General features: G+C 50.1%; 52 protein-coding genes (1 of these 52 running past the window's edge). 26 read left to right on the plus strand and 26 right to left on the minus strand.

Going from position 1 to position 57,671, the window contains the following annotated elements:
• From BEB42_RS21250 to trmL, 5 genes are all read left to right on the plus strand, one after another.
• A partial coding sequence (locus BEB42_RS21250; protein ID WP_172954552.1) for a YadA family autotransporter adhesin occupies nt 1–3,026 on the plus strand: 3,026 nt, incomplete at its 5' end.
• A gap of 416 nt (nt 3,027–3,442) precedes the next feature.
• Nucleotides 3,443–5,098, plus strand: a complete 1,656-nt coding sequence (gene lldP, locus BEB42_RS21260) for an L-lactate permease (protein WP_001306611.1) — start codon at nt 3,443–3,445, stop codon at nt 5,096–5,098.
• Entirely contained in the window at nt 5,098–5,874 is a 777-nt protein-coding gene (lldR, locus tag BEB42_RS21265) for a transcriptional regulator LldR (RefSeq protein ID WP_001353574.1), read from the plus strand. Before lldP ends, lldR begins: the two co-directional genes overlap by 1 nt.
• Nucleotides 5,871–7,061 carry a quinone-dependent L-lactate dehydrogenase gene (gene lldD / locus BEB42_RS21270; RefSeq protein WP_000586976.1) on the plus strand — a complete coding sequence of 397 codons (1,191 nt, stop codon included), beginning with the start codon at nt 5,871–5,873 and terminating at the stop codon, nt 7,059–7,061. Before lldR ends, lldD begins: the two co-directional genes overlap by 4 nt.
• Before the next feature lie 102 nt (nt 7,062–7,163).
• A complete protein-coding gene (gene trmL, locus BEB42_RS21275; RefSeq protein WP_000932361.1) occupies nt 7,164–7,637 on the plus strand; it encodes a tRNA (uridine(34)/cytosine(34)/5-carboxymethylaminomethyluridine(34)-2'-O)-methyltransferase TrmL in 474 nt (157 codons plus the stop codon).
• A 52-nt stretch (nt 7,638–7,689) separates the two neighbouring features.
• Here trmL and cysE read toward each other — a convergent pair whose 3' ends face one another.
• The 5 genes from cysE to BEB42_RS21300 form a co-directional block, all read right to left on the minus strand.
• On the minus strand, nt 7,690–8,511 hold the full coding sequence (cysE, locus tag BEB42_RS21280; RefSeq protein WP_001277561.1) for a serine O-acetyltransferase: 822 nt from the start codon (nt 8,509–8,511) through the stop codon (nt 7,690–7,692).
• Between the two features lie 79 nt (nt 8,512–8,590).
• Nucleotides 8,591–9,610 carry an NAD(P)H-dependent glycerol-3-phosphate dehydrogenase gene (gene gpsA / locus BEB42_RS21285; RefSeq protein ID WP_001076194.1) on the minus strand — a complete coding sequence of 340 codons (1,020 nt, stop codon included), beginning with the start codon at nt 9,608–9,610 and terminating at the stop codon, nt 8,591–8,593.
• Nucleotides 9,610–10,077 carry a protein-export chaperone SecB gene (gene secB / locus BEB42_RS21290; protein WP_000003377.1) on the minus strand — a complete coding sequence of 156 codons (468 nt, stop codon included), beginning with the start codon at nt 10,075–10,077 and terminating at the stop codon, nt 9,610–9,612. Before secB ends, gpsA begins: the two co-directional genes overlap by 1 nt.
• Before the next feature lie 62 nt (nt 10,078–10,139).
• Entirely contained in the window at nt 10,140–10,391 is a 252-nt protein-coding gene (gene grxC / locus BEB42_RS21295; protein WP_000024392.1) for a glutaredoxin 3, read from the minus strand.
• 141 nt (nt 10,392–10,532) lie between these two features.
• A complete protein-coding gene (locus tag BEB42_RS21300; protein WP_001156181.1) occupies nt 10,533–10,964 on the minus strand; it encodes a rhodanese-like domain-containing protein in 432 nt (143 codons plus the stop codon).
• A 244-nt stretch (nt 10,965–11,208) separates the two neighbouring features.
• On the opposite strand from BEB42_RS21300, the gene gpmM reads away from it, so the two are divergent.
• Genes gpmM through BEB42_RS21320 form a run of 3 tightly spaced genes read left to right on the plus strand, consistent with a single transcriptional unit; the run spans nt 11,209 to nt 15,009 of the window.
• Nucleotides 11,209–12,753 carry a 2,3-bisphosphoglycerate-independent phosphoglycerate mutase gene (gpmM, locus tag BEB42_RS21310; RefSeq protein ID WP_001353573.1) on the plus strand — a complete coding sequence of 515 codons (1,545 nt, stop codon included), beginning with the start codon at nt 11,209–11,211 and terminating at the stop codon, nt 12,751–12,753.
• A gap of 33 nt (nt 12,754–12,786) precedes the next feature.
• A complete protein-coding gene (envC, locus tag BEB42_RS21315; RefSeq protein WP_236942410.1) occupies nt 12,787–14,046 on the plus strand; it encodes a murein hydrolase activator EnvC in 1,260 nt (419 codons plus the stop codon).
• 3 nt (nt 14,047–14,049) lie between these two features.
• Nucleotides 14,050–15,009 (plus strand): divergent polysaccharide deacetylase family protein, encoded by a 960-nt coding sequence (locus tag BEB42_RS21320; protein ID WP_000483841.1) that lies wholly within the window; start codon nt 14,050–14,052, stop codon nt 15,007–15,009.
• On the opposite strand, the gene waaH is transcribed toward BEB42_RS21320, so the two are convergent.
• From waaH to yibB, 4 genes are all read right to left on the minus strand, one after another.
• Nucleotides 14,996–16,030 carry a UDP-glucuronate:LPS(HepIII) glycosyltransferase gene (gene waaH / locus BEB42_RS21325; RefSeq protein WP_000982073.1) on the minus strand — a complete coding sequence of 345 codons (1,035 nt, stop codon included), beginning with the start codon at nt 16,028–16,030 and terminating at the stop codon, nt 14,996–14,998. The two genes, BEB42_RS21320 and waaH, sit on opposite strands and share 14 nt — an antisense overlap.
• 237 nt (nt 16,031–16,267) lie before the next feature.
• Nucleotides 16,268–17,293: an L-threonine 3-dehydrogenase gene (gene tdh, locus BEB42_RS21330; RefSeq protein WP_000645982.1), complete on the minus strand. Its 1,026-nt coding sequence runs from the start codon at nt 17,291–17,293 to the stop codon at nt 16,268–16,270.
• A gap of 13 nt (nt 17,294–17,306) precedes the next feature.
• Nucleotides 17,307–18,503 carry a glycine C-acetyltransferase gene (gene kbl / locus BEB42_RS21335; RefSeq protein ID WP_001213834.1) on the minus strand — a complete coding sequence of 399 codons (1,197 nt, stop codon included), beginning with the start codon at nt 18,501–18,503 and terminating at the stop codon, nt 17,307–17,309.
• Nucleotides 18,504–18,776: 273 nt separating this feature from the next.
• Entirely contained in the window at nt 18,777–19,634 is an 858-nt protein-coding gene (yibB, locus tag BEB42_RS21340) for a protein YibB (RefSeq protein ID WP_000842814.1), read from the minus strand.
• Nucleotides 19,635–19,937: 303 nt separating this feature from the next.
• Between yibB and rfaD the strand changes: the two genes are divergently transcribed.
• Genes rfaD through rfaL form a run of 4 tightly spaced genes read left to right on the plus strand, consistent with a single transcriptional unit; the run spans nt 19,938 to nt 24,127 of the window.
• Nucleotides 19,938–20,870: an ADP-glyceromanno-heptose 6-epimerase gene (rfaD, locus tag BEB42_RS21345; RefSeq protein ID WP_000587750.1), complete on the plus strand. Its 933-nt coding sequence runs from the start codon at nt 19,938–19,940 to the stop codon at nt 20,868–20,870.
• A gap of 9 nt (nt 20,871–20,879) precedes the next feature.
• Nucleotides 20,880–21,926: an ADP-heptose--LPS heptosyltransferase RfaF gene (gene rfaF / locus BEB42_RS21350; protein ID WP_105267549.1), complete on the plus strand. Its 1,047-nt coding sequence runs from the start codon at nt 20,880–20,882 to the stop codon at nt 21,924–21,926.
• 3 nt (nt 21,927–21,929) lie between these two features.
• Nucleotides 21,930–22,922, plus strand: a complete 993-nt coding sequence (gene rfaC / locus BEB42_RS21355) for a lipopolysaccharide heptosyltransferase RfaC (RefSeq protein WP_001264559.1) — start codon at nt 21,930–21,932, stop codon at nt 22,920–22,922.
• The gene (rfaL, locus tag BEB42_RS21360) at nt 22,919–24,127 is read left to right on the plus strand and encodes an O-antigen ligase RfaL (RefSeq protein ID WP_000204738.1); all 1,209 of its coding nucleotides are present in this window, start codon (nt 22,919–22,921) and stop codon (nt 24,125–24,127) included. The genes rfaC and rfaL overlap by 4 nt, the downstream gene beginning before the upstream one ends.
• A 35-nt stretch (nt 24,128–24,162) precedes the next feature.
• Here rfaL and BEB42_RS21365 read toward each other — a convergent pair whose 3' ends face one another.
• From BEB42_RS21365 to rfaQ, 7 genes are read right to left on the minus strand one after another with little or no spacing between them, the layout of a single operon-like run.
• On the minus strand, nt 24,163–25,305 hold the full coding sequence (locus BEB42_RS21365; protein WP_105267550.1) for a lipopolysaccharide N-acetylglucosaminyltransferase: 1,143 nt from the start codon (nt 25,303–25,305) through the stop codon (nt 24,163–24,165).
• An 8-nt stretch (nt 25,306–25,313) separates the two neighbouring features.
• Nucleotides 25,314–26,327, minus strand: a complete 1,014-nt coding sequence (locus BEB42_RS21370; RefSeq protein WP_000346028.1) for a UDP-glucose--(galactosyl) LPS alpha1,2-glucosyltransferase — start codon at nt 26,325–26,327, stop codon at nt 25,314–25,316.
• Between the two features lie 24 nt (nt 26,328–26,351).
• Nucleotides 26,352–27,059, minus strand: coding sequence for a lipopolysaccharide core heptose(II) kinase RfaY (gene rfaY, locus BEB42_RS21375; protein ID WP_000639950.1), 708 nt, complete (start codon nt 27,057–27,059; stop codon nt 26,352–26,354).
• 25 nt (nt 27,060–27,084) lie between these two features.
• Complete coding sequence (gene waaO, locus BEB42_RS21380; protein WP_000080624.1) at nt 27,085–28,092, minus strand: lipopolysaccharide 3-alpha-galactosyltransferase; 1,008 nt, start codon at nt 28,090–28,092, stop codon at nt 27,085–27,087.
• Between the two features lie 42 nt (nt 28,093–28,134).
• On the minus strand, nt 28,135–28,932 hold the full coding sequence (gene rfaP / locus BEB42_RS21385) for a lipopolysaccharide core heptose(I) kinase RfaP (protein WP_001353571.1): 798 nt from the start codon (nt 28,930–28,932) through the stop codon (nt 28,135–28,137).
• On the minus strand, nt 28,925–30,049 hold the full coding sequence (locus tag BEB42_RS21390) for a glycosyltransferase family 4 protein (RefSeq protein WP_105267551.1): 1,125 nt from the start codon (nt 30,047–30,049) through the stop codon (nt 28,925–28,927). Before BEB42_RS21390 ends, rfaP begins: the two co-directional genes overlap by 8 nt.
• Nucleotides 30,046–31,104, minus strand: coding sequence for a lipopolysaccharide core heptosyltransferase RfaQ (gene rfaQ, locus BEB42_RS21395; RefSeq protein WP_000360405.1), 1,059 nt, complete (start codon nt 31,102–31,104; stop codon nt 30,046–30,048). Before rfaQ ends, BEB42_RS21390 begins: the two co-directional genes overlap by 4 nt.
• 412 nt (nt 31,105–31,516) lie before the next feature.
• On the opposite strand from rfaQ, the gene waaA reads away from it, so the two are divergent.
• A complete protein-coding gene (gene waaA / locus BEB42_RS21400) occupies nt 31,517–32,794 on the plus strand; it encodes a lipid IV(A) 3-deoxy-D-manno-octulosonic acid transferase (protein ID WP_000891553.1) in 1,278 nt (425 codons plus the stop codon).
• 7 nt (nt 32,795–32,801) lie between these two features.
• Entirely contained in the window at nt 32,802–33,281 is a 480-nt protein-coding gene (coaD, locus tag BEB42_RS21405; RefSeq protein WP_001171862.1) for a pantetheine-phosphate adenylyltransferase, read from the plus strand.
• A 38-nt stretch (nt 33,282–33,319) separates the two neighbouring features.
• Here the strand turns inward: coaD and mutM are convergent, their stop codons facing one another.
• The 4 genes from mutM to radC form a co-directional block, all read right to left on the minus strand.
• Complete coding sequence (gene mutM / locus BEB42_RS21410) at nt 33,320–34,129, minus strand: bifunctional DNA-formamidopyrimidine glycosylase/DNA-(apurinic or apyrimidinic site) lyase (protein ID WP_001114549.1); 810 nt, start codon at nt 34,127–34,129, stop codon at nt 33,320–33,322.
• A gap of 97 nt (nt 34,130–34,226) precedes the next feature.
• Nucleotides 34,227–34,394 carry a 50S ribosomal protein L33 gene (rpmG, locus tag BEB42_RS21415; RefSeq protein ID WP_001051798.1) on the minus strand — a complete coding sequence of 56 codons (168 nt, stop codon included), beginning with the start codon at nt 34,392–34,394 and terminating at the stop codon, nt 34,227–34,229.
• Nucleotides 34,395–34,414: 20 nt separating this feature from the next.
• Nucleotides 34,415–34,651, minus strand: coding sequence for a 50S ribosomal protein L28 (gene rpmB, locus BEB42_RS21420; protein WP_000091955.1), 237 nt, complete (start codon nt 34,649–34,651; stop codon nt 34,415–34,417).
• A 216-nt stretch (nt 34,652–34,867) separates the two neighbouring features.
• A complete protein-coding gene (gene radC / locus BEB42_RS21425; RefSeq protein WP_001297375.1) occupies nt 34,868–35,536 on the minus strand; it encodes a RadC family protein in 669 nt (222 codons plus the stop codon).
• A gap of 171 nt (nt 35,537–35,707) precedes the next feature.
• On the opposite strand from radC, the gene coaBC reads away from it, so the two are divergent.
• From coaBC to slmA, 3 genes are all read left to right on the plus strand, one after another.
• The gene (gene coaBC / locus BEB42_RS21430; RefSeq protein WP_000050140.1) at nt 35,708–36,928 is read left to right on the plus strand and encodes a bifunctional phosphopantothenoylcysteine decarboxylase/phosphopantothenate--cysteine ligase CoaBC; all 1,221 of its coding nucleotides are present in this window, start codon (nt 35,708–35,710) and stop codon (nt 36,926–36,928) included.
• The gene (gene dut / locus BEB42_RS21435) at nt 36,906–37,364 is read left to right on the plus strand and encodes a dUTP diphosphatase (protein WP_000976064.1); all 459 of its coding nucleotides are present in this window, start codon (nt 36,906–36,908) and stop codon (nt 37,362–37,364) included. Before coaBC ends, dut begins: the two co-directional genes overlap by 23 nt.
• Before the next feature lie 106 nt (nt 37,365–37,470).
• Entirely contained in the window at nt 37,471–38,067 is a 597-nt protein-coding gene (gene slmA / locus BEB42_RS21440) for a nucleoid occlusion factor SlmA (RefSeq protein WP_000818601.1), read from the plus strand.
• Nucleotides 38,068–38,103: 36 nt separating this feature from the next.
• On the opposite strand, the gene pyrE is transcribed toward slmA, so the two are convergent.
• Both pyrE and rph read right to left on the minus strand, forming a co-directional pair.
• The gene (gene pyrE / locus BEB42_RS21445; RefSeq protein WP_000806158.1) at nt 38,104–38,745 is read right to left on the minus strand and encodes an orotate phosphoribosyltransferase; all 642 of its coding nucleotides are present in this window, start codon (nt 38,743–38,745) and stop codon (nt 38,104–38,106) included.
• Nucleotides 38,746–38,810: 65 nt separating this feature from the next.
• On the minus strand, nt 38,811–39,527 hold the full coding sequence (gene rph, locus BEB42_RS21450; protein ID WP_001247087.1) for a ribonuclease PH: 717 nt from the start codon (nt 39,525–39,527) through the stop codon (nt 38,811–38,813).
• Nucleotides 39,528–39,653: 126 nt separating this feature from the next.
• Between rph and BEB42_RS21460 the strand changes: the two genes are divergently transcribed.
• On the plus strand, nt 39,654–40,517 hold the full coding sequence (locus tag BEB42_RS21460) for a YicC/YloC family endoribonuclease (protein WP_000621336.1): 864 nt from the start codon (nt 39,654–39,656) through the stop codon (nt 40,515–40,517).
• Between the two features lie 251 nt (nt 40,518–40,768).
• Nucleotides 40,769–41,386 carry a trimeric intracellular cation channel family protein gene (locus tag BEB42_RS21465; RefSeq protein WP_000924289.1) on the plus strand — a complete coding sequence of 206 codons (618 nt, stop codon included), beginning with the start codon at nt 40,769–40,771 and terminating at the stop codon, nt 41,384–41,386.
• Here the strand turns inward: BEB42_RS21465 and ligB are convergent.
• Nucleotides 41,383–43,065 (minus strand): NAD-dependent DNA ligase LigB, encoded by a 1,683-nt coding sequence (ligB, locus tag BEB42_RS21470; protein ID WP_039268497.1) that lies wholly within the window; start codon nt 43,063–43,065, stop codon nt 41,383–41,385. The two genes, BEB42_RS21465 and ligB, sit on opposite strands and share 4 nt — an antisense overlap.
• A gap of 257 nt (nt 43,066–43,322) precedes the next feature.
• Between ligB and gmk the strand changes: the two genes are divergently transcribed.
• From gmk to recG, 5 genes are read left to right on the plus strand one after another with little or no spacing between them, the layout of a single operon-like run.
• The gene (gmk, locus tag BEB42_RS21475) at nt 43,323–43,946 is read left to right on the plus strand and encodes a guanylate kinase (RefSeq protein WP_001295237.1); all 624 of its coding nucleotides are present in this window, start codon (nt 43,323–43,325) and stop codon (nt 43,944–43,946) included.
• Nucleotides 43,947–44,000: 54 nt separating this feature from the next.
• On the plus strand, nt 44,001–44,276 hold the full coding sequence (gene rpoZ / locus BEB42_RS21480; RefSeq protein ID WP_000135058.1) for a DNA-directed RNA polymerase subunit omega: 276 nt from the start codon (nt 44,001–44,003) through the stop codon (nt 44,274–44,276).
• A gap of 18 nt (nt 44,277–44,294) precedes the next feature.
• Entirely contained in the window at nt 44,295–46,403 is a 2,109-nt protein-coding gene (gene spoT, locus BEB42_RS21485; protein ID WP_000280484.1) for a bifunctional GTP diphosphokinase/guanosine-3',5'-bis pyrophosphate 3'-pyrophosphohydrolase, read from the plus strand.
• 6 nt (nt 46,404–46,409) lie between these two features.
• The gene (gene trmH, locus BEB42_RS21490; RefSeq protein WP_001070177.1) at nt 46,410–47,099 is read left to right on the plus strand and encodes a tRNA (guanosine(18)-2'-O)-methyltransferase TrmH; all 690 of its coding nucleotides are present in this window, start codon (nt 46,410–46,412) and stop codon (nt 47,097–47,099) included.
• Between the two features lie 5 nt (nt 47,100–47,104).
• The gene (gene recG / locus BEB42_RS21495) at nt 47,105–49,186 is read left to right on the plus strand and encodes an ATP-dependent DNA helicase RecG (RefSeq protein ID WP_000678393.1); all 2,082 of its coding nucleotides are present in this window, start codon (nt 47,105–47,107) and stop codon (nt 49,184–49,186) included.
• 188 nt (nt 49,187–49,374) lie between these two features.
• Here recG and gltS read toward each other — a convergent pair whose 3' ends face one another.
• Nucleotides 49,375–50,580, minus strand: a complete 1,206-nt coding sequence (gene gltS / locus BEB42_RS21500) for a sodium/glutamate symporter (RefSeq protein WP_000468836.1) — start codon at nt 50,578–50,580, stop codon at nt 49,375–49,377.
• Nucleotides 50,581–50,859: 279 nt separating this feature from the next.
• Between gltS and xanP the strand changes: the two genes are divergently transcribed.
• Nucleotides 50,860–52,251: a xanthine/proton symporter XanP gene (gene xanP, locus BEB42_RS21505; RefSeq protein WP_001295238.1), complete on the plus strand. Its 1,392-nt coding sequence runs from the start codon at nt 50,860–50,862 to the stop codon at nt 52,249–52,251.
• A 120-nt stretch (nt 52,252–52,371) separates the two neighbouring features.
• The gene (locus BEB42_RS21510) at nt 52,372–54,081 is read left to right on the plus strand and encodes an AsmA family protein (protein WP_105267552.1); all 1,710 of its coding nucleotides are present in this window, start codon (nt 52,372–52,374) and stop codon (nt 54,079–54,081) included.
• A 51-nt stretch (nt 54,082–54,132) separates the two neighbouring features.
• On the opposite strand, the gene yicI is transcribed toward BEB42_RS21510, so the two are convergent.
• Nucleotides 54,133–56,451 carry an alpha-xylosidase gene (yicI, locus tag BEB42_RS21515; RefSeq protein ID WP_000702958.1) on the minus strand — a complete coding sequence of 773 codons (2,319 nt, stop codon included), beginning with the start codon at nt 56,449–56,451 and terminating at the stop codon, nt 54,133–54,135.
• A gap of 9 nt (nt 56,452–56,460) precedes the next feature.
• On the minus strand, nt 56,461–57,671 hold the 3' portion of the coding sequence (locus BEB42_RS21520; RefSeq protein ID WP_000834430.1) for a glycoside-pentoside-hexuronide family transporter. The gene runs 172 nt beyond the window's last position; only the last 1,211 of its 1,383 coding nucleotides appear in the window; its start codon lies off the right edge, out of view; the stop codon is at nt 56,461–56,463.

The raw sequence follows: 57,671 nt of genomic DNA on the forward strand, positions 1-57,671 counted from the left end.
GTTCTCAGCTGAAAACCACTAACGATAACGTGGCGACTAACACCACCAATATCACTAACCTGACTGATACGGTGACTAACCTCGGTGAAGACGCCCTGAAATGGGACGATGCCGCAGGCGCATTCACCGCTGCACACGGCACCAACGCCACCAACAAAATCACTAACGTCACCGCTGGCGAACTCTCTGACACCAGCACCGACGCCGTTAACGGTTCTCAGCTGAAAACCACTAACGATAACGTGGCGACTAACACCACCAATATCACTAACCTGACTGATACGGTGACTAACCTCGGTGAAGACGCCCTGAAATGGGACGATGCCGCAGGCGCATTCACCGCTGCACACGGCACCAACGCCACCAACAAAATCAGCAACGTACAAGCTGGCATAGTCTCCTCTGACAGCACTGACGCCATAAATGGCTCACAACTTTACGGTTTGGCTGATTCATTCACGTCCTATCTGGGTGGTGGTGCTGATATTAGCGATACAGGTGTATTAACCGGGCCAACCTATAGTATTGGCGGCACTGACTACACTAACGTCGGGGATGCTCTGGCTGCGATTAACACTTCATTTAGTGATTCTCTCGGTGATGCTCTGCTCTGGGATACAACCGCAGGCAAATTCAGCGCCAAACACGGCATTAATAATGATCCCAGTGTAATCACTGATATTGCAAACGGTGCAGTCTCGTCCACCAGTAGTGACGCTATTAACGGTTCACAGCTTTATGGCGTTAGTGACTACATTGCCGATGCTCTGGGCGGGAACGCTGTGGTGAATGCGGATGGCAGTATCACCGCACCGACTTATGCCATCGCTGGCGGCAGTTACAGCAACGTTGGTGACGCACTGGAAGCGATCGATACCACGCTGGATGACGCCCTGCTCTGGGATGCAACAGCCAATGACGGTGCTGGTGCATTCAGCGCCGGTCGTGGGGTAGATAACACTGCCAGTAAGATTACTAACGTCGCAAATGGTGCAATCTCTGCCACCAGCAGCGACGCGATTAACGGCTCACAACTCTATACCACTAACAAATATATCGCTGATGCTCTGGGCGGTGATGCAGAAGTTAACGCTGACGGTACTATCACTGCGCCGACTTACACCATTGCGAATGCCGAGTACAACAATGTCGGTGACGCTCTGGATGCGCTTGATGAGAACGCGCTGCTGTGGGATGCGACCGCCAATAACGGCGAAGGGGCTTACAACGCCAGTCATGACGGCAAGGCCAGCATTATCACAAACGTTGCTGATGGTAACATTGGTGAAGGTAGCACCGATGCTATCAACGGTTCTCAGCTGTTTAACACCAATATGCTGATCCAGCAGAACAGCGAAGTCATCAATCAGCTTGCCGGTAACACTAGCGAAACCTACATCGAAGAAAACGGTGCGGGCATTAACTATGTGCGTACCAATGACACTGGTTTAACCTTCACCGATGCCAGCGCAGCAGGCATTGGCTCTACTGCTGTGGGTTATAACTCTGTTGCCAAAGGCGATAGCAGCGTGGCCATCGGTCAGGGCAGCAGCAGCATCGTTGATACGAGTATTGCGTTGGGTAGCAGTTCCGTTTCCAGCCGTGTAATAGTTAAAGGTTCTCGTGACACCAGCGTGTCGGAAGAAGGTGTTGTGATTGGTTATGACACAACTGACGGTGAACTGCTTGGCGCATTGTCGATCGGTGACGATGGTAAATATCGTCAAATCATCAATGTTGCCGATGGTTCTGAAGCCCATGATGCCGTTACGGTTCGCCAGTTGCAGAATGCGATTGGTGCAGTAGCCACCACGCCGACCAAATACTATCACGCCAATTCAACGGCTGAAGACTCACTGGCAGTCGGTGAAGACTCGCTGGCAATGGGCGCAAAAACCATCGTTAATGGTAATGCAGGTATTGGTATCGGCCTGAACACTTTAGTTCTGGCAGATGCGATTAACGGTATTGCTATCGGTAGCAACGCGCGTGCAAACCATGCAAACAGCATTGCAATGGGTAATGGTTCTCAAACTACCCGTGGCGCACAAACTGGCTACACCGCCTACAACATGGATGCACCGCAGAACTCTGTGGGTGAATTCTCCGTAGGTAGCGAAGACGGTCAACGTCAGATCACCAACGTCGCGGCTGGTTCGGCTGATACCGATGCGGTCAACGTGGGTCAATTGAAAGTAACGGATGCGCAGGTTTCCCAGAATACCCAGAGCATTACTAACCTGAACAATCAGGTGACGAATCTGGATACTCGCGTGACCAATATCGAGAACGGTATTGGCGATATCGTAACCACAGGTAGCACCAAGTACTTCAAGACCAACACCGATGGCGTAGATGCTAACGCCCAGGGTAAAGACAGTGTGGCGATTGGTTCTGGATCCATTGCTGCCGCTGACAACAGCGTCGCTCTGGGTACAGGCTCCGTGGCCAACGAAGAAAACACAATCTCTGTGGGTTCTTCTACCAACCAGCGCCGTATCACCAACGTTGCTGCCGGTGTTAATGCCACTGATGCGGTTAACGTTTCGCAACTGAAGTCTTCCGAAGCAGGTGGCGTTCGCTACGACACCAAAGCTGATGGCTCTATCGACTACAGCAACATCACTCTCGGTGGCGGCAATGGCGGTACGACTCGCATCAGCAACGTTTCTGCGGGCGTGAACAACAACGACGCAGTGAACTATGCACAGTTGAAGCAAAGTGTGCAGGAAACGAAGCAATACACCGATCAGCGCATGGTTGAGATGGATAACAAACTGTCCAAAACCGAAAGCAAGTTGAGCGGTGGTATCGCTTCCGCAATGGCAATGACCGGTCTGCCGCAGGCTTACACGCCGGGAGCCAGCATGGCCTCTATTGGTGGTGGTACTTACAACGGCGAATCGGCTGTTGCTTTAGGTGTGTCGATGGTGAGCGCCAATGGTCGTTGGGTCTACAAATTACAAGGTAGTACCAATAGCCAGGGTGAATACTCCGCCGCACTCGGTGCCGGTATTCAGTGGTAATGATCCATTAATGAATGGGTAAACGCCAAATTGCGTGATGCGCTACGCTTATCAGACCTACGGGATGATTCAGCACATTCCTGTAGGCCGGATAAGGCGTTCACGCCGGATCCGGCAAGATAAGACGCACCAGATCAACAATCTGAGGGCAATTCCCTGATGGGAATTGCCCTTTTCTTTACAGACACCTTCCTCACTCCAAATTGGCCCTACCAATTCTTCGCTTATCTGACCTCTGGTTCACAGTTCCCCAATTAAAGCTCACATCAATGTTGCTAATATATAACATTTGGTTAACTATTCATTGTCATTATCCCTACACAACACAATTGGCAGTGCCACTTTTACACAACGTGTGACACGGAGATGAGCAACAGACTCATCACGCGGCGTGTGTGGACTGCAGGAGACCTGCAATGAATCTCTGGCAACAAAACTATGATCCCGCCGGGAATATCTGGCTTTCCAGCCTGATAGCATCGCTTCCCATTCTGTTTTTCTTCTTTGCGCTGATTAAGCTCAAACTGAAAGGATACGTCGCCGCCTCCTGGACGGTGGCAATCGCCCTTGCCGTGGCTTTGCTGTTCTATAAAATGCCGGTCGCTAACGCGCTGGCCTCGGTGATTTATGGCTTCTTCTACGGTTTGTGGCCCATCGCGTGGATCATTATTGCAGCGGTGTTCGTCTATAAGATCTCGGTGAAAACCGGGCAGTTTGACATCATCCGCTCGTCTATTCTTTCGATAACCCCTGACCAGCGCCTGCAAATGCTGATCGTCGGTTTCTGTTTCGGCGCTTTCCTTGAAGGAGCCGCAGGCTTTGGCGCACCGGTAGCAATTACCGCCGCATTGCTGGTCGGTCTGGGCTTTAAACCACTGTACGCCGCCGGACTGTGCCTGATTGTTAACACCGCGCCAGTGGCATTTGGCGCGATGGGTATTCCGATTCTGGTCGCCGGGCAGGTAACAGGCATCGACAGCTTTGAGATTGGTCAGATGGTGGGGCGTCAGCTGCCGTTTATGACCATTATCGTGCTGTTCTGGATCATGGCGATTATGGACGGTTGGCGCGGTATCAAAGAAACCTGGCCTGCGGTCGTGGTTGCAGGTGGTTCGTTTGCCATTGCTCAATACCTCAGCTCTAACTTCATTGGGCCGGAACTGCCAGACATTATCTCTTCGCTGGTATCGCTGCTCTGCCTGACACTGTTCCTCAAACGCTGGCAGCCGGTGCGCGTATTCCGTTTTGGTGATTTGGGAGCGTCACAGGTTGATATGACGCTGGCCCACACCGGTTACACCGCGGGTCAGGTATTACGTGCCTGGACACCGTTCCTGTTCCTGACCGCTACCGTAACACTGTGGAGTATCCCGCCGTTTAAAGCCCTGTTCGCATCGGGTGGCGCGCTGTATGAGTGGGTGATCAATATTCCGGTGCCGTACCTCGATAAACTGGTTGCCCGTATGCCACCAGTGGTCAGCGAAGCGACAGCGTATGCCGCCGTGTTTAAGTTCGACTGGTTCTCTGCCACCGGTACCGCCATTCTGTTTGCTGCCCTGCTCTCGATTGTCTGGCTGAAGATGAAACCATCTGACGCTATCAGCACCTTCGGCAGCACGCTAAAAGAACTGGCTCTGCCTATCTACTCCATCGGTATGGTGCTGGCATTCGCCTTTATTTCGAACTATTCCGGACTGTCATCAACACTGGCGCTGGCACTGGCGCATACCGGCCATGCATTCACCTTCTTCTCGCCGTTCCTCGGCTGGCTTGGGGTATTCCTGACCGGGTCGGATACGTCATCTAATGCTTTGTTTGCCGCTTTGCAGGCTACCGCCGCACAACAAATTGGCGTTTCTGACCTGTTGCTGGTTGCTGCCAACACCACCGGTGGTGTCACCGGCAAAATGATCTCTCCGCAATCTATCGCTATCGCCTGTGCGGCGGTAGGACTGGTGGGCAAAGAGTCTGATTTGTTCCGCTTTACTGTCAAACACAGCCTGATCTTCACCTGTATGGTGGGCGTGATCACCACGCTTCAGGCCTATGTCTTAACGTGGATGATTCCTTAATGATTGTTTTACCCAGACGCCTGTCAGACGAGGTTGCCGATCGTGTGCGGGCGCTGATCGATGAAAAAAACCTGGAGGCGGGCATGAAATTGCCCGCTGAACGTCAACTGGCAATGCAACTCGGTGTGTCGCGAAATTCACTGCGCGAGGCGCTGGCGAAACTGGTGAGCGAAGGTGTGCTGCTCAGTCGACGCGGCGGCGGGACGTTTATTCGCTGGCGTCATGACACATGGTCGGAGCAAAACATCGTCCAGCCGTTGAAAACGCTGATGGCCGATGATCCGGATTACAGTTTCGATATTCTGGAAGCTCGCTACGCCATAGAAGCCAGCACCGCGTGGCATGCAGCAATGCGCGCCACGCCTGGCGAAAAAGAGAAAATTCAGCTTTGCTTTGAAGCAACACTCAGCGAAGACCCGGATCTCGCCTCACAAGCGGACGTTCGTTTTCATCTGGCGATTGCCGAAGCCTCACATAACATTGTGCTGCTGCAAACCATGCGTGGTTTCTTCGATGTCCTGCAATCCTCAGTGAAGCATAGCCGTCAGCGGATGTATCTGGTGCCCCCGGTTTTTTCACAACTGACCGAACAACATCAGGCTGTCATTGACGCCATTTTTGCCGGTGATGCTGACGGGGCGCGTAAAGCAATGATGGCGCACCTTAGCTTTGTTCACACCACCATGAAACGATTCGATGAAGATCAAGCTCGCCATGCACGCATTACCCGCCTGCCTGGTGACCATAATGAGAATTCGAGGGAGAAAAACGCATGATTATTTCCGCAGCCAGCGATTATCGCGCCGCAGCACAACGCATTCTGCCGCCATTCCTGTTCCACTATATGGATGGGGGGGCATATTCTGAATACACCCTGCGCCGCAACGTGGAAGATTTGTCAGAGGTGGCGCTGCGCCAGCGAATTCTGAAAAACATGTCCGACTTAAGCCTGGAAACGACGCTGTTTAATGAGAAATTGTCGATGCCGGTGGCGCTAGGTCCGGTAGGTTTGTGTGGCATGTATGCGCGACGCGGCGAAGTTCAGGCCGCAAAAGCAGCGGATGCACATGGCATTCCGTTTACTCTCTCGACCGTTTCTGTTTGCCCAATTGAAGAAGTCGCCCCCGCCATCAAGCGTCCGATGTGGTTCCAGTTATATGTGCTGCGCGATCGCGGCTTTATGCGTAACGCGCTGGAGCGTGCAAAAGCGGCAGGCTGTTCAACTCTGGTCTTCACTGTGGATATGCCAACGCCTGGTGCGCGTTACCGTGATGCGCACTCTGGAATGAGCGGCCCGAACGCGGCAATGCGCCGCTACTTGCAGGCGGTAACGCATCCGCAATGGGCGTGGGATGTGGGCCTGAATGGTCGTCCGCATGATCTCGGTAATATCTCGGCTTATCTCGGCAAACCGACCGGACTGGAAGATTACATCGGCTGGCTAGGGAATAACTTCGATCCTTCTATCTCATGGAAAGACCTTGAGTGGATCCGCGATTTCTGGGATGGCCCGATGGTGATCAAAGGGATCCTCGACCCAGAAGATGCGCGTGATGCGGTACGTTTTGGCGCAGATGGCATTGTGGTTTCTAACCACGGTGGCCGCCAGCTGGACGGTGTACTCTCTTCTGCCCGTGCGTTGCCTGCTATTGCAGATGCGGTGAAAGGTGATATCGCCATTCTGGCAGATAGCGGCATTCGTAACGGGCTTGATGTCGTGCGTATGATTGCACTCGGTGCCGATACTGTACTACTGGGTCGTGCTTTCCTGTATGCGCTGGCAACGGCGGGCCAAGCGGGCGTGGCAAATCTGCTGAATCTGATCGAAAAAGAGATGAAAGTGGCAATGACACTGACTGGCGCAAAATCGATCAGTGAAATTACGCAAGATTCGCTGGTGCAGGGGCTGGGTAAAGAGTTGCCTGCGGCGCTGGCTCCGATGGCGAAAGGGAATGCCGCATAGTCGTTTCCCCCTCGCCCCTCCGGGGAGAGGGCCGGGGTGAGGGGAAAAGGCCGCACCACTTCTCAATTTTCTGCTATCCTGCCCCCGCACTAAGGGGGCAGTATGCTAAACATCGTACTTTACGAACCAGAAATTCCGCCAAATACTGGCAACATCATCCGTCTTTGCGCTAATACCGGCTTTCGTCTGCATATCATCGAACCGATGGGATTTGCCTGGGACGACAAGCGCCTGCGCCGCGCAGGACTGGACTACCACGAATTTACCGCCGTTACGCGTCATCATAACTATGCTGCGTTCCTGGAAGCAGAAAATCCCCAGCGTCTGTTTGCCCTCACCACGAAAGGCACACCCGCACACAGCGCCGTAAGTTATCAGGATGGCGACTATCTGATGTTTGGCCCGGAAACACGCGGCCTGCCCGCGAGCATTCTCGATGCCCTGCCCGCTGAACAAAAAATTCGCATTCCAATGGTGCCGGACAGCCGCAGCATGAACCTGTCCAATGCGGTGTCGGTCGTGGTGTATGAAGCCTGGCGACAGCTGGGGTATCCGGGAGCGGTGTTGAGAGATTAGTTACTGTATGCCGGATAGATGATTACATCGCATCCGGCACAATCACAGGACGTCAGATCCCATCCCCATATTCAAACGTATGGTTAATGCCGTTGAAATGCTGATCCATATCCATTGATGGCTTATCGCTGTCTGGTTTACCGACAATGCGTGCCGGAACGCCAGCGGCGGTGGTATGTGGCGGTACCGGTTGCAGCACCACGGAACCTGCGCCAATCTTCGCACCGCGACCAACTTCAATATTACCGAGAATTTTCGCACCTGCGCCAATCATCACGCCTTCACGAATTTTCGGGTGACGGTCGCCGCCAGATTTTCCCGTACCGCCAAGGGTAACGGATTGCAGAATCGACACGTCATTTTCAATCACCGCAGTTTCACCCACCACAATGCCCGTCGCGTGGTCGAGCATGATACCGCGACCAATTTTTGCCGCCGGATGAATATCCACCTGGAACGTCACAGAAACCTGGTTTTGCAGAAAAATAGCCAGTGCGCGACGGCCCTGATTCCACAGCCAGTGACCTATGCGATAGGCCTGCAAGGCATGAAAACCTTTCAGATATAACAATGGGGTTGAGTATTTATCGACTGCCGGGTCGCGGGTACGCACTGCCTGAATATCACAGGCCGCAGAAGCGATCATTTCCGGGTCGGCGGCGTAGGCTTCTTCCACCACTTCACGGATAGCAATGGCAGGCATAATTGGCGATGACAGCTTGTTCGCCAACATGTAACTCAGTGCACTGCCCAGGTTTTCGTGCTTGAGTAGCGTCGCGTGGTAAAAACTGGCCAGCATTGGCTCACAGTCCGCCAGCGTTCTGGCTTCAGCTTTAATATTGTTCCAGACAATTTCCAGTTCTTCACACGACATTGCTTACTCCACACGATGAGATAATGACCGGCCCGTTCTGCGCGGGCCGGGTCATAGCGGTAACAAAGGTTCCCTGGGTTTAGTGGCTGCTGCGCTCGTCCTTGCGTGCACGACCTAATAACGTCAATGCTGCCTCGCGCGCGTTTTTTCCGCAATATAATACTTGATAAATTTCCTCGGTTATTGGCATTTCAACGCCGAAGCGATGCGCCAGTTCGCGGACTTCTTTCGTATTGCGGTAGCCTTCCACCACCTGACCAATTTTCTCCTGCGCGCTTTGTACATCCATGCCCTGACCGAGCATCATGCCAAAACGGCGGTTACGCGACTGGTTGTCGGTACAGGTAAGTACCAGATCACCCAGCCCCGCCATGCCCATAAAGGTGGCAGGATCGGCCCCCAGCGCCGCGCCAAGACGCGACATTTCAGCCAGACCTCGGGTGATCAGCGCCGTACGCGCATTCGCACCAAAACCGATACCGTCGGACATCCCCGCGCCAATGGCAATGACGTTTTTCACCGCGCCGCCAAGTTGCACGCCAATGAAATCCGGGTTGCTGTAAACGCGGAAACTTTTACCACAGTGCAGCAACTGCTGAAGATCATCAGCAAAGGTTTGGTCGGTAGAGGCCAACGAAATAGCCGTCGGTAAACCTGCCGCCAGTTCTTTCGCAAACGTTGGGCCAGAGATAACCGCCAGCGGAATTTGATCGCCTAACGCCTCACGCGCCACGTCCTGTAACAAACGTCCGGTTTCCGCTTCCAGACCTTTGGTCGCCCACACCAGACGCGCATCAGGGCGCATCAGCGGTTTAATCTGGCGCAGCACTTCACCAAAGACATGGCTTGGCACGACGACAAGAATATTACGGCTGGCTGCCAGTGCGGTAGCGAGATCGCTTTCAAGATGGAGCGTATCGGGAAAAGGCACATCGGGGAGAAACGCGGCGTTACAGCGGTCGCGTTCAAGCGTCGCGATATGTTCAGGGTCATGGCCCCAGAGAACAACCTCGTGGCCATTTCTTGCCAGGGTGATGGCAAGAGCAGTGCCGTACGAGCCGGCACCGATCACAGTCATTGAAGCATTACGTTGGTTCATCAGGCATCCTGATGTTCTTCAGTACCTTCGCCAGCCTGCTGCTGCAAATAGTTCATGAACAGCGCATCGAAGTTAACCGGCGCAAGGTTCAGTTGCGGGAATGTACCGCGGGATACCATGCTGGTGATGCACTCACGAGCATACGGGAACAGAATGTTCGGGCAGTACGCGCCCAGGCAATGTGCCATCTGGGTGCCTTCGATACCCGCGATGGAGAAAATACCGCCCTGCTGAACTTCGCACAGGAACGCAGTTTCTTCGCCCAGGGATGCCGTTACGGTAACACGCAGTACCACTTCGTAAACGTCATCTGCCAGTTGAGAAGATGCCGTATCCAGATCAAGTTTAACTTCTGGCTGCCAATCTTTCTGGAAAACGTGCGGCGCATTCGGCGCTTCGAAAGAGATATCCTTGGTATAAATACGTTGGATCTGGAAAGTCATTTCAGTGTTGTTTTGTTCTGACATGTGTCGAAAACCCTTAAGTGTTGTCCTTAAATACTGCGCAATGTAATGCCAACGTTCACACGTTATTTCAGCAGGGGATCCAGTCCACCACGTGCATCCAATGCATACAAGTCATCACAGCCGCCAATGTGCTGTGCGTCAATAAAAATCTGGGGAACCGTGGTGCGACCGCTGCGTTTGATCATCTCTTCACGCTTAGCGGCGTTGCCATCGATCGGCAACTCCTGAAAACTCACACCCTTGCTGCTCAGCAGTGCTTTCGCACGATGGCAATACGGGCAGGTTTCTTTGGTATAGATTTCAACATTGGCCATAAATTAGCTCCTGTTTTTTTACCCTGAAATTTCATGTTGCAGGGCGGCAGCAAAATGGAGTGTCCCCAGAAGCTTATAACAATAAGTCTCAGGGGGCCTAATTGCAGCTAACGGCCTGCATCATGAAAGACGACAGGTAAATTATTTGCCGCGCACCAGGGGCAAGTTCTCGCCAGCCCAGCCAGCTACGCCCTCTTTCAGCACGAATACTTGCGCAAAACCTGCTTTCGTCAGCGCGTTTGCAGGCTCCTGGCACTGCATGCCAGAACCGTCTACCACGATAACCGGCTTGTCTTTGTGCTTCTCAAGCTCACCAACATTATTGGCTTTGATTTCGCTCGGCAACAGATTGATAGAACCTGCGATATGGCCTTTACGGAAGTCATCACGCTGACGTAAATCCACAACCACAGCGTCTTCTTTGTTGATCAGACGTGTAGCTTCACCACGAGTAATCACCTTCACTTTCGAGGTCAGGCTCTTAAACGTAGTCACAAGAACCGCCACCAGTAACGCGATCCAGGCGATACTCAGTATGGGATGACGGCCAACAAATTGCATAATTTCTTGCATGGGGGGTAACAACTCCCGACGTAGTGATTAAAAAAACCAGGAAAGGAGTATACCTGCGCGGTGCGGCAAATACAGCCAGCGCGTTAACTGGAATGCAATTTTGCGGGGCGCTACGAAAAAAAAGCGTAAATCTGGCATCGGCTTGCCGCGAGCGGTCGTATATTTTGATCTTCAGAGGCTATTTTATCGATTCAGCTGTAGTAAAATTACGCAAATTTTGACTCTTGAGTATGAGGTTGTCGCAATGTCGGTTTCTAAAAAACCTATGGTACTGGTGATTCTGGATGGCTATGGCTATCGCGAAGAACAGCAGGATAACGCCATTTTTAGTGCTAAAACCCCGGTAATGGATGCACTGTGGGCCAATCGTCCGCATACCCTGATCGACGCTTCCGGTCTGGAAGTCGGTCTGCCTGACCGTCAAATGGGTAACTCCGAAGTAGGCCACGTTAACCTGGGTGCCGGCCGCATCGTGTATCAGGACCTGACTCGTCTGGACGTTGAAATCAAAGATCGCGCTTTCTTCGCTAATCCGGTGCTGACTGGTGCGGTAGATAAAGCGAAAAATGCGGGCAAAGCAGTACACATTATGGGTCTGCTGTCCGCAGGTGGTGTACACAGCCACGAAGATCACATCATGGCGATGGTAGAACTGGCAGCGGAACGCGGCGCAGAAAAAATCTACCTGCACGCATTCCTTGACGGTCGCGACACCCCGCCGCGCAGTGCTGAATCCTCGCTGAAAAAATTCGAAGAGAAATTTGCCGCGCTGGGCAAAGGCCGCGTAGCGTCCATCATTGGTCGTTACTACGCCATGGACCGCGACAATCGTTGGGATCGCGTTGAAAAAGCGTATGACCTGCTGACGCTGGCGCAGGGCGAATTCCAGGCCGACACCGCTGTTGCCGGTTTGCAGGCTGCTTATGCTCGCGACGAAAACGACGAATTCGTGAAAGCGACCGTTATCCGTGCTGAAGGCCAGCCAGACGCGGCAATGGAAGACGGCGACGCGCTGATTTTCATGAACTTCCGTGCTGACCGCGCGCGTGAAATCACTCGTGCTTTCGTGAACGCTGATTTCGACGGCTTCGCGCGTAAGAAAGTAGTTAACATCGATTTCGTGATGCTGACCGAATATGCTGCTGACATCAAAACTGCGGTTGCTTACCCGCCAGCTTCTCTGGTTAACACCTTCGGCGAGTGGATGGCGAAAAACGACAAAACTCAGCTGCGTATTTCCGAAACCGAAAAATATGCCCACGTCACTTTCTTCTTCAACGGTGGCGTAGAAGAGTCGTTCAAAGGCGAAGATCGCATTCTGATCAACTCACCGAAAGTCGCTACTTACGACCTGCAACCGGAAATGAGCTCCGCAGAGCTGACCGAAAAACTGGTTGCGGCCATCAAGAGCGGCAAATACGACACTATCATCTGTAACTATCCTAACGGCGACATGGTAGGTCACACCGGGGTGATGGAAGCAGCGGTTAAAGCCGTTGAAGCGCTGGATCACTGCGTGGATGAAGTTGCGAAAGCGGTTGAGTCTGTAGGTGGACAACTGCTGATCACCGCTGACCACGGTAACGCTGAACAGATGCGCGATCCGGCAACGGGTCAGGCGCACACAGCGCACACCAACCTGCCTGTTCCGCTGATTTACGTTGGCGATAAGAACGTGAAAGCGGTTGAAGGCGGCAAACTTTCTGACATCGCGCCGACCATGTTGTCGCTGATGGGTATGGAAATCCCGCAAGAGATGACTGGTAAGCCGCTGTTCATCGTGGAATAATCCCTCCCCATGAGGGGAAAGGCGATTAATACCATGACACGGGCCGTGAAACCGCGCAGGTTTGCAATCAGGCCTATCATCTACGCCAGCGTTCTTAGCGCTGGCGTATTGTTGTGCGCCTTTTCCGCCCACGCGGATGATCGCGACCAACTCAAATCTATTCAGGCCGATATCGCCGCGAAAGAGCGCGCGGTACGCCAAAAGCAACAACAACGCGCAAGCCTGCTCGCACAATTGAAAAAGCAGGAAGAAGCGATCTCTGAAGCCACTCGCAAGCTGCGCGAAACGCAAAACACACTCAATCAACTGAATAAACAGATTGATGAGATGAACGCATCGATTGCCAAACTGGAGCAGCAAAAAGCCGCCCAGGAACGCAGCCTCGCCGCGCAACTGGATGCCGCGTTTCGTCAGGGCGAGCATACCGGTATTCAGCTCATTCTCAGCGGTGAAGAAAGCCAGCGTGGTCAGCGTTTACAGGCTTATTTCGGTTATCTCAACCAGGCGCGACAAGAAACCATTGCTCAGTTGAAACAAACGCGTGAAGAAGTCGCTATGCAACGCGCCGAGCTGGAAGAGAAACAGAGCGAGCAACAAACACTGTTATATGAGCAGCGCGCCCAACAGGCGAAGCTGACCCAGGCGCTGAACGAGCGTAAAAAGACGCTGGCTGGGCTAGAGTCTTCCATCCAGCAAGGTCAACAACAGTTGAGCGAGCTGCGCGCCAACGAATCTCGTCTGCGTAACAGCATTGCCCGTGCGGAAGCGGCAGCGAAAGCGCGTGCTGAACGTGAGGCGCGCGAAGCCCAGGCGGTTCGCGACCGTCAGAAAGAAGCGACGCGCAAAGGCACCACCTACAAACCGACCGAAAGCGAAAAATCGCTGATGTCCCGAACTGGTGGCCTGGGCGCGCCGCGTGGTCAGGCATTCTGGCCGGTTCGCGGGCCGACGCTGCATCGCTATGGTGAACAGCTACAGGGTGAGCTGCGCTGGAAAGGGATGGTGATTGGTGCTTCTGAAGGTACTGAAGTTAAAGCGATTGCCGACGGTCGGGTGATTCTGGCTGACTGGCTGCAAGGCTACGGTCTGATGGTGGTGGTTGAGCATGGTAAAGGCGACATGAGTCTTTACGGCTATAATCAGAGCGCACTGGTGAGCGTTGGTTCGCAGGTTCGCGCGGGCCAGCCAATTGCACTGGTGGGCAGCAGTGGCGGTCAGGGTCGGCCTTCACTCTATTTCGAAATTCGCCGCCAGGGTCAGGCGGTCAATCCACAGCCGTGGTTGGGAAGATAAGTTTTGTTTCCATTTCGTCGTAACGTTCTTGCATTTGCCGCTCTGTTGGCGCTCTCCTCCCCTGTACTTGCTGGCAAACTTGCCATCGTCATTGATGATTTTGGGTATCGCCCGCACAACGAAAACCAGGTGCTGGCGATGCCTTCCGCTATCTCCGTCGCTGTATTACCCGATTCACCGCACGCCAGAGAGATGGCGACCAAAGCGCATAACAGCGGTCACGAAGTGTTGATTCATCTGCCAATGGCACCGTTGAGTAAACAGCCGCTGGAGAAAAATACGCTGCGCCCGGAGATGAGCAGCGACGAAATTGAGCGCATTATTCGTAGTGCGGTCAATAACGTGCCCTATGCCGTGGGGATCAACAACCACATGGGTAGCAAGATGACCTCTAACCTGTTTGGCATGCAGAAAGTGATGCAGGCACTGGCGCGTTACAATCTTTACTTCCTCGACAGCGTAACCATCGGTAATACCCAGGCGATGCGCGCCGCGCAAGGCACTGGCGTGAAGGTTATTAAACGGAAGGTGTTTCTCGACGATTCACAGAACGAAGCAGACATCCGTGTGCAGTTTAATCGTGCAATTGACCTGGCGCGTCGCAACGGTTCGACCATTGCCATTGGGCATCCTCACCCTTCAACGGTACGCGTGTTGCAACAGATGGTTTATAACCTGCCGCCAGACATTACACTGGTGAAAGCCAGCAGCTTGCTGAATGAACCGCAGGTTGATACTTCTACACCGCCGAAAAACGCTGTGCCTGATGCACCGCATAATCCGTTCCGTGGCGTGAAACTGTGTAAACCGAAGAAACCGCTGGAACCGGTTTATGCTAATCGCTTCTTTGAAGTATTAAGCGAAAGCATCAGCCAGAGCACGCTGATCGTTTACTTCCAGCATCAGTGGCAAGGCTGGGGCAAGCAGCCCGAAGCGGCAAAACTTAACGCTAGCGCAAATTAAAGGCGCTACGCGTAATGCGATGGTGCGACCGCGTTTTGTCGCGCCATTGCCATAAGCGGAAAGACCACAGTAACGCCTGATAACCCACCTTTATGCTGCGTACATTGGAAATCAGGCGCTTATACATACCGGAAGTAAATATCTCAGCAATCATCCGTTGGCGGGTAATAATATCTGGCTCTTTACGTACCGCATGGCAAACACGTAATGCTTCGTAAGTTATTTGTTGATGAAATTCCGGGTAAATCACTATTCTGTCTGCGTAATCGCGATTTAACTTTTCCAACAGTCGGGTAATCTTAATATAGTGGCGTTGATAATTAAGGTTTTTATTTCCCTGTCTATTCAATCGGCTCACTGACGTATTATGCAAATAATATTTATATAACGATTGCTCGGTATATCGCACGCGTTGCGCGTTAAACATAAATTCTGTTGTCCAGACAATATCCTGATGATGTAATCCGGCAATAAATTTAATGTTATTTTTAACAATGACATCACGACGATAAACCCCCATCCAGACAACATGAGTCCAACGGCGGGAAGAAAGCCCCATCCGCAACCAATCAGGGCCGGTTAATACGCCGGTTGAGCGAAGGCGATCGCTGGGGATGGATTGCCAGGTTTCTCCCGTTTCACGAAAACACCAGTCAGCGTTGCACTGCGCCACGTCGAGGTCGTCCTCTAACGCCATGGTCATCAGCGTTTCGTACATAGTGGGATAGACCTCATCGTCAGCATCGACAAAAGCGACATATTTACCCGTCGCCGCCTCGATCCCACGATTACGCGCCACCGATGCGCCGGCATTCGCCTGATGCAGCAAACGAACGTGCGGATAGTTTTCCGCGTAATGCTTTGCTATTTCAACAGAATTATCCGTTGAACCATCGTTAATAATAATGATTTCCAGAGCAGTCCAGGTTTGCGCGATTAAAGATTCCATGCAAGTACGGAAATCATCTCCCGCATTATATAACGGGATAATAACACTGAGTTTATTGGTGCTGTTCATCATAAATACCGACGACCTCTGAAGTTATCCTGATGTTTTACAGGCTTTGTATTAAGAAACCATTAAGCCTGTGAGATATTATTTTTACAGGTGAGAGAGTCACTTCAGGGTAGAGAGATAATGAGAGCAGCTATATAAGAGATCAGCGCAATTACGAACTCTTTATTACACTGACAGGATTTTACATATTTAACGGATTATCCTCAGGAAAAAGGGCTGGAATACCAGCCCTTGTTCGTGTTAATCCCAGCTCAGAATAACTTTCCCGGACTGGCCCGAACGCATAGCGTCAAAGCCCTTCTGGAAATCATCGATAGAGAAACGATGGGTAATGATCGGCGAGAGATCGAGGCCAGACTGAATCAGCGCCGCCATCTTGTACCAGGTTTCAAACATCTCACGACCGTAAATACCTTTAATGAACAAGCCTTTAAAGATCACTTTGGTCCAGTCGATAGACATATCAGACGGCGGAATACCCAGCATCGCAATGCGACCGCCGTGGTTCATGGTGTCGAGCATGGTACGAAACGCTGGCGGCGCACCGGACATTTCCAGACCGACATCAAAGCCTTCGGTCATGCCCAGTTCTGCCATCACATCATTGAGGTTCTCTTTAGCGACGTTAACCGCACGGGTGATACCCATTTTACGCGCCAACTCAAGGCGGTATTCGTTAACATCAGTAATCACCACGTTACGTGCACCAACGTGTTTCGCCACCGCCGCCGCCATAATACCAATCGGGCCTGCACCAGAGACCAGCACATCCTCGCCCACCAGATCAAACGACAGCGCGGTATGCACGGCGTTACCGAAGGGATCAAAAATGGAAGCCAGATCATCGGAGATATTGTCGGGGATTTTGAAAGCGTTGAACGCCGGAATCACCAGATATTCGGCGAAGCAGCCCGGGCGATTAACACCAACGCCTATCGTGTTGCGGCACAAATGGGTACGGCCACCACGACAGTTGCGACAGTGACCACAAGTGATATGGCCTTCGCCAGAAACGCGATCGCCGATCTTGAAGCCTTTCACTTCCTGACCGATGCCAACCACCTCACCGACATATTCATGGCCTACAACCATCGGTACTGGGATGGTTTTTTGCGACCACTCATCCCAGTTATAGATGTGAACGTCAGTCCCGCAGATGGCTGTTTTACGGATTTTAATCAGCAGATCGTTATGTCCGAGTTCCGGTTCAGGAACGTCGGTCATCCAGATGCCCTCTTCCGCTTTCAGTTTGGATAACGCTTTCATCTCACATCCTCACTCAGGCGATTACGCCCAGTTGTTTACCAATACGCGTGAACGCTTCTACCGCACGCGTAATTTGCTCAGGGGTATGCGCCGCAGACATCTGGGTACGAATACGCGCCTGACCTTTCGGAACGACCGGATAGAAGAAACCGGTGACGTAAATGCCCTCTTTTTGCAGTTCACGTGCAAATTTTTGCGCCACTACAGCATCGCCAAGCATGACCGGAATAATGGCGTGATCGGCACCCGCCAGGGTAAAGCCCGCCGCCGACATTTGCTCACGGAACTGACGCGCGTTCGCCCACAGACGGTCACGCAGCTCGCTACCCGCTTCAACCATCTCCAGCACTTTGATGGAAGCGGCAACAATGGCCGGTGCCAACGAGTTGGAGAACAGGTACGGACGAGAACGCTGGCGCAGCCACTCAACCACTTCTTTGCGCGCCGCGGTATAACCACCAGAAGCCCCGCCCAGCGCTTTACCGAGCGTGCCGGTGATAATATCGACCCGGCCCATCACATCGCAGTATTCATGGGAACCACGACCATTTTCACCGACAAAACCAACGGCGTGGGAGTCGTCTACCATCACCAGGGCATCGTATTTATCTGCCAGATCGCAAACACCTTTCAGGTTGGCAATCACGCCGTCCATCGAGAACACACCATCGGTGGCAATCAGCACATGACGCGCACCGGCTTCACGCGCTTCTTTCAGACGTGCTTCCAGCTCCTGCATATCGTTGTTGGCATAACGATAGCGTTTAGCTTTGCACAGACGCACACCATCAATAATAGACGCGTGGTTCAGTGCGTCGGAGATAATGGCGTCTTCCGCGCCCAACAGCGTTTCGAACAGGCCACCGTTAGCATCAAAGCAGGAAGAGTAGAGAATCGCATCTTCCATCCCCAGGAAGGCCGCCAGTTTTTGTTCAAGCTCTTTATGGCTGTCCTGAGTGCCGCAAATAAAACGCACCGAAGCCATGCCGAAACCGTGAGAATCCATTCCCGCCTTTGCCGCCGCAATCAGATCCGGATGATTCGCCAGTCCGAGATAGTTATTGGCACAAAAGTTAATGACGTGGCTTCCATCAGCCACAGTGATGTCTGCTTGTTGCGCAGACGTAATAATGCGCTCTTCTTTAAACAACCCTTCCGCCCTTGCGGTTTCCAGATCGTTGGTTAACTGCTGATAAAATTCTCCACGCATTGCGATTCTCCAGACAGGGCAAATTCCAGCACATATTACCCAAACTTATAGGTTGCGACGAGATGACGCGTTAACACTTCTGCAAAATTCAGGATAAATAACGTGAATGTTGATGTCTGTTAATATCTACGGACCGTACAAAAAGCGTACATGTTTTTTGAAGGGCATTACGATGGATGATTTATTCCATTGATATAAAAAGAAAAAATGATGCCTGGCACCATTTTTTCTTTATCATCTGCTATCAAGCGCTACTCACTAAGGGAAGAAAGGCTATTTTCTTGAAAGAAAAATTCTCAGCGCCTGCATTTTTGCCCCTAAAGTGTTACTCCTGAAGCAGCGAAACAAATCGAACCATTTTCCTCTCCCCAGATAGTTTAGGTTGAAGAGATTGGGGCGTTTGTAATAGCACATGACAAAAATGCCCTGGTCATCATCCACAATGTTATTGTTTAGTGTTATTTTTTGGCTTTCCAGAACCAGTTTATAGAATTCTTTCCATTTATGCTGGGAACCAACAATTGCGCCGCCAATAATATATACATGGTTACCAATCATGAAATCAAAAGCCTGCTGTTGAGATGTGACAGTAAGCCCTTTTTTTATAGTAAAAAAATGCATCTTATTTTCATCAAATGGGAAATCCCAAACTTTCAAGCCTCGTGTTACATTTGGCTTGCGGCAATAACCAAAATCTATCCACGCTACAAGAGGTGTTTTCACTAACCCCATGTTGATAGCTTTATTTACAAAATAGGCTTTAAGGTTACATACCAATACATATTCTGGCGACCAGTACTCTGGATTTTTTAATTGTCGAGGCTCAAGTCTATTTGTAAATGACTTATCTTTTTGAATTTTTTCGATACGACTTCTGATATGTCTAAATTTCTTTTTTATATCGATAACGATAACCGTTGTTGGTTTTCCGTTGCGAATAGCTTCTACCTTTGGTTTCAAATCGGCAGAAGTGAAAATAATCATCTCATTTTCAAGTGCGGCCAGACGCTCAAAGTAACTGAAATAAACGTCTACTGAGCGTGCCAGTTTTTCACGGAACCCTTTATTAGCAGTCCAATCCCCTCTACCAATGTCAAAATAAGCAGTGATAATTGTGGTGGATGATTTCATTACTAATAAGACCATTAAAATAAAAATGGAATTATATCATAAATATTAACAGAATGTATACTGTATATTATCCATTCAAATGCTTCAGTTATTTATCAAACATCGGAATATTGATACTAAAGCACTATTCACGTGCAAAACCAACATCCGCCATGAAGGACTCGCTAAAACTAAAACTAGTTTGTTGCAATTAGCATCCTTGCATCTTTATGTAAAGGGCTGAAGGGATTCGGATGTGATGGTATGATTACAGACATTCGTGTCTGAGATTGTCTCTGACTCCATAATTCGAAGGTTACAGTTATGATCATCGTTACCGGCGGCGCGGGCTTTATCGGCAGCAACATCGTTAAGGCCCTGAATGATAAAGGCATCACCGATATTCTGGTGGTGGACAACCTGAAAGACGGCACCAAGTTTGTGAACCTGGTCGATCTGGATATCGCGGACTATATGGATAAGGAAGACTTCCTGATCCAGATTATGGCTGGCGAAGAGTTCGGCGATGTCGAAGCGATTTTCCACGAAGGCGCGTGCTCTTCCACCACCGAGTGGGATGGCAAGTATATGATGGATAACAACTATCAATACTCCAAAGAGCTGCTGCACTACTGTCTGGAACGCGAAATCCCGTTCCTGTATGCCTCTTCCGCGGCCACTTACGGCGGTCGCACCTCCGACTTTATTGAATCCCGCGAGTACGAAAAACCGTTGAACGTCTACGGTTACTCAAAATTCCTGTTTGATGAATATGTTCGCCAAATCCTGCCAGAAGCAAACTCACAGATTGTTGGCTTCCGCTATTTCAACGTTTATGGACCGCGTGAAGGCCATAAAGGCAGCATGGCGAGCGTCGCTTTCCATCTCAACACTCAGCTTAACAACGGTGAATCACCGAAGCTGTTCGAAGGTAGCGAGAACTTCAAACGTGACTTCGTCTATGTGGGCGACGTGGCTGATGTGAATCTGTGGTTCCTGGAAAATGGCGTTTCCGGCATCTTCAACCTCGGCACCGGTCGTGCAGAATCCTTCCAGGCAGTAGCAGATGCTACGCTTGCTTATCACAAGAAAGGCCAGATCGAATACATTCCGTTCCCGGATAAACTGAAAGGCCGCTATCAGGCGTTCACTCAGGCAGATCTGACGAATCTGCGCGCGGCGGGTTACGACAAACCGTTCAAAACCGTTGCTGAAGGTGTAACGGAATACATGGCCTGGCTGAATCGCGACGCATAAGAGCTCTGCATGAAAATACTGGTGATCGGCCCGTCTTGGGTTGGCGACATGATGATGTCGCAAAGTCTCTATCGCACGCTCCAGGCGCGCTATCCCCAGGCGATAATCGACGTGATGGCACCGGCATGGTGCCGTCCATTGTTATCGCGGATGCCGGAAGTTAACGAAGCTATCCCTATGCCTCTCGGTCACGGAGCGCTGGAAATCGGCGAACGCCGCAAACTGGGTCATAATCTGCGTGAAAAGCGCTACGACCGCGCCTACGTCTTACCCAACTCCTTCAAGTCCGCATTAGTGCCTTTCTTCGCGGGTATTCCTCATCGCACCGGCTGGCGCGGCGAGATGCGCTACGGTTTACTTAACGATGTACGCGTGCTCGATAAAGAAGCCTGGCCGCTAATGGTGGAACGCTATGTCGCGCTGGCCTATGACAAAGGCATTATGCGTACCGCACAAGATCTGCCGCAGCCATTGTTATGGCCGCAGTTGCAGGTGAGCGAAGGTGAAAAATCATATACCTGTAATCAATTTTCGCTCTCATCAGAACGTCCGATGATTGGCTTTTGCCCGGGCGCGGAGTTTGGTCCGGCGAAACGCTGGCCACACTACCATTATGCAGAGCTGGCAAAGCAGCTGATTGATGAAGGTTATCAGGTGGTTCTGTTTGGCTCGGCGAAAGATCATGAAGCGGGCAATGAGATTCTTGCCGCTTTGAATACCGAGCAGCAGGCATGGTGCCGGAACCTGGCGGGGGAAACACAGCTTGATCAAGCAGTTATCCTGATTGCAGCCTGTAAAGCCATTGTCACTAACGATTCTGGCCTGATGCACGTTGCGGCGGCGCTCAATCGTCCGCTGGTTGCCCTGTATGGTCCGAGTAGCCCGGACTTCACACCGCCGCTATCCCATAAAGCGCGTGTGATCCGCCTGATTACCGGCTATCACAAAGTGCGTAAAGGTGATGCTGCGGAGGGTTATCACCAGAGTTTGATCGACATTACTCCCCAGCGCGTACTGGAAGAACTCAACGCGCTATTGTTACAAGAGGAAGCCTGACGGATGCGGGTTTTGATCGTTAAAACATCGTCGATGGGCGATGTTCTCCATACGTTGCCCGCACTCACTGATGCCCAGCAGGCAATCCCGGGGATTAAGTTTGACTGGGTGGTGGAAGAAGGGTTCGCACAAATTCCTTCCTGGCACGCCGCCGTTGAGCGAGTTATTCCTGTGGCAATACGTCGCTGGCGTAAAGCCTGGTTCTCGGCCCCCATAAAAGCTGAACGGAAAGCGTTTCGTGAAGCGCTACAAGCAGAGAACTATGACGCAATTATCGACGCTCAGGGGCTGGTAAAAAGCGCGGCGCTGGTGACGCGTCTGGCGCATGGCGTAAAGCATGGAATGGACTGGCAAACCGCTCGCGAACCTTTAGCCAGCCTGTTTTACAATCGTAAACATCATATTGCAAAACAGCAGCACGCCGTAGAACGCACCCGCGAACTGTTTGCCAAAAGTCTGGGCTATAGCAAACCGCAGACTCAGGGCGATTATGCTATCGCACAGCATTTCCTGACGAACCTGCCTACAGATGCTGGCGAATATGCCGTATTTCTTCATGCAACAACCCGAGATGATAAACACTGGCCGGAAGAACACTGGCGAGAATTGATTGGTTTACTGGCTGATTCAGGAATACGGATTAAACTTCCGTGGGGCGCGCCGCATGAGGAAGAACGGGCGAAACGACTGGCGGAAGGATTTGCTTATGTTGAAGTATTGCCGAAGATGAGTCTGGAAGGCGTTGCCCGCGTGCTGGCCGGGGCTAAATTTGTGGTGTCGGTGGATACGGGGTTAAGCCATTTAACGGCGGCACTGGATAGACCCAATATCACGGTTTATGGACCTACCGATCCGGGATTAATTGGTGGGTATGGGAAGAATCAAGTAGAGTGTCGTTCTACAAGTATGTCTCTTGCAGATTTGCCAGCTCAAACCGTTTTTCAAAATTTAAATCTTGAAATAATAACCAATAAGTTGATATCGGAGATAAGATGACCTCAACATTATTTTTCTCTCTCGAGAAAAAAAACTGGATAGCGTACTGGAACAGAGCTCTCGTATTCTTATTCATTACCACCTATTTTTTGGGTGGGATTACAAGGTATAAACATCTTATTGTTATTCTTATGACAATAACGACAATCGTCTATCTCTGCAAACGGCCAAAACACTATCTTTCACTATTTAAAACATGTCTTTTTGGTAGTGTTGCCATATTAACTATTGCTGCATTGCTATCACTTCTTCAATCCCCAGATGCAGGTGCTAGCATGAAGGAAATTTTCAAAGCTATCATTGAGAATACTTTACTGTGCACAATAGCAATACCGGTCATATTGAGAGACGAGAAAAGAGAAGATGTCGAAAAAATCGTTTTCTTCTCATTTATAAGTGCGTTGGGCTTACGTTGTTTTTCTGAATTGATTGCCTATTATAAGGACTATCAACAAGGGGTAATGCCATTTGCAGATTATAGACACCGTAGCATTTCTGACTCGATGGTCTTTTTATTTCCTGCATTGTTAAATCTCTGGCTTATCAAATCAGCAAAATACCGCATTTCTTTTGCGGTTCTAAGCGTTATTTTTATTTTTCTGATATTAGGAACTTTATCCAGAGGAGCCTGGCTTTCCGTGTTAGTCATTGGATTAATATGGATTCTGATGTTTAAACAATGGAAGTTACTATTAGTAGGAGTAATGGTTTCCATCATTGCATTATCGGTTATTTTCACACATAAGGAGATGACCGCAAATCTAACGTATAAACTTCAACAAACTAATAGTTCTTATCGCTATGCAAATGGTACTCAAGGCAGCGCACTCGATCTAATATTAGAAAATCCTGTTATTGGTTACGGTTACGGTAACGTTGCATATAAAGATGTCTATAATAAACGTGTCGTTGATTATCCAGAATGGACCTTTAGACAATCGATAGGGCCACATAATTTTGCGCTATTCATCTGGTTTGGCACTGGTTTATTAGGGCTGATAAGTCTTATGATGCTATACTGCGCAATATTGAAAGAGTGTATAAAAAATAGCGTCCAGAATAAAAACCGCTCACCATATAATGCATATTATATAATCTTACTATCTTTTATAGGTTATTTTGTTATCCGTGGAAACGTAGAACAAATTGAACCAAATTTATTAGGCGTTTACGCCGGCTTATTATTAGCAATGAAAAACAAGTAAAAAATAAAAAAGGCTGCATAATGCGGCCTTTTTATTTATTCAAACCAATTATGAATGACCTCTTCAAATCTTTGAGTTACGCCATCCCAACTGTAGTGATCAAACACAAAATCCTGACCTTGCTTTGCAACTGCTGTTAATTCAGGATTCGCTAACGTTTTTAAAATATCGCTGCTTATAGAGTCTGCAGACATAGGTTCTTTTAAATGGAATCCCGTAGTATTTTCTTTGACAAATTCCGTCATCCCCCCACGCGTACTCACTAAAACAGGCTTACCAGCCCCCATAGCTTCAATTGCCACCATGCAAAATGGTTCCTGGAACTGGGAAGGAATGACAACTAAATCTGCCAGTGGGTAATAACAATGCATCTTTTCAGGCGGTATGCTTCCTAACATAATGCAACGATCCTTCAAACGTTTTGCAATTTCCCTGACATTGTGTTGATATGCACCTTTGTCACTTTTACTCATTTCTGTATAATCACCAATCACAACTAATTTTAAATTTTTGTGAGCAGCGGCCAATTTTTCGAATGATTGCATCAACAGTAATATGCCTTTGTCAGGGACGATACGCCCAGCATAAAAAATAATTTTCTCTTCAGGGGAGATACTAAGTTCGCTTCTAGTGATCGGCTGAAAAGTAGATTGATAGGTTTCTAAATCAATTCCATTTGGTACAATCTCAATATCTGCATTTGCTAAATAAGATTGGTAATACTTTTTCAAGTATAAACTAGGCACTATCATTTTAACATTTTGCTCAAGCAATTTTGGTTCAAATGCATTATGCATATGTATAACCACTCTTGCCTGAGGTGCTCGCTTACGAATTTGAGTGTATAGCTTCATGCTATTATGAACTATAATAACACTTTCTTTCGTTATAGGAAAATCATGGGCAATATTCAATATTCTCTGTGAATATGGAAGAGGATCAAGTCTTGTCCATTTTTGAAATAACCGCTTATATATGCGACTGAATCCAACCCTATGAATACTACAATTATCATTAACAAAGGTGTAATTTGAGTATCCTGGATTCTTGATACAAACAATACGATTTGGGAAATTGGTACGCTGAGCAACCTGATACATCCACGTTTCAACAGCGGCCGCTCCGCGAGGAGGAATTGAAAAAATAGGAGTAACTGTAAATATTATTTTATCAACCATCTCGAATATTAACCTTTCATAACATTATATTTAATTGCTGTAAAAACACCATCAAGAAATTTTTTCTGGTAAAGCAAGTGCTTATATTTTTCTTTATACTCATGTTTTTTAACAGCTTTTTTATAAGGTATATTTCTCCATGGAGATATATTATAAATATTACGAAAATAATCTGCCGATGCATAGTTCGCCCAATCATGCCATGGCTTAGTTACACCAGTGTAATGTATGAAGACAGTTTCATCATTAATAAAACGGGTATAATATTCGCTATTTTTTTCTTCAAATTCTGATTTTATAGTATAAATACAATTATATTTTCTTGGTAATATTTTAGCATGATGTAGAAACATTAAGTTTAAAATATCTTGATCCGGGTACTTTAATTTTTTGATAATTGACTCATCTGATAATAGATCAAAGAATTTCTCCGTTAGTCTTTGTTTTAACCATTCTCGTAAATTAATATACATTACACCAGAGTTAAAATAGCTACCGTTAAAATCCCCATTACACAAACGCTCAGCACTTTTACTTTGCATAGCATCAACATCAATTACTACAGCACCATATTCATCTTTAAATTCTAATTCCAGTAACTCATTTAATGAACCCTTACAGACAATATCAGCATCAAGATATAATAATGAATCTAATCGCGAAGAAAAATAATCAAATGAAAGCAAACGATAATAAATAGATACTGGCCAGATATTTGATTGAGGTAACGCTTTCAGTGGCTCAGAATCAATATGATATAATTTAATAACCGTTCGATATTTCGTTGCTAATTGTGATAATAATTCAATATACTCTTTGTCTAAGTAATCAGCGATTACGTGAAAGGTGAAGTTGTTTTCTTTATTATTTTCAAGAATTGAAGCAATTGAAATCGCAGCCCCAATCTGGTAGTTCTCATCAATACCCCATGAGACATTGAACGTTTCCCGTTCTTCAATTTTAACAGGGCGTTTGTCCAGTTCAATTATATCTTTAAATCGAGTAAGATGTTTAAAATCCAATTTAGTTACCCTTCATCATAAATATTATTTGTTCTTCAATCCCAGCTTGATTTTTACATCCCTGATTGCTTTTTTAATTTTCTTTTTGAATACAAGGTATGTATAGCCAAAGTCTTTCAATTCATTTTTTATATTATAGTGCCGTTCGAGATCAATACGATCTTTCGCTTTTAAAACTGCGGTTGTTTTTTTACCTGAAAGGTCTATTAGTCTTAATCCTTTTTCGGATACTATAAAATTTCCTTTATGAGGATCGCCAGACACCATTCCATGCTGATGCAACTCTTTAATCGATTCTGATAATTGATGCTTCAGATCTTCTGAAATTTCCGAATACTCATTTAACCCCACACCTTCAATATACTCAATGAGCATAATATAATAATGTGAGAAATTTAATGTTTTACGTTCAGCAAGTAAAAAATAGTCATTAATTGATTGGATGCCCTCACCACGTACCCGATCAGTTTGATAAATTAAGTTCTCATAATAATCTTTTTTGACACAAGATTTTAAGAAACGTTCGGCCATTTTATGCTTTGGCGCATAAACTTTAAGCACAAGAGGTCCGCGAGCAGTGTCAATAAGAATGACTTTAGTATCATCAATAGAACGAAAAACTTTTAATGTTTTAATCCTACAAGTTAAAAAGTCATTCAGAACTTGCTCGTAAAAGGGATCATTATCTTTTATGAGAACTTTCAACCCATTTATCGTTTTATTATATATCATGATGAAGTATTTTAACCTTAAATATTTAGAAGCATTTTTCTTTATAATATTTTAAATAATTAAGAATGCTTGCTATATAATGCTTTTGTTTAAATTTATGTTTTGCGCAATACCGATACTGATTGCTATTTACAGGTTTAAGTAAATCTTCTTTACACCACGGAGAAGCAGCTTTGGCGATCAAAAAACTACGTGACACAGGATAATCAGCCCACTCATGCCAGGGTTTTGTAGGCCCTACATAGTGTATGAACACAGTGTCATCATTGACTGGATTATCAACCTTGTCTTTTAATTCATAGTTAATACTATATCGGGTATTATATTTTTCTGATATAAATTTGACTTTACCATTCAATAATACATTCAGGACATCTTGATCAAGGTGGGTGATTTTACTTACCCAATCTGGATCACGCAACATTTCAATAGCTTTTGACGAAATGTTATTTCGATTCCACTCAACAATATTTATCAGCAAAAAACCAGCATTAAAATATCCAGAAGCTAATTGCGGTGTAGTTAGTATCGAGGCTCGATTCTGCCACCATTCAACATCTCTTTCAGCTACAACTGCGGCAATTTCATTAGTAGAAAATTGATAATCTAAGAGTTCTTTAATACTACCCTTGCAAGCAATATCTGCATCAAGATATAGTATTTTTTCATGTTTACTATAGAAATAATCTGCAATTATAAATCGAAAATATGTTGCGTAAGTCCAGTTTTTCGTGCTTGGTAATGACTTCAGCTTATCACAATTGATAACATAAATATTAATTCTTGAATTATATTGTTTTGCTAAATCGGAAAAATATAACTTGTCTTTATCACTGATATAATCTGTGAAAACATGAAATTCACAAGAGATTTCGCTATTGTTTAATAGAATAGATGCAATGGCTACACCACATCCAAAAAGAAAATTTCTATCAATTCCAAATGCTATATCAAGAGTATTTTTAGATCTTATATTCTTATAATGAAAATTATACTCAAAAAGGATGATGTCACTATCATTGAGTTGAGACATATTTACTCTGTATCCAAATTTTTGGCAAAAATAAGTTACGGGTTACAACGATTTTCGAATCGTTCTTTCCCTGATTTTTGTGGCTTTTGCTTCTGCTTGCGACAGCAGCCCTTGTTCCTGCTTGAGAATGTCTTTAAGCGGGGCAGCAAAATACACCTTCATGAACCGCCAGATATCCCGCTGAGTCAGGCCAATATTCATCGAAGAAAAATAAAGCCCAATAAGATCTTTATCGCGCCAACGACGTGGAACGCGCGTGCGAAGCTGCGCCCGGTGCAGGTCAATTACCGAAATTTTTAACTCCTCTTCCCTACCAGAAAAAGGCAAGTGCAGCAGGAAATGACAGATATAACAGTCACGGTGGTTAATGCCCGCAGCATGCATATCGCGCACCATCGTCGCGACACGCTTAATAAGCATACGCTTTACGCGAACATCTGGAGGGTTAGTCGCCCAGTCAGCACAGTAATCTTCCAGACTGATGGTTGGTGTCAGATCTTCGGTTATAATAAACGAGGTTCTGGTCAGCGGATTAATGCCTTTTTCGCCGAATGCCACCCCATACATAGTATCAACGCCGACATCCCGCAGCCGATGAATCGCATTCCATTCGCGGTCTGCGCCTAATACTGGCATCCGCAATGAGAGTAAATTTTTGATTATCTCTTTCAGGGTCGTGCCGCGATGCCATTTGAGAAAATAGCTTTTGCCCGCCATTTCAAAGCGCAGAGTGCGGCGAGTTTCCAGTTCACGAAATACCTCACCCTGCAAGGTTTTAACCTCCTCAAAAGGATCTTTACCGCGCCATAACGTGGCAAACGGCTCTTTCAGTTCAACCATCCAGACCACCCGTTATGATATCCGCCGCTTTCTCTGGCAGACTGTATAAATCTTGTGTATCAGCATAATGTCGCGCATTTTCAGCCCAGGCCTGGCGCAATGAAGATTGCGTTAACGCTTTGCGTAAAAACTCATTCAATGTTTCCTGGCGGAACGGCTCAGCAATAGCCTCGCCGCAATTAGCGTCAACAATATAATGCGCATAACCACAAACAGCAGTTGTTAGAACCGGTAATCCTGCAGTAATCGCTTCCAGCAGCACAATTCCAGCCGCTTCCTGATAGGCAGGATGCAGTAATAAATCCGCCGCCGCCATTAATTCCGAGACATCGTTACGCCCAGAGAAGAAGTGAACATTACTGCGCACGCCGCGTTTTTCTGCCAGCGCCTCAAATTTTCGCGGTTTATCCTGCCCAACAACATATAGCAATGTGTTGTGGCGCAGCGAATCCGGTAATGAAGCAAGTGCTTCAATGGAACGATCAACACCTTTACGCGTGAAGTCTGAACCGACCTGCAACAATAAATATTGTTGTTCGGTTATTCCATTCTTCTTACGGAAGATTTCACGGCTATTGGCTGGCTGCTGGCTATATTTACGATCAGGATAAATCCCCGGTGGCAGAATATGAAAACGCTCCGCTTCAGTCTGATAATGTTTCTGGAAATCGGCGATTTGCTTGTCCGTCAGCATCAGCAGCTGTGTCGGCTTGCCCTGTTCGAAGGTTGCCCGCTCAAAGGCGGCATAATGGCGATAACGTGACGACAGGCGATAGAAAAAGCCTTTCTCCTGCGCTACTTTCTCGGCATAACAAACATCAGCGGCATAATAAACGTCCAGCCCCGGCATTTTGTTGAATCCAACGACTCTATCGACGGGATGTTCACGTAAATGTTTTTGCACCCAGGCAAAATACTCCGCATTGCGCCCGTGATTGGTATGCGATTTAACCGGCACTTTGATCAGTTCAAATATATCAGGGCATTCGCCTTCCCACGACTGGGCATAAACCCGAACATGATGACCTCGGGCGGCGACTGTCTGAGCAATACGCATAAAATCGCGTTGCAAACCGCCAAAGGGAAAATATTTATATAAACAGAAAGCAACGATCATAACGACGTACCTGTCGTGGAGGATGGCAATAATTTATCAACAGCAGCAATGACATCTGCCGCCGGAATAACCGAAAGATACATCTCATTTCGGTCACGCTGATCGCGTGTTGGCATTTCCCGGTAATCTCCCGCCCAGAATTGAATCATGTTATTTGACCAGGGACGCCAGAAAATATGGTCTGTTGCACCAAACAGCGATATCAGCGGCGTATTAACTGCAGCGGCAATGTGCGCCGGTGCGGAATCAACGCCAATAAACAGCTGCGCATGATCGATTAACGCACCAAGTTCCGGGAAGGTTACCTTTCCGGCCAACGCCGTTACTGGTGGCGTCTGGCATCCCTGCGCAATTTCATTGACGCAGGCCAGATCGTCTTTATCCGGGCCGGACGTCAGAACGACTTCATAGCCACGTGTATGTAAGGCATCAATCACAGCGGAAAACTTGCCGTTGTCCCAGCATTTGAAGATTTGCCGCGCCGTAGGTTGGATAACCACATAATTTTGTCCAACACCTGCGTGATCAAGTTCGCGACGCATACGTTTCCAGCTTGCAGGCGGGTAACTCATGGTTGTCTGCTTCACCAACGATTCAAGTCCCAATGGCGTCAGCACGGATAAGTTACTTTCCACCACATTTCCACCCTGCAACGGCACCAGATGGGTGAAGCTTTTACGCCAAAAAGCAGACTGCCGATGATGATAATCCTGGGAAATTTTCACACGGGCATTTAATAAGCGAACCAGTATAGCAACCATCCATTGATCGGTAAGATTAACGATAAGGTCATACTTATTGGCACGTAATACCTTGATGAGATGAAAAAAGTTGGCAATTTTTTCTGAAGCTTTTGCTTTTTTATTTTTTATGCCGTAGAGCGCGTTAATCTCTGGATTTTCAGATAGGATCGGGATGGTGTCCTGATAAAGCAGCACATCGATTTTTGCGTCAGGGTAATTTTTTTTCAGCGAACTAATGACGGGAGTAGTTAATAACATATCCCCATGAAAACGCATCTTAATGAGCAAAATTCTTCGAAATGGCTTATCCACAAGTAACTCTTTTTGTTGAGATTATCCGATTAAGGTGAAGCAGAAAAAGCACGCTACCGCCCCAGGCTCAACAGCTACCTGAATACTGATACCGTACTGATATTGACGCGCTAGTGTATCACTTCTTTCGCGGCAATCCGATCCGAATGATTTTTAAGCACATCGTTGTTTTTCAATAAAGAAATCAATCAAATAAAATCATTAGCAACAATATTCTTTCACTGTTGCTCCGCGATTCCTTACTGCACGTACTGCGGAAATCAATGAATCGCATAAAAATACAAAAAAAGTATAGATGTTCAGCAAGAATTGGCGGGTAAATTGCTATTTAAGTCAAAAACGGGAAAAGTAATGGTAAAGCCACAGCTAAATACATAGAATCCCCAGCACATCCATAAGTCAGCTATTTACTATGCTCGAATTGCTTTACACCGCCCTTCTCTACCTTATTCAGCCGCTGATCTGGATACGGCTCTGGGTGCGCGGACGTAAGGCTCCGGCCTATCGAAAACGCTGGGGTGAACGTTACGGTTTTTACCGCCATCCGCTAAAACCAGGCGGCATTATGCTGCACTCCGTCTCCGTTGGTGAAACGCTGGCGGCGATCCCATTGGTGCGCGCGCTGCGTCATCGTTATCCTGATTTACCGATTACCGTCACCACCATGACGCCAACCGGTTCGGAACGCGTACAATCTGCGTTCGGTAAGGATGTTCAGCACGTTTATCTGCCTTACGATCTACCCGATGCGCTTAATCGTTTCCTGAATAAAGTCGACCCCAAACTGGTGTTGATTATGGAAACCGAGCTATGGCCTAACCTGATTGCGGCGCTACATAAACGTAAAATTCCGTTGGTGATCGCTAACGCGCGACTCTCTGCACGCTCTGCCGCAGGTTATGCCAAACTGGGCAAATTCGTCCGTCGCTTGCTACGTCGAATTACGCTGATTGCCGCCCAAAATGAAGAAGATGGTGCACGTTTTGTGGCGCTGGGTGCAAAAAATAATCAGGTGACCATCACTGGTAGCCTGAAATTCGATATCTCTGTCACGCCGCAGTTGGCTGCCAAAGCAGTAACGCTGCGCCGCCAGTGGGCACCTCATCGCCCGGTATGGATTGCCACCAGCACTCACGAAGGTGAAGAGAGTGTGGTCATTGCCGCACATCAGGCGCTATTACAGCAGTTCCCGAACTTATTGCTCATCCTGGTACCACGCCACCCGGAACGCTTCCCGGATGCGATTAACCTTGTCCGCCAGGCTGGACTAAGCTATATCACACGCTCTTCAGGGGAAGTCCCCTCCACCAGCACGCAGGTTGTGGTTGGCGATACGATGGGCGAGTTGATGTTGCTGTACGGCATTGCCGATCTCGCCTTTGTTGGTGGTTCACTGGTTGAACGTGGTGGGCATAATCCGCTGGAAGCTGCCGCACACGCTATTCCGGTATTGATGGGGCCGCATACTTTTAACTTTAAAGACATTTGCGCGCGGCTGGAGCAGGCAAGCGGGCTGATTACCGTTACCGATGCCACTACGCTTGCAAAAGAGGTTTCCTCTTTACTCACCGACGCAGATTACCGTAGTTTCTATGGCCGTCATGCCGTTGAAGTGCTGTATCAAAACCAGGGCGCGCTACAGCGTCTGCTTCAACTTCTGGAACCTTACCTGCCACCGAAAACGCATTGAGGTTGTTATGCAAAAACGGGCGATTTATCCGGGTACTTTCGATCCCATTACCAATGGTCATATCGATATCGTGACGCGTGCCACGCAAATGTTCGATCACGTTATTCTGGCGATTGCCGCCAGTCCCAGTAAAAAACCGATGTTTACTCTGGAAGAGCGTGTGGCGTTGGCACAGCACGCAACTGCGCATCTGGGAAACGTGGAAGTAGTCGGATTTAGTGATTTGATGGCGAACTTCGCCCGTAATCAACACGCTACGGTGCTGATTCGTGGCCTGCGTGCGGTGGCGGATTTTGAATATGAAATGCAGCTGGCGCATATGAATCGCCACTTAATGCCGGAACTGGAAAGTGTGTTTCTGATGCCTTCGAAAGAGTGGTCGTTTATCTCTTCATCGTTGGTGAAAGAGGTGGCGCGGCATCAGGGCGATGTCACCCATTTCCTGCCAGAGAATGTCCATCAGGCATTGATGGCAAAATTAGCGTAGCGTTTATGCCGGATGGTATGCCATCCGGCGCGCATCAATTACTTCTGGCACTGCCGACAATAAAACGTCGCCCGTTGTGCATGTTTCGTCGCCATAATCGGCGTACCACACACCCGACACGGCTCACCTTTTCGCCCGTAGACCTGCAATTCCTGAGCGAAATAGCCCGGTTTACCATCACTTTGCAGAAAATCTTTCAGCGTTGTACCGCCCTGCTCAATCGAACGCAGCAACACCGCTTTAATCACCCGAGCTAACAATTCACACTCTGCCAGTGACAGTGATGACGCCAGCCGATCCGGATGGATCCCCGCCGCAAACAGAGATTCGCTGGCATAGATATTCCCTACGCCTACCACCAGCTTGTTATCCATCAGCCACGGTTTAATCGCCGTTTTTTTCTTCGCGCACTTCTGATGCAGGTACTCACCGTTGAAATCGTCGCTAAGTGGTTCCGGTCCAAGGTGGGCCAGCACATTATGCCCTTCCAGCTCTTTGGTCCACAGCCAGGCACCAAAACGGCGCGGATCGGTATAGCGCAGTACTTTGCCGTTGCTCATCACCAAATCAACATGGTCATGCTTTTCGGGAGGAAGTTCTTCTGAAAGGATGCGCAGGCTGCCAGACATCCCCAAATGAATGATAATCCAGCCCTCAGGCAGCTCCAGCAGCAGATATTTAGCCCGGCGCTGCACGCTAAGCACTGGTTGGTCGCTTAAACGGTAGATCTCTTCCGAAACCGGCCAGCGCAAGCGACCGTTGCGCACCACCGCATGAAGAATGGTTGCACCAACGAGATGCGGTTCGATGCCGCGTCGGCTGGTTTCAACTTCGGGTAATTCAGGCATAGCATCTCCGGGAATGAACAGATGCAGTCAATATGGGGGCAAGCAGATAACAAAAAACCCCGCCGGAGCGAGGTTTTTCGTTACATCAAAGCGAGAATTATTTGATTTTCGCTTCTTTGTAGATCACGTGCTGGCGAACAACTGGATCGAATTTTTTCAGTTCCAGTTTTTCCGGCTTAGTACGTTTGTTCTTCGTAGTGGTATAGAAGTGACCAGTACCAGCAGAAGAAACCAGCTTGATTTTCTCACGAATACCTTTAGCCATGATTTATTTCCTCTAAGTACTTAGTACTTTTCGCCACGGGCACGCAGTTCAGCCAGAACTGTATCGATGCCTTTTTTATCGATTACACGCATACCTTTAGCAGATACGCGCAGGGTGACAAAACGCTTCTCGCTCTCAACCCAGAAACGGTGAGAGTGCAGGTTCGGCAGGAAACGGCGTTTAGTCGCGTTCAGTGCGTGGGAACGGTTGTTACCGGTCACCGGACGCTTGCCAGTAACTTGGCAGACTCGGGACATGTCTATTCTCCAAAAATCAAATTAGCTCGAGCTTCGTATGGGGTATTGGCGCCTCGTCAGGCTTTACAGCCCGGTCATCGCAGTTCTATGTGAACTCTCGATTGCCAGGCCCAAATGCCAAACCCGAGATTCTCAAAGGTGGCGTAGTATACGCTGACTCAGCGATGTGCTCAAGTCCCGAACAGACAAAGATCCCGAAGGATCGCGCATAGCGGGTTAAATCCAGCCGCGTTCGGCAAAAGAAACATACTCTCCACGCCCAATCACGATATGGTCGAGCACGCGTAAATCCATGAACTGACAACTCTTTATTATCCGTTCGGTGATGAGTTTATCCGCTTTACTGGGTTCAGCACAACCCGAAGGGTGATTATGTGCAAGGATCAGCGCCGAGGCGTTTATTTTTATCGCTTCGCGGATAATTTCCCGAGGATGGACTTCAACATGGTTTAGCGTGCCGGAAAAAAGACGGCTATGCGTTATAACCCTGTGTTGGGAGTCGAGAAAGATCACCATAAAGATCTCCCGCTCCTCGCCCGTGAGCTGGCTTTGTAAAAATTCCCTCGTCATCTCCGGGCTGAGTAAAGGGCTTTCTTCACGCATCCGCACGTTGTAGTAACGCCGCGCCAGTTCAGCAATCCCCTTTAACTGGGCAAATTTCGCCACGCCAATTCCATGAACGCCACTAAACTGTTCATATTCAGAGGTTAACAAGCCATAAAGAGAGCCGAAATTCTCCAGCATCTCTTTTGCCAGGGTTAATACATCTTTACCGCGCGTTCCGGTACGCAGAAATAGCGCCAGCAGCTCGACATCCGTTAAGGCGCTAATACCAAACTTCAGCATTTTTTCGCGCGGCATCAACAGCTGTGCATTGTTTTTCACCTTCACCTCCTTTGTGGTGCTCGCATCCTGTCATAGCCGTTCCGTTAAATCGACGGCCAGTTTTCAATCCTGGAAAGCGCCTCGCAAAGTGATTCTCAGGTGAAGGCACGACAACAAAAGTATTGTGATAAAATCGCCAACTTCTGGTGTCACCCAACAGGAAAAATCATCATGAGCCTGGCCGGTAAAAAAATCGTTCTCGGCGTCAGCGGCGGTATTGCTGCCTATAAAACCCCTGAACTGGTGCGTCGTTTGCGCGATCGCGGGGCCGACGTCCGCGTAGCCATGACCGAAGCGGCAAAAGCCTTTATTACCCCACTTAGCTTGCAGGCAGTTTCGGGGTATCCCGTTTCCGACAGTCTGCTTGACCCGGCAGCCGAAGCCGCTATGGGCCATATTGAGCTGGGTAAATGGGCTGATTTAGTGATTCTCGCCCCTGCCACGGCAGATTTGATTGCCCGTGTTGCTGCCGGAATGGCGAATGACCTGGTATCGACGATTTGCCTGGCTACACCTGCGCCTGTAGCCGTGCTCCCCGCCATGAACCAGCAGATGTACCGTGCCGCTGCCACGCAGCATAATTTAGAGGTGCTTGCTTCCCGTGGTTTGCTCATCTGGGGGCCAGACAGTGGCAGTCAGGCTTGTGGTGATATCGGCCCAGGGCGAATGCTCGATCCGTTAACCATTGTGGATATGGCGGTAGCCCATTTTTCGCCCGTCAACGACCTGAAACATCTGAACATTATGATTACCGCCGGTCCGACGCGTGAACCGCTTGACCCGGTGCGTTATATCTCTAATCACAGCTCCGGCAAGATGGGGTTTGCTATCGCCGCCGCCGCTGCCCGTCGTGGCGCGAACGTCACGCTGGTATCAGGTCCGGTTTCACTACCGACGCCACCGTTTGTTAAACGTGTTGATGTAATGACTGCGCTGGAAATGGAAGCCGCCGTAAATGCTTCTGTACAGCAGCAAAATATTTTTATCGGTTGCGCCGCCGTGGCCGATTATCGCGCCGCTACAGTGGCCCCAGAGAAAATCAAAAAGCAGGCCACGCAGGGTGATGAATTAACAATAAAAATGGTTAAAAACCCCGATATCGTCGCTGGTGTTGCCGCACTAAAAGACCATCGACCCTACGTCGTAGGATTTGCCGCCGAAACAAATAATGTGGAAGAATACGCCCGGCAAAAACGTATCCGTAAAAACCTTGATCTGATCTGCGCGAACGATGTTTCCCAGCCAACTCAAGGATTTAACAGCGACAGCAACGCATTACACCTTTTCTGGCAGGACGGAGATAAAGTTTTACCGCTTGAGCGAAAAGAGCTCCTTGGCCAATTATTACTCGACGAGATCGTGACCCGTTATGATGAAAAAAATCGACGTTAAGATTCTGGACCCGCGCGTTGGGAAGGAATTTCCACTCCCGACTTATGCCACCTCTGGCTCTGCCGGACTTGACCTGCGCGCCTGTCTCGACGACGCCGTAGAACTGGCACCGGGTGCCACTACTCTGGTTCCAACCGGGCTGGCGATTCATATTGCCGATCCTTCACTGGCAGCCATGATGCTGCCGCGTTCCGGATTGGGACATAAGCACGGTATCGTGCTCGGTAACCTGGTAGGATTGATCGATTCTGACTATCAGGGCCAGTTGATGATCTCTGTGTGGAACCGTGGTCAGGACAGCTTCACCATTCAACCTGGCGAACGTATCGCCCAAATGATTTTTGTTCCGGTAGTACAGGCTGAATTTAATCTGGTGGAAGATTTCGACGCCACCGACCGCGGTGAAGGCGGCTTTGGTCACTCTGGTCGTCAGTAACACATACGCATCCGAATAACGTCATAACATAGCCGCAAACATTTCGTTTGCGGTCATAGCGTGGGTGCCGCCTGGCAAGTGCTTATTTTCAGGGGTATTTTGTAACATGGCAGAAAAACAAACTGCGAAAAGGAACCGTCGCGAAGAAATACTTCAGTCTCTGGCGCTGATGCTGGAATCCAGCGATGGAAGCCAACGTATCACGACGGCAAAACTGGCCGCCTCTGTCGGCGTTTCCGAAGCGGCACTGTATCGCCACTTCCCCAGTAAGACCCGCATGTTCGATAGCCTGATTGAGTTTATCGAAGATAGCCTGATTACTCGCATCAATCTGATTCTGAAAGATGAGAAGGACACCACAGCGCGCCTGCGTCTGATCGTGTTGTTGCTCCTCGGTTTTGGTGAGCGTAATCCTGGCCTGACCCGCATCCTTACCGGGCATGCGCTGATGTTTGAACAAGACCGCCTGCAAGGGCGCATCAACCAACTGTTCGAGCGTATTGAAGCGCAGTTGCGTCAGGTATTGCGTGAAAAGAGAATGCGTGAGGGTGAAGGTTACACCACCGATGAAACACTGCTGGCAAGCCAGATCCTGGCCTTCTGTGAAGGTATGCTGTCACGCTTTGTCCGCAGCGAGTTTAAATACCGCCCGACGGATGACTTTGACGCCCGCTGGCCGCTAATTGCTGCACAGTTGCAGTAATATGACGCCGGATGACTTTTCATCCGGCGAGTTTCTTTAAACGCCGAACTCTTCGCGATAGGCCTTAACCGCCGCCAGATGTTCCGCCATTTCTGGCTTCTCTTCCAGATAAGCAATCAAGTCTTTCAGGGTGATGATAGAGATCACTTTGCAGTTGTAATCACGTTCAACTTCCTGAATTGCCGAAATCTCGCCGCGACCACGCTCCTGACGATCGAGCGAAATCAATACGCCAGCAAGCGTCGCGCCATTGGCCTGAATAATTTCCATCGACTCACGAATCGCCGTTCCGGCGGTGATCACATCATCCACCAGCATTACGCGTCCTTGTAACGCGCTACCGACCAGATTGCCGCCTTCACCGTGGTCTTTTGCTTCTTTGCGGTTAAAGCAGTACGGCAGATCCAGGTCATGATGCTCCGCCAGCGCCACAGCAGTTGTGGTGGCAATTGGGATCCCTTTGTAAGCAGGGCCAAACAGCAGATCGAACTTAATGCCGGAATCCACTAACGCTTCAGCGTAAAAACGGCCTAACAGTGCCAGATCGCGCCCGGTATTAAACAGCCCGGCGTTGAAGAAATAGGGGCTTTTGCGCCCGGACTTCAGCGTAAACTCGCCAAACTTTAACACCTGCTTGCCAAGCGCAAATTCAATAAACTGGCGCTGATATGGTTTCATGCCTTCGCTCCTCATCTTACTTTTCTACAGACAAAAAAAAGGCGACTCATCAGTCGCCTTAAAAATCAGTTTGCCAGCGCCGCCTTCTGCGTCGCTACAATGGATTCGATTCCCCCTCGGGCCAGCGCCAACAAGGTGAGTAGCTCTTCATGGGTAAACGGCTCGCCTTCTGCCGTTCCCTGCACTTCAATGATGCGCCCGTCTTCGGTCATCACCACGTTCATGTCCGTTTCAGCGGCAGAGTCTTCAACGTATTCCAGATCGCAAACCGCTTCGCCGTTCACAATCCCGACAGAAACCGCGGCTACCATCCCTTTCATCGGGTTGGTTTTCAGCTTGCCATTTTCAACCAGTTTATTCAGGGCATCGGCTAGTGCAACACAAGCACCGGTGATAGAAGCGGTACGCGTGCCACCATCAGCCTGAAGCACGTCGCAGTCCAGCGTAATGGTGAACTCACCCAGCGCTTTCAAATCTACTGCCGCGCGAAGAGCACGGGCGATCAGACGCTGGATTTCCATTGTGCGTCCCCCCTGCTTACCTTTCGCCGCTTCACGGGCATTACGGGTATGAGTAGAACGCGGCAGCATACCGTATTCTGCGGTGATCCAGCCCTGGCCCTGACCTTTCAGGAAGCGCGGCACGCCTTCTTCAATAGAGGCGGTACACAACACTTTGGTATCGCCAAATTCGACCAGCACCGAGCCTTCTGCATGTTTTGTATAGTTACGAGTCAGGGTAACGGGACGCACCTGATTATTGCTACGGCCTGCTGGACGCATATTGAAATCTCCGGCTTGAAACAAATGTGGCTGCGCATTATACGGACTTCCGGCGGTTATTCCTATCCTGACAAGGCATCGATGGCTATAATCCTTCCACCTCTCCTTTTATAAACAGGAACGTCTATGATCCGCAGTATGACCGCCTACGCCCGGCGTGAAATCAAGGGTGAATGGGGGAGCGCAACCTGGGAAATGCGCTCGGTAAACCAGCGTTATCTGGAAACTTACTTTCGTCTGCCGGAGCAGTTCCGTAGCCTTGAACCTGTCGTTCGCGAGCGTATTCGTTCTCGCCTGACGCGCGGTAAAGTGGAATGTACCCTGCGCTATGAGCCAGATGTTAGCGCGCAAGGTGAGCTGATCCTCAACGAAAAACTGGCTAAACAGCTGGTAACTGCCGCGAACTGGGTAAAAATGCAGAGTGACGAAGGGGAAATCAACCCGGTTGATATTCTCCGTTGGCCAGGCGTGATGGCAGCCCAGGAGCAGGATCTCGACGCGATTGCTGCTGAAATTCTCGCGGCGCTGGATGGTACGCTGGATGACTTTATCGTCGCGCGCGAAACCGAAGGTCAGGCGCTGAAAGCATTGATCGAGCAGCGTCTGGAAGGCGTGACCGCCGAAGTGGTCAAAGTCCGCGCCCATATGCCGGAAATCCTGCAATGGCAGCGTGAACGTCTGGTGGCTAAGCTGGAAGACGCCCAGGTGCAACTGGAAAACAACCGTCTGGAGCAGGAGTTGGTTCTGCTGGCACAACGAATTGACGTTGCCGAAGAGTTGGACCGCCTCGAAGCGCATGTTAAAGAGACCTACAACATTCTGAAGAAAAAAGAAGCCGTTGGTCGTCGTCTGGACTTTATGATGCAGGAGTTCAACCGCGAGTCAAACACCCTGGCCTCGAAGTCTATCAATGCCGAAGTGACAAACTCTGCCATCGAGCTGAAAGTGTTGATCGAGCAGATGCGCGAGCAAATCCAGAATATTGAGTAAACAACATATCTCCGTAGGCCGTTGTAAATTACAGCGGCGCTACGCATATAGTTTCGTCCTCACGTTTAATTACTCCATACTTTTTCTAATGCATTTTACTTATCACGAAATCAGAATAATGCATTCACACTACAGAAAATAACAATTTCACATAACTACAAATTATCAATTTCCTCTCACCTTAAAAAATCTCAATCGTGACAATGCGCACAAATCGCTACCCTGCCAGACAGATTTTTAGGGAGAGAACCATGCTGTTACACATTTTGTATTTGGTTGGCATTACTGCCGAAGCCATGACGGGGGCGCTGGCGGCCGGACGACGGCGCATGGATACATTTGGCGTAATTATTATTGCGACCGCCACGGCAATTGGCGGAGGGTCAGTGCGCGATATTCTGCTGGGCCACTATCCGCTCGGCTGGGTCAAACACCCGGAATATGTGATTATCGTCGCTACCGCCGCAGTACTCACCACTATTGTTGCTCCTGTAATGCCTTACCTGCGCAAAGTGTTTCTGGTGCTCGATGCGCTCGGACTGGTAGTCTTTTCTATCATTGGCGCACAGGTTGCACTGGATATGGGACACGGCCCGATCATTGCCGTTGTCGCAGCTGTGACGACCGGCGTATTTGGCGGCGTTTTGCGCGATATGTTCTGTAAACGCATCCCACTGGTATTCCAGAAAGAGTTGTATGCCGGTGTCTCATTTGCCTCCGCCGTGCTGTACATCGCGCTGCAACACTATGTTTCTAACCATGATGTGGTGATTATCTCCACCCTGGTATTCGGCTTTTTTGCCCGTTTACTGGCGCTACGTCTTAAGCTGGGATTACCGGTCTTTTACTACAGCCACGAAGGTCACTAAGGTTCAAAACCTGTGATCTGCTGGGCAGCCAGCCAACTGCCCAGCTTCTTGATTTGCGCATTTTCCTTCCATTCAATAACCTGTCTGGCGCGCCCCGATCCAGTCCCCGGCAACTGCTGCCAGAACTGTTCTGTGCTAAATAAAAGTTGCGACCAGGACCGTTCATCACTGGCGTTAAGCGCCGCCCGGGTTAGTGGTATTCCCATTGCCATCACCCAGCGAGTAAAAGGCTGCTTACGAGCCAGATTAAACTGATGCCATAACTGTGTGCTTTTACTTTTCGCGATCCCCGGCGTGTTCTGTAATTGCTCTGGCGTTAATAAAAGCCAGGAAAAGATATGCTCAAAGCGATGAGTCTGATGCAGCGCGCGCCAGCCAGCCTCACCAATGCCATCCAGCCCCAGAACCTGTTTTGACCCCAGCCAGACTAAGCGTGAAATGAACTGTTCCCGACAAACATCAGAAGCAAAGTAGCAGGTCAACGAGTTAAAGCGGTTTTCTGGTGGTGTCGGTTTTGTGCGTTCTGTACCGCGCCAGACCACATTATCAATGCGAGGAATACCCTGCCCGGCAAGGCTGACGAGGATCTGATCACCAGGCGCAATATCCCACTCCTGCCAGCGTCTGACGGAACCAACATTCACCCGCTGAACTTTTTTATCATCCAACATGACAGGCACAAGTGACGCAACCACCGAGATTTTACCGCTCTTGCCCACCGCAAACTGAATCGCCTTCACTTCGGCAACCTGAGCTACAGGTTGATATTTCCAGGCCACCAGCCACTCTGCCTGGCCCGGCAGCCAATGGCGAGATTCGGGTTCCTTAGCCGCTCGTACAACCACGCCATCGGTGACGAAGGGTAATTTCGCTTTCCACCACTCATTGCGTATGCGCTCAACCTCATCAGCATTGTTAACCGCACGGGTATACATCTGCGTTAGAGTAAAACCTGCGGTAGTCAGCTGCTGTAAACGATCGGTCATTAACTGCGTTCCATCCGGCCATGCCCAGACAAAAACGCCCAGTGAATTCAGCGTGTCGCTATTCCCCTGGCGCATCAGGAGACCAGCAACTTTTGAGCGGGCATTTATTCCCCCCATTTGTTGTTGGATATGCCCCTCGCGCTTGAGAAATATTTCCCCCTGAAGTGTACTATTGACTAAAGGCCCGCTAACGGTTTGCGGCACAGAGGGAATTAAGCTAACTTTCTGCGTCCAGTCCTCCCCTTTCAGGCCATTGCCGCGACTGATTGCTTTGTTCAGTTTCCCGTCCCGATAAACCAGGGTTACCGCAACGCCATCGACTTTCGGCTGTACCCAAAGATCGTTGTGTTCACGCATCCAAAGACGTAGTGCATTTTTATCCGCTAATTTACGCACGCCTGTATGCGCAACTGGATGCATAACTGTGCCTGCCAAAGGTGGCATCATCGCGTCGCGGGACTCGTTCCCAAAACAGCGTTGCCACTGCGTGAGACGGGCGCTTAACTGATCGTAAACACCGTCTTCAATCTCACTTTCCCCTTCCTTCCAGTAGTCATCGTCCCACTGTTTTATTTGCTGTTGCAGGCGGGAAATTTCTTCCTGTGCTCTGGCTGGCGACCAGGCCGGACAGACCGCCCACGCCGATGATTGCCAGCACAAGATACTTATTAATATCGCCATCCATACTTTCATCATCACCTCCGCTGTAGATAGTCAGGCAGATATACAACGTGATGAAAGCAAAGCCGAGTGGCAAAAACGGAGTCTGCGAGGACGCTTCCTGAGAATCGTCTTTATTGCAGTGAATCACAGGCAAATGCGGAAGCAGCTACGCAAAACGCAACAACTTTGCGCAAAAAGTGTGAGCAAGGGCTACGTCACATGGCCGCGCCGTGTATAATAAGCTCGTATGTAGGCTTTATTTCGCTAATCACATACGAAAGATACTCATGGCTCAAGGCACGCTTTATATTGTTTCTGCCCCCAGTGGCGCGGGTAAATCCAGCCTGATTCAGGCTTTATTAAAAACCCAACCGTTGTATGACACCCAGGTTTCTGTTTCACACACCACACGCCAACCGCGTCCTGGTGAAGTCCACGGTGAACATTATTTCTTTGTTAATCATGATGAATTTAAAGAAATGATTAGCAGAGATGCGTTCCTGGAACACGCAGAAGTTTTTGGTAATTACTATGGCACTTCGCGTGAGGCCATTGAGCAAGTACTGGCGACCGGTGTCGATGTTTTTCTCGATATCGACTGGCAGGGCGCGCAGCAAATTCGCCAGAAGATGCCGCACGCGCGGAGTATCTTTATTTTACCGCCGTCCAAAATTGAACTGGACCGCCGTCTACGCGGTCGCGGTCAGGACAGCGAAGAGGTCATTGCAAAGCGTATGGCGCAAGCTGTTGCAGAAATGAGCCATTACGCCGAATATGATTACCTGATTGTGAATGATGACTTCGATACCGCGTTGACCGATTTGAAGACCATTATTCGCGCCGAACGTCTGCGCATGAGCCGCCAAAAGCAGCGTCATGACGCTTTAATCAGCAAATTGTTGGCAGACTGAACCTGATTTCAGTATCATGCCCAGTCATTTCTTCACCTGTGGAGCTTTTTAAGTATGGCACGCGTAACTGTTCAGGACGCTGTAGAGAAAATTGGTAACCGTTTTGACCTGGTACTGGTCGCCGCGCGTCGCGCTCGTCAGATGCAGGTAGGCGGAAAGGATCCGCTGGTACCGGAAGAAAACGATAAAACCACAGTAATCGCGCTGCGCGAAATCGAAGAAGGTCTGATTAACAACCAGATCCTCGACGTTCGCGAACGCCAGGAACAGCAAGAGCAGGAAGCCGCTGAATTACAAGCCGTTACCGCTATTGCTGAAGGTCGTCGTTAATCACAAAGCGGGTCGCCCTTGTATCTGTTTGAAAGCCTGAATCAACTGATTCAAACCTACCTGCCGGAAGACCAAATCAAGCGTCTGCGGCAGGCGTATCTCGTTGCACGTGATGCTCACGAGGGGCAAACACGTTCAAGCGGTGAACCCTATATCACGCACCCGGTAGCGGTTGCCTGCATTCTGGCCGAGATGAAACTCGACTATGAAACGCTAATGGCGGCGCTGCTGCATGACGTGATTGAAGATACACCCGCCACCTACCAGGACATGGAACAGCTTTTTGGTAAAAGCGTCGCCGAGCTGGTAGAGGGGGTGTCGAAACTTGATAAACTCAAGTTCCGCGATAAGAAAGAGGCGCAGGCCGAAAACTTTCGCAAGATGATTATGGCGATGGTGCAGGATATCCGCGTCATTCTCATCAAACTTGCCGACCGTACCCACAACATGCGCACGCTGGGCTCACTTCGCCCGGACAAACGTCGCCGCATCGCCCGTGAAACCCTCGAAATTTACAGCCCGCTGGCACACCGTTTAGGTATCCACCACATTAAAACCGAACTCGAAGAGCTGGGTTTTGAGGCGCTGTATCCCAACCGTTACCGCGTAATCAAAGAAGTGGTGAAAGCCGCACGCGGCAACCGTAAAGAGATGATCCAAAAAATCCTCTCGGAAATCGAAGGGCGTTTGCAGGAAGCGGGAATACCGTGCCGCGTCAGTGGTCGCGAGAAGCATCTTTATTCGATCTACTGCAAAATGGTGCTCAAAGAGCAGCGTTTTCACTCAATCATGGACATCTACGCCTTCCGCGTGATCGTCAATGATTCCGACACCTGTTATCGCGTGCTCGGGCAAATGCATAGCCTGTACAAGCCGCGTCCGGGTCGCGTGAAAGACTACATCGCCATTCCAAAAGCGAACGGCTATCAGTCTTTGCACACCTCGATGATTGGCCCGCACGGCGTGCCGGTTGAAGTCCAGATCCGTACCGAAGATATGGATCAGATGGCAGAGATGGGTGTTGCCGCGCACTGGGCTTATAAAGAGCACGGCGAAACCAGTACTACCGCACAAATTCGCGCCCAGCGCTGGATGCAAAGCCTGCTGGAGCTGCAACAGAGCGCCGGTAGTTCGTTTGAATTTATCGAGAGCGTTAAATCCGATCTCTTCCCGGATGAGATTTACGTTTTCACACCGGAAGGGCGAATTGTCGAGCTGCCTGCCGGTGCAACACCTGTCGACTTCGCTTATGCGGTACATACCGATATCGGTCATGCCTGCGTGGGCGCACGCGTCGACCGTCAGCCTTACCCGCTGTCGCAGCCGCTTACCAGCGGTCAAACCGTTGAAATCATTACTGCACCGGGCGCTCGCCCGAACGCCGCGTGGCTGAACTTTGTCGTTAGCTCGAAAGCGCGCGCCAAAATTCGTCAGTTGCTGAAAAACCTCAAGCGTGATGATTCTGTAAGCCTGGGCCGTCGTCTGCTCAATCATGCGTTGGGTGGCAGCCGTAAGCTCAATGAAATCCCGCCGGAAAATATTCAGCGCGAGCTGGACCGCATGAAGCTGGCAACGCTTGACGATCTGCTGGCTGAAATCGGCCTTGGTAACGCAATGAGCGTGGTGGTCGCGAAAAATCTGCAACATGGGGACGCCTCCATTCCGCCGGCGACTCAAAGCCACGGGCATCTGCCGATTAAAGGTGCTGATGGCGTGTTGATCACCTTTGCGAAATGCTGCCGCCCCATTCCTGGCGACCCGATTATCGCCCACGTCAGCCCCGGTAAAGGTCTGGTGATCCACCATGAATCCTGCCGTAACATCCGTGGCTACCAGAAAGAGCCAGAGAAATTTATGGCTGTGGAATGGGATAAAGAGACGGCACAGGAGTTCATCACCGAAATCAAGGTGGAGATGTTCAATCATCAGGGCGCGCTGGCAAACCTGACGGCGGCAATTAACACCACGACCTCGAATATTCAAAGTTTGAATACAGAAGAAAAAGATGGTCGCGTCTACAGCGCCTTTATTCGTCTGACCGCCCGTGACCGTGTGCATCTGGCGAATATCATGCGCAAAATCCGCGTGATGCCAGACGTGATTAAAGTCACCCGAAACCGAAATTAATGTTTTATGAACCCAACACGTTATGCACGCATCTGCGAAATGCTCGCCAGGCGGCAGCCTGATCTGACCGTCTGCATGGAGCAGGTCCACAAACCCCATAACGTTTCTGCGATTATTCGTACCGCAGATGCCGTTGGCGTACATGAAGTTCATGCCGTCTGGCCTGGCAGCCGGATGCGCACCATGGCTTCGGCTGCGGCTGGCAGCAACAGTTGGGTACAGGTGAAAACGCACCGCACCATTGGCGATGCCGTTGCCCATCTGAAAGGCCAGGGAATGCAGATCCTGGCTACACATCTTTCTGATAACGCTGTCGATTTCCGCGAAATTGATTACACCCGCCCGACCTGTATTTTGATGGGTCAGGAGAAAACGGGTATCACGCAGGAAGCGTTAGCCCTGGCGGATCAGGACATCATCATTCCGATGATCGGCATGGTGCAGTCGCTGAATGTTTCCGTTGCCTCAGCCCTTATTCTTTACGAAGCCCAGCGCCAGCGGCAAAACGCAGGCATGTATCTGCGGGAAAACAGCATGTTGCCGGAAGCGGAGCAACAACGGCTGTTGTTTGAAGGCGGCTATCCGGTGCTGGCGAAAGTCGCAAAACGCAAAGGCCTACCTTACCCCCACGTTAATCAGCAAGGCGAAATTGAAGCCGATGCTGACTGGTGGGCCACTATGCAGGCGGCAGGGTAAGCGCCATGAAAGGTCGCCTGTTAGATGCTGTCCCGCTCAGTTCCCTAACGGGCGTTGGTGCAGCGCTTAGTAACAAGCTGGCGAAAATCAACCTGCATACCGTGCAGGATTTACTCTTACACCTTCCTCTGCGCTACGAAGATCGCACCCATCTCTACCCCATCGGTGAACTACTGCCGGGCGTTTATGCCACGGTGGAAGGCGAAGTGCTGAATTGCAATATCTCCTTCGGCGGTCGGCGGATGATGACCTGCCAGATCAGCGACGGTTCCGGCATTCTCACCATGCGCTTTTTCAACTTCAACGCGGCAATGAAAAATAGCCTGGCGACTGGCCGCCGCGTGCTGGCCTATGGCGAAGCAAAGCGCGGTAAATATGGTGCGGAGATGATCCACCCGGAATACCGCGTGCAGGGCGATCTCAGTATGCCAGAGTTGCAGGAGACGCTAACGCCGGTTTACCCAACTACGGAAGGCGTAAAGCAGGCCACGCTGCGTAAATTAACCGACCAGGCGCTGGATCTGCTCGACACCTGCGCTATTGAAGAACTCCTGCCGCCGGAACTGTCACAAGGAATGATGACGCTACCGGAAGCGTTGCGCACTTTGCACCGCCCGCCGCCGACGCTACAGCTTAGCGATCTCGAAACCGGGCAGCATCCGGCACAACGCCGGCTGATTCTGGAAGAGTTGCTGGCGCACAACCTCAGCATGTTAGCCTTACGTGCCGGAGCACAGCGTTTTCATGCCCAGCCGCTGAGCGCCAATGACGCGCTGAAAAATAAACTCCTCGCAGCCTTACCGTTCAAGCCAACGGGCGCACAGGCACGCGTGGTGGCGGAGATCGAGCGCGATATGGCGCTGGATGTGCCGATGATGCGCCTGGTGCAGGGCGATGTAGGTTCCGGTAAAACGCTGGTCGCCGCCCTCGCCGCGTTGCGTGCGATTGCGCACGGCAAACAGGTGGCATTGATGGCACCAACCGAATTACTCGCCGAGCAGCACGCCAATAACTTCCGTAACTGGTTTGCTCCGCTCGGTATCGAAGTGGGCTGGCTCGCCGGTAAACAGAAAGGTAAAGCACGACTGGCACAGCAGGAAGCCATCGCCAGCGGTCAGGTGCAGATGATTGTCGGTACACACGCCATCTTCCAGGAACAGGTGCAGTTTAACGGCCTGGCGCTGGTGATTATCGACGAACAGCATCGTTTTGGCGTGCATCAGCGTCTGGCGTTATGGGAGAAAGGCCAGCAGCAGGGCTTCCATCCGCATCAGTTGATCATGACCGCCACGCCGATCCCCCGCACGCTGGCAATGACTGCATATGCCGATCTCGATACCTCGGTGATAGATGAGCTGCCGCCAGGCCGCACGCCAGTGACGACAGTGGCAATCCCGGATACCCGCCGCAACGACATTATCGACCGCGTGCGCCACGCCTGTATGACTGAAGGGCGTCAGGCGTACTGGGTGTGCACACTCATTGAAGAATCAGAATTACTGGAAGCACAGGCGGCGGAAGCTACCTGGGAAGAGTTGAAACTGGCGCTACCAGAGTTGAATGTTGGTCTGGTACACGGACGGATGAAACCAGCCGAGAAGCAGGCCGTCATGGCATCATTTAAACAAGGCGAGTTACACCTGCTGGTTGCCACGACCGTTATTGAAGTCGGCGTTGATGTGCCTAACGCCAGCCTGATGATTATCGAAAACCCTGAGCGTCTGGGTCTGGCGCAGTTACACCAGCTGCGCGGGCGTGTAGGTCGTGGCGCGGTGGCTTCTCACTGCGTGTTGCTCTACAAAACACCGCTTTCTAAAACGGCGCAAATTCGCCTGCAAGTGCTGCGCGACAGCAACGATGGTTTTGTGATTGCACAGAAAGATCTGGAGATTCGCGGCCCTGGCGAATTGTTAGGCACGCGTCAGACGGGTAATGCTGAATTTAAAGTGGCGGATTTGCTGCGCGATCAGGCGATGATCCCGGAAGTTCAGCGCCTGGCACGCCATATTCACGAACGTTACCCACAGCAGGCAAAAGCCCTGATAGAACGCTGGATGCCAGAAACAGAACGTTACTCAAATGCGTAAAAGGCGGCGGTGAGAAACCGCCATTTCAGGTTACCCTACCTTCCTGCCGGATGCGGCGTGAACGCCTTATCCGTCCTACAAAAAAACTACAAATTCAATAAATTGTGAATCAATACGCAGACTTGATAAGCGAAGCATATCAGACATTTGTCTTTGTTGCGGCGGCACTTATACCGCCGCTTCATCAATTAACCGGCAAAAATCGGCAACATTAAATACAGCTTAATCACCAGCGCATTGACAATATCGATAAAGAACGCACCAACCATCGGCACGACCAGGAACGCCATGTGCGACGGGCCAAAACGTTCGGTGATTGCTTGCATGTTGGCGATTGCCGTTGGCGTTGCACCAAGGCCAAAACCACAGTGACCCGCTGCCAGCACTGCCGCATCGTAGTTTTTACCCATCATGCGCCAGGTGACGAAAATGGCATACAACGCCATGAAGATGGTCTGTACCACCAGAATCGCCAGCATCGGCAGCGCCAGCGAAGCCAGCTCCCATAGTTTCAGCCCCATCAGCGCCATCGCCAGGAACAACGACAGACTTACGTTACCCAGAACGGATACCGCACGCTCAAAGACGCGATAAAAGCCCATCATTGACAGACCGTTGCTCAGAATCACGCCAACAAACAGCACACAAACGAAGGTTGGCAGTTCAAAAGCGGTGCCAGCCAAAAGTTGCGCAACGATCTTCCCCACCGTCAGACAGATAGCAATCAACGCGATAGTTTCAATCAGCACCAGCGAGGTGATCATGCGGCCCACATCCGGCTTTTCGAACGCCGTCGGGACTTCCTGGTCATCCGGAATACCGTTCGGTGTGGTGGAGTGTTTCACCAGATAGCGCGCCACCGGACCGCCAATCAAGCCGCCCAGCACCAAACCGAACGTTGCACAGGCCATTGCCACTTCCGTCGCATTGGTGAAGCCATAACGTTCAATGAACAATTTACTCCAGGCAGCACCCGTACCGTGACCGCCCGAAAGCGTAATAGAACCGGCCAGCAGCCCCATCAGTGGATCAAGCCCTAACAGGCTAGCCATACCAATGCCAATGGCATTTTGCATCACCAATAGGCCAACAACCACAATCAGGAAAATACCAACCACACGCCCACCAGCGCGCAGACTAGCAATGTTGGCGTTCAGGCCAATGGTGGCGAAGAAAGCCAGCATTAACGGATCGCGCAGGGACATATCAAAGTTGACTTCCCAGCCCATGCTTTTTTTCAGTACCAGTAGCGCCAGCGCCACCAACAAACCACCCGCAACAGGTTCCGGTATGGTGTATTTCTTCAAAAAGGAGACGGAATGGACCAACTTACGCCCGAGCAGCAACGTCAGCGTTGCGGCAACAAGCGTTGCTAAAGTATCGAGATGAAACATAGTTACTCCTTTGTATCCGCATCACTCTTTCATACTCGTCATACTTCATCGCGCAGTGGCACCTTCATGAAATATGACGGGTATCGAGTCATGCTTTCCTGGGTCAAATTCTCAGCTGTTAATGAACAAATGGCATGGATTTTAAGCAGAAAAATACCAAAAGTTATATAAAAAAGTGCATTTATCTCATTTAAATATTTAGAAGAAGCTGTAGCAAACGTTTGCTTTTCTCTTTTGCTCAGCTAAAATGCCCGCTTTGCTACCACGGGATTGTTTTCGATGTCTGTTTCCACCCTCGAGTCAGAAAATGCGCAACCGGTTGCGCAGACTCAAAACAGCGAACTGATTTACCGTCTTGAAGATCGTCCGCCGCTTCCTCAAACTCTGTTTGCCGCCTGCCAGCATCTGCTGGCGATGTTCGTTGCGGTGATCACGCCAGCGCTATTAATCTGCCAGGCGTTGGGGTTACCGGCACAAGACACACAACACATTATTAGTATGTCGCTGTTTGCCTCCGGTGTGGCGTCGATTATTCAAATTAAGGCCTGGGGACCGGTTGGCTCCGGGTTGTTGTCTATTCAGGGCACCAGCTTCAACTTTGTTGCCCCGCTGATTATGGGCGGCACAGCGCTGAAGACCGGTGGTGCTGATGTTCCTACCATGATGGCGGCTTTGTTCGGCACGTTGATGCTGGCAAGTTGCACCGAGATGGTGATCTCCCGTGTTCTGCATCTGGCGCGCCGCATTATTACGCCGCTGGTTTCTGGCGTTGTGGTGATGATTATCGGCCTGTCGCTAATTCAGGTTGGGCTAACATCCATTGGCGGCGGTTACGCAGCCATGAGCGATAACACCTTCGGCGCACCGAAAAATCTGTTGCTGGCAGGCGTGGTCTTGGCCTTAATTATCCTGCTTAACCGTCAACGTAACCCATATTTGCGCGTGGCCTCACTGGTGATTGCGATGGCGGCCGGATATGCGCTGGCGTGGTTTATGGGCATGTTGCCAGAAAGCAACGAACCGATGACGCAAGAACTGATTATGGTGCCAACGCCGCTCTATTACGGTCTTGGCATTGAATGGAGTCTGCTGCTACCGCTGATGCTGGTCTTTATGATCACTTCGCTGGAAACTATTGGCGATATCACGGCGACGTCTGACGTTTCCGAACAGCCTGTATCCGGTCCGCTATACATGAAACGTCTGAAAGGCGGCGTGCTGGCAAACGGTCTGAACTCGTTTGTTTCGGCGGTGTTTAACACTTTCCCGAACTCCTGCTTCGGGCAGAACAACGGTGTGATCCAGTTGACCGGTGTTGCCAGCCGCTATGTCGGTTTTGTCGTCGCGCTGATGTTGATCGTGCTGGGTCTGTTCCCGGCAGTGAGCGGTTTTGTACAACACATTCCAGAACCGGTTCTGGGCGGCGCAACGCTTGTAATGTTTGGCACCATCGCCGCCTCCGGTGTGCGTATCGTTTCTCGTGAGCCGCTGAACCGTCGGGCGATTCTGATTATCGCGCTGTCGCTGGCGGTCGGTCTGGGCGTGTCTCAGCAGCCGCTGATTTTGCAGTTTGCCCCTGAATGGCTGAAAAACCTGCTCTCCTCCGGGATCGCCGCGGGCGGTATTACTGCCATCGTGCTGAATCTGATTTTCCCACCAGAAAAACAGTAATTCACTGGCGGCGGTAAGATAATTACCGCCGCAGTCTCACCTCTTTCACCATTCCCGCCTTGAGGATTGCGCGTAAATCGTGCATAACTCCCTTATGTGCATTTCACGGGATGGAAGACCATGAAATTTATTGGGAAGCTGCTTCTCTACATTCTCATCGCTCTGTTAGTGGCGATCGCTGGCCTCTATTTCCTTCTGCAAACCCGCTGGGGAGCAGAACATATCAGCGCATGGGTTTCCGAGAATAGCGACTATCATCTGGCCTTCGGGGCGATGGATCACCGTTTTTCCGCGCCATCTCATATCGTGCTGGAGAACGTCACGTTTGGTCGTGATGGTCAGCCCGCGACCCTGGTGGCAAAAAGTGTCGACATTGCGCTAAGCAGTCGCCAACTGACCGAACCACGCCATGTCGATACCATCCTACTGGAAAACGGGACGCTGAATCTCACCGACCAGACCGCGCCGCTGCCGTTCAAAGCCGATCGTCTGCATCTGCGTGATATGGCGTTTAATAGCCCGAATAGCGAATGGAAACTGAGCGCGCAGCGGGTAAATGGTGGCGTGGTTCCGTGGACACCAGAAGCCGGTAAAGTGCTGGGTACGAAGGCGCAGATTCAGTTTAGTGCCGGATCGCTTTCGCTCAATGATGTTCCTGCCACCAATGTACTCATTGAAGGCAGTATTGATAACGATCGCGTTACGCTGACTAACCTGGGTGCCGACATCGCCCGCGGGACATTAACCGGAAACGCGCAGCGTAACGCCGACGGCAGCTGGCAAGTGGAAAATCTGCGGCTGGCGGATATCCGTCTACAAAGCGAAAAATCGCTAACCGACTTCTTTGCGCCATTACGCTCTGTCCCGTCGTTGCAGATTGGTCGCCTGGAAGTCATTGACGCTCGTCTGCAAGGTCCGGACTGGGCGGTGACCGACCTCGATCTCAGCTTGCGCAACATGACCTTCAGTAAAGATGACTGGCAGACACAGGAAGGCAAATTGTCGATGAACGCCAGCGAGTTCATTTATGGTTCGCTGCATTTATTTGACCCTATTATAAACGCGGAATTTTCCCCGCAGGGCGTAGCGCTCCGCCAGTTCACCAGCCGCTGGGAAGGTGGCATGGTAAGAACGTCAGGGAACTGGTTGCGTGACGGGAAAATGTTGATCCTTGATGATGCGGCAATTGCCGGACTGGAATATACCTTGCCGAAAAACTGGCAACAGTTGTGGATGGAAACGACACCCGGCTGGTTAAACAGTCTGCAACTGAAGAGATTTAGCGCCAGCCGCAATCTAATTATTGATATCAACCCTGACTTCCCGTGGCAACTCACCGCGCTCGATGGTTACGGCGCCAATCTGACGCTGGTTACCGATCATAAATGGGGCGTCTGGAGTGGCTCGGCGAATCTGAATGCCGCCGCCGCAACGTTTAATCGTGTTGATGTCCGTCGTCCGTCGCTGGCGCTAACTGCCAACAGCAGCACGGTGAATATCAGCGAACTGAGCGCATTTACCGAAAAAGGCATTCTGGAAGCCACCGCCAGTGTTTCACAAACGCCACAACGTCAGACCCATATCAGCCTGAATGGACGCGGTGTGCCGGTGAATATTTTGCAACAGTGGGGATGGCCTGAACTACCGTTGACTGGCGACGGCAATATTCAGCTCACCGCCAGCGGCGATATTCAGGCCAATGCACCGCTAAAACCCACGGTTAACGGGCAATTGCATGCCGTGAACGCCGAGAAACAGCAAGTGACCCAGACCATGAATGCGGGCGTCGTTTCCAATAGCGAAGTTACATCGACGGAGCCGGTGCAGTAAAAGTCAATCTCGCCGGGTACGACTCAGACGTACCCGGCATTCTTCAATAAATTACAACGTAATTGTCAGCGCATTCCCTTGAGGCGTCACCACCAGCCCCTGCTCACTTTCAGCCTGCGAACCGCCTTGCAGACCATTTACTTTCACAACATTGCGCAAGCACAGCGTCCAGTTCTTCGCCACGCCCGCACCATTCACAGTAATTGTGTTGCCAGTACGCGCCGCTTTCAGGGTGAAAAGAACGGAACCATCGGCAACGGGCACTTCACAGATAGCTTCATGCCCGTCTTGCAGATTAAAGAGCTGGAATGCCGTGCCTTCGTGCCACGCGTAATCGGGACGTTGCTCGTTGTTGCCCAGCGCCAGTAGGGTGTTATCACGCACATAAACGGGCAGACTCAGGAAGCCGTGCTGCTGTTTATGCCAGCGACTACCATCGAGTTCATCGTTGTGCCACAGGTGTGTCCAGCGACCTTCCGGCAAGTAGAACTGCACATCGCCCGATTCAGTGAACACCGGAGCAACCATCACGTTGTCGCCTAACATGTATTGACGGTCAAGGTAATCACAAGCCGGATCGTCCGGAAACTCCATCATCATGGCCCGCATCATCGGCGTACCCCGCGCGTTCGCACGAGCAGCCTCACGATACAGATACGGCATCATGCGGCATTTCAGTTGCGTGAAGAAGCGCACCACATCACAGGACTCATCATCATAGGCCCACGGCACACGATAAGATTTGCTGCCGTGTAAACGGCTATGGCTGGAGAGCAAACCAAACGCGCACCAGCGTTTGTAAACGTGCGCCGGAGCGGTATTCTCAAAGCCGCCGATATCGTGGCTCCAGAAGCCAAAACCAGAAAGGCCAATAGACAAACCACCGCGCAGGCTTTCCGCCATTGATTCGTAGTTAGCGTAACAGTCGCCCCCCCAATGTACCGGGAATTTCTGCGCACCAACGGAGGCCGAGCGGGCAAACAGGACAGCTTCCTCCTCGCCGACGGTTTCCTTGAGCACGTTCCACACCAGTTCATTGTAGATGTACGCATAATGGTTATGCATTTTCTGCGGATCGGAACCGTCAAACCACTGAACATCGGTTGGAATACGTTCGCCAAAGTCGGTCTTAAAGCAATCAACGCCCATCGCGACCAGACCTTTCAGTTTATCGGCGTACCATTTACAGGCATCTGGATTGGTAAAGTCATAAATCGCCAGACCTGGCTGCCATTTATCCCACTGCCATAGCGAACCGTCCGGGCGTTTGAGTAAATAGCCTTTCTCTTGTAACTCTTTAAAGACAGGGGATTTTTGCCCGATATAGGGGTTAATCCAGACGCAGATTTTTAGCCCTTTCGCTTTCAGGCGGCGGATCATCCCTTCCGGGTCCGGGAAAGTCAGCGGGTCCCACTCAAAATCGCACCACTGGAAGGCTTTCATCCAGAAACAGTCAAAGTGGAAAACATGCAGCGGCAGATTGCGTTCCGCCATACCATCGATAAAGCTGTTAACCGTCGCTTCGTCGTAGTTGGTGGTAAATGAAGTGGTTAGCCACAGGCCGAAGGACCACGCGGGCGGCAGCGCCGGACGACCAGTAAAACGGGTATAACGATCAAGTACCGCTTTCGGCGTCGGGCCGTCGATAACAAAGTATTCGAGATATTCACTCTCAACGCTGAACTGCACTTTGGAGACTTTCTCCGATCCCACTTCAAAAGAGACGCATTGGGGATGATTGACCAGTACACCATAACCACGGTTAGTCATATAGAACGGGATATTTTTATACGCCTGTTCAGTACTTGTGCCGCCGTCCCGGTTCCAGGTCTCTACCGTCTGGCCATTGCGCACCAGGGCAGTAAAGCGCTCTCCCAGACCGTAAACTGTTTCGCCAACGCCAAGATCCAGCCGCTCAAACATATAATTTCGTTGATTATTCGTGTCCTGCACGTAGCCATTATTTTTCACCTGACTACCGGTAATACGTTCGCCGTTGCGCAGAAAATCCAGTGACCAGAACTCACCTTTGCTGACACGCGCACTTAAGTTGCCACTTTTAAACTCAGCGTAACGTTCTGTGTTTTCGATTGTGACCTTCACGTCCTGCAAAATATTGAGCGGGTAATGAGGACCGTTATTCAGCGCCCCCTGAAAATGCTCAATCCGTACACCGACAATACCTTCCTGTGGGGAGAAAAAGCGCAGCGTAAATAAAGGCGTATCAAGCTGCCAGGTACGTTCACGCACATCACGGGGGGCAGCATAGACCACCATTTCATTACCCTGCTGTTCAACCTCGAACACCTGAAGCGGGTGAATCAAATTGAGGCCAGGTTGAATCAACCAGTTTCCGTCGCTAATTTTCATTGCCGTTCCTTAGTTCTGCACTTCTTGAGAGGTGAATTGTTGCTGGCAACGGCGTTTGCCCTGCGCCAGCTGTTCCATAACGGTTTTCAGATTGTGCGTCGTGAGTGAGTAGTAGCGTTTAGCGATAATCGCGCTCAGCAAGTAACAGATCGCCGGAACAATCGTGAATAGCGCGATAATGATGCTAATCGTGGCGCTGTTCTGCGCTTTTTCTGCCGCATCATATCCGCCATAAGCCAGCATCCAGCCGATAAGAGCGCCGCCGAAGGCCAACCCCAGTTTGAGCACAAACAACGTGCCAGCAAAACTGATCCCGGTCAGGCGTTTACCATTGCACCACTCGCCGTAGTCGACGGTATCGGACATCATTACCCACTGGATAGGTGTCACCAGTTGATGCAACACACCAATCACGAAGATGAAGACAAACATGGTGATGCTGGCCTGCATAGGAACAAAGAACATCGCCAGGCTAATCACTGCCAGCAGGGCGTTCGTCCACCAGAAGATAGTGACTTTACATTTCCAGTCGGTCAGCGGTTTCGCCAGTGCGGAACCAATCAGGTTACCCACGCAATAAGTGGTAAGAAAAGCGACAAACACTTCCGGCGTACCCAAAATCCATGTGACGTAATACATCATCGCCCCGCCGCGTACGCACACCGCCAGAATATTGAAAATGGTCAGGAAACCGACAATACGCCACTGGTCGTTTTGCCAGATATCACGTAAATCTTCCCGCATAGACGTCGTTGTAGGTGGTGCTTCAACGCGTTCTTTAGTGGTGAAGAAACAAAATGCCAGCATCATAAATGCCACCACGGAAAGGACCGCGATACCGCCCTGGAAACCGAGTGGTTTATTATCACCACCAATTAAATTAACCAGCGGCATCATCAGCACAGTAGAGAGCATGCCTCCCGCGGTCGCCAGCACAAAACGCCAGGATTGCAGCGAGATACGCTGAGTCGGGTCATTGGTGATTACACCACCCAATGCGCAGTAAGGGATATTGACGACGGTATAAAGTAAGGTAAGTAGGGTGTAAGTAATTGCTGCATAAATCATTTTTCCGTTCATACTGAGATCTGGCGTGCTATAGGCCAGTACACAGACGATCCCGAATGGCAGTGCGCCAAACAGTACCCACGGACGAAATTTACCCCAGCGAGAGCGCGTTCGATCGGCCAACAACCCCATGCAAGGATCAGAAATCGCAT

Source organism: Escherichia sp. MOD1-EC5990, assembly GCF_002965285.1.
Classification (GTDB): domain Bacteria; phylum Pseudomonadota; class Gammaproteobacteria; order Enterobacterales; family Enterobacteriaceae; genus Escherichia; species Escherichia coli_F.

Coding starts and splice junctions, on each gene's coding strand:
- yicI (WP_000702958.1), bottom strand. CDS start 56,451: ATGAAAATTAGCGACGGAAACTGGTTGATTCAACCTGGCCTCAATTTG.
- rfaL (WP_000204738.1), top strand. CDS start 22,919: ATGACCTCAACATTATTTTTCTCTCTCGAGAAAAAAAACTGGATAGCG.
- BEB42_RS21465 (WP_000924289.1), top strand. CDS start 40,769: ATGCTGTTACACATTTTGTATTTGGTTGGCATTACTGCCGAAGCCATG.
- gpmM (WP_001353573.1), top strand. CDS start 11,209: ATGTCGGTTTCTAAAAAACCTATGGTACTGGTGATTCTGGATGGCTAT.
- BEB42_RS21460 (WP_000621336.1), top strand. CDS start 39,654: ATGATCCGCAGTATGACCGCCTACGCCCGGCGTGAAATCAAGGGTGAA.
- gpsA (WP_001076194.1), bottom strand. CDS start 9,610: ATGAACCAACGTAATGCTTCAATGACTGTGATCGGTGCCGGCTCGTAC.
- BEB42_RS21510 (WP_105267552.1), top strand. CDS start 52,372: ATGAAATTTATTGGGAAGCTGCTTCTCTACATTCTCATCGCTCTGTTA.
- lldR (WP_001353574.1), top strand. CDS start 5,098: ATGATTGTTTTACCCAGACGCCTGTCAGACGAGGTTGCCGATCGTGTG.
- trmH (WP_001070177.1), top strand. CDS start 46,410: ATGAACCCAACACGTTATGCACGCATCTGCGAAATGCTCGCCAGGCGG.
- secB (WP_000003377.1), bottom strand. CDS start 10,077: ATGTCAGAACAAAACAACACTGAAATGACTTTCCAGATCCAACGTATT.
- trmL (WP_000932361.1), top strand. CDS start 7,164: ATGCTAAACATCGTACTTTACGAACCAGAAATTCCGCCAAATACTGGC.
- recG (WP_000678393.1), top strand. CDS start 47,105: ATGAAAGGTCGCCTGTTAGATGCTGTCCCGCTCAGTTCCCTAACGGGC.
- rfaC (WP_001264559.1), top strand. CDS start 21,930: ATGCGGGTTTTGATCGTTAAAACATCGTCGATGGGCGATGTTCTCCAT.
- lldD (WP_000586976.1), top strand. CDS start 5,871: ATGATTATTTCCGCAGCCAGCGATTATCGCGCCGCAGCACAACGCATT.
- BEB42_RS21390 (WP_105267551.1), bottom strand. CDS start 30,049: ATGATCGTTGCTTTCTGTTTATATAAATATTTTCCCTTTGGCGGTTTG.
- rfaD (WP_000587750.1), top strand. CDS start 19,938: ATGATCATCGTTACCGGCGGCGCGGGCTTTATCGGCAGCAACATCGTT.
- cysE (WP_001277561.1), bottom strand. CDS start 8,511: ATGTCGTGTGAAGAACTGGAAATTGTCTGGAACAATATTAAAGCTGAA.
- rpoZ (WP_000135058.1), top strand. CDS start 44,001: ATGGCACGCGTAACTGTTCAGGACGCTGTAGAGAAAATTGGTAACCGT.
- gmk (WP_001295237.1), top strand. CDS start 43,323: ATGGCTCAAGGCACGCTTTATATTGTTTCTGCCCCCAGTGGCGCGGGT.
- rfaP (WP_001353571.1), bottom strand. CDS start 28,932: ATGGTTGAACTGAAAGAGCCGTTTGCCACGTTATGGCGCGGTAAAGAT.
- waaO (WP_000080624.1), bottom strand. CDS start 28,092: ATGTCTCAACTCAATGATAGTGACATCATCCTTTTTGAGTATAATTTT.
- BEB42_RS21300 (WP_001156181.1), bottom strand. CDS start 10,964: ATGCAAGAAATTATGCAATTTGTTGGCCGTCATCCCATACTGAGTATC.
- rph (WP_001247087.1), bottom strand. CDS start 39,527: ATGCGTCCAGCAGGCCGTAGCAATAATCAGGTGCGTCCCGTTACCCTG.
- tdh (WP_000645982.1), bottom strand. CDS start 17,293: ATGAAAGCGTTATCCAAACTGAAAGCGGAAGAGGGCATCTGGATGACC.
- mutM (WP_001114549.1), bottom strand. CDS start 34,129: ATGCCTGAATTACCCGAAGTTGAAACCAGCCGACGCGGCATCGAACCG.
- rpmG (WP_001051798.1), bottom strand. CDS start 34,394: ATGGCTAAAGGTATTCGTGAGAAAATCAAGCTGGTTTCTTCTGCTGGT.
- envC (WP_236942410.1), top strand. CDS start 12,787: ATGACACGGGCCGTGAAACCGCGCAGGTTTGCAATCAGGCCTATCATC.
- gltS (WP_000468836.1), bottom strand. CDS start 50,580: ATGTTTCATCTCGATACTTTAGCAACGCTTGTTGCCGCAACGCTGACG.
- slmA (WP_000818601.1), top strand. CDS start 37,471: ATGGCAGAAAAACAAACTGCGAAAAGGAACCGTCGCGAAGAAATACTT.
- yibB (WP_000842814.1), bottom strand. CDS start 19,634: ATGAAATCATCCACCACAATTATCACTGCTTATTTTGACATTGGTAGA.
- rfaY (WP_000639950.1), bottom strand. CDS start 27,059: ATGATATATAATAAAACGATAAATGGGTTGAAAGTTCTCATAAAAGAT.
- waaA (WP_000891553.1), top strand. CDS start 31,517: ATGCTCGAATTGCTTTACACCGCCCTTCTCTACCTTATTCAGCCGCTG.
- rfaF (WP_105267549.1), top strand. CDS start 20,880: ATGAAAATACTGGTGATCGGCCCGTCTTGGGTTGGCGACATGATGATG.
- rpmB (WP_000091955.1), bottom strand. CDS start 34,651: ATGTCCCGAGTCTGCCAAGTTACTGGCAAGCGTCCGGTGACCGGTAAC.
- coaBC (WP_000050140.1), top strand. CDS start 35,708: ATGAGCCTGGCCGGTAAAAAAATCGTTCTCGGCGTCAGCGGCGGTATT.
- ligB (WP_039268497.1), bottom strand. CDS start 43,065: ATGAAAGTATGGATGGCGATATTAATAAGTATCTTGTGCTGGCAATCA.
- kbl (WP_001213834.1), bottom strand. CDS start 18,503: ATGCGTGGAGAATTTTATCAGCAGTTAACCAACGATCTGGAAACCGCA.
- BEB42_RS21365 (WP_105267550.1), bottom strand. CDS start 25,305: ATGGTTGATAAAATAATATTTACAGTTACTCCTATTTTTTCAATTCCT.
- dut (WP_000976064.1), top strand. CDS start 36,906: ATGATGAAAAAAATCGACGTTAAGATTCTGGACCCGCGCGTTGGGAAG.
- grxC (WP_000024392.1), bottom strand. CDS start 10,391: ATGGCCAATGTTGAAATCTATACCAAAGAAACCTGCCCGTATTGCCAT.
- coaD (WP_001171862.1), top strand. CDS start 32,802: ATGCAAAAACGGGCGATTTATCCGGGTACTTTCGATCCCATTACCAAT.
- waaH (WP_000982073.1), bottom strand. CDS start 16,030: ATGATGAACAGCACCAATAAACTCAGTGTTATTATCCCGTTATATAAT.
- pyrE (WP_000806158.1), bottom strand. CDS start 38,745: ATGAAACCATATCAGCGCCAGTTTATTGAATTTGCGCTTGGCAAGCAG.
- lldP (WP_001306611.1), top strand. CDS start 3,443: ATGAATCTCTGGCAACAAAACTATGATCCCGCCGGGAATATCTGGCTT.
- xanP (WP_001295238.1), top strand. CDS start 50,860: ATGTCTGTTTCCACCCTCGAGTCAGAAAATGCGCAACCGGTTGCGCAG.